Source organism: Enhygromyxa salina (assembly GCF_000737335.2).
In the GTDB taxonomy this organism is placed as follows: domain Bacteria; phylum Myxococcota_A; class Polyangia; order Nannocystales; family Nannocystaceae; genus Plesiocystis; species Plesiocystis salina_C.
Window position 1 is genome coordinate 1 of the sequence record NZ_JMCC02000094.1, and the last position, 45,817, is coordinate 45,817.

The window sequence follows — 45,817 nt, forward strand, 5'->3', positions numbered from 1 at the left end:
AACCTCTGTCTCGAGAACTCTCCGCCGCCGGGCGAGCCTGCTCGGTCTCTCGTTCATCGCTGGCGCCTGCGCGAGCGATGACTCCTCCAGCCTGCTCGACCGTGGCGTCTGCGACACCTTGATCGACTGCGCGACTCAGCTCGCGCCCGAGGTCCGCGACGAGTACGTGGCGATCTTCGGCGTCGGCGGTTCGTGCTGGGGAGCCGATCCCAAGCAGTGGGCAGGCTGCCGCGATGCCTGCCGCCAGACCTTGGACACCTTGAACATGGTCGCCGAGCTGACGGGCGAGTCGTGCGGGACCTGTCAGTCTGCCCTCGACTGCGGCCCGGGGGCGACCTGCGCGGGGGGGTACTGCATCGGTAGCCAGTCCAACGCGGGCGAGGCCGGCAGCGAAGATCAAGGCGGCGATGGCGACGGGGATCCGGTCGTCGAGATCGAGGCCGTGTCGCTCCTCTTGGTCGTCGACAACAGCGGCCAGATGGGGCCTGCACAGCGGGTGCTGGCCGACCACGCGTACGAGCTGGTCGCGCCGCTCGAGGCGGCAGGGATCCCGTGGCGGCTGGGGATCACCACGACCGACAGCGGCAACCCGTGGTGCCCACCGGGCGCGACCACGCCAGAGCTCGGCAGCCTGGTTTTCTCGATCTGCAAAGCTCGGATCGGCAACTTCTTCTTCAACAACGGACAGACCGATCTGAGCGATGAACTCTGCTACGACATCTGCCAAGTCCCGGACGTCGGCACCAACCCGACCAAGACCGCCAGCGACCCGACGCCCAGGAGTCGCCCGTGGATCGAGTCGGCCGGCGACGGCACCAACAATCTGTCGGGCGACCCCGCGCTCCCGGACCTGCTGGCCTGCGTCGTGCCCCAGGGCATCAACGGCTGCGGGTTCGAATCCCAGCTCGAGTCTGCCCGGCGGGCGCTCGTGCGCTCGCGCGACCCCGAAGACGACCAGTACGGTTTCGTCGAGGACGGCCGGCTGCTGGCGATCGTGTTCGTGAGCGAGGAGGCCGACTGCTCCAGCAACCGGACCTTCGACTCGATCTTCGAGGTCGACGGCAACAGGGTGTTCTGGTCCGATCCAGACACCGCATTTCCGAGCAGCGCGGTGTGTTGGAACGCCGGTGTCGAGTGTGTGGGTGATCCCTCGGGCTACGACACCTGCGTGCCCGCGGACTACGACGTCGACGGCGACAAGACCAGCGATCCCGATCTCGCCGTCATGCTCCCCGTGCAAGGCTTCATCGACGCCTACAGCGCGGGCGGCCCAGTCGTGACCTTCGGGATCTTGGGGGTCGGCGCGGACGGCCAGCCGAGCTACGCCAACACCAACAGCGAGGATCAGGACTACCGAGGGATCGATGTCGCCTGCACTGGCAGCAACGCGGTGGGCGAGATCCGGGGCGTCCCGCCCGTGCGGATGTGGAGCGTGGTTCAGGAGCTCGGGCCACAGAGCGACCAGGCCGTCTACTCGATCTGCTCGTCCGACTTTGGCGGTGGGCTTGGCCAGATCGGGTCGACGATCGCTGGCTACTTCTGAGCGCCGCCGCTCGCCCGTCCTCACTCTTGTCTGGCGAGATGGCCTTCGCACGCGGCCGAGGGCTCGCGCTCGCTGGAGGTTGAGAAGGCCTCGGTGTCCAGCAGCGGGGCGGCGGCGGGGCGATCGCGGAAATGTAGTCGGGCTGGACTTGCCAGCGACGAGCCGGCGCTGCTCGGATGTTGACTGGCTGGCCCTTGAAGTCGTAGGCGATCGAGGTGGCAACTCCTGCGCTGTCGTAGGCCTGGCGGCGGCGCTGAGAAGCCGCTCGGTCGCGTCGTCTACGGTCCATTGAGCGGCGCAGAGTGTCGTAGCTGGCCCCGCTCGCGGAGCTGAGGCCGTACTCTTGGGCGCGGCTCGCCGGCTTCCGAGGCACGACGGATCAGCCTATGGATCGAGGCCCTCTGCCGACCGCCGAGCTCGCGCGGCGACCTCCTCATGTCCAGAACGCGAAAGATCCTCGAGCAGCGACCCCACAACCTCCCCGCTCGCGTCGACGTTCTCGATGATGTCGAGCAACTGGTTCAGCGCCGGCACTGGCCAGCCGTCGATGCCGGCCGCGACGATCGGAGCAAAGTCGCCATCCCCAACGTCGCGGACCACCAGAGCCCGAAGGCACGCGAGTTGGACTGTCGGGCTCGGATCGTCCACCGCCAGCCGAACCAAAGCATGAGTCACGTCTGCGCCGGGGATCCGCCGCATGGCGCCAGCGGCCAACGCCCGTCGAGCGGCGGGCACCTGGGCGTTGAGACACGCGAGCAAGGCCGGCTTCGCCTCCGCAAGCCCGGCGTTGCCGAGCAACCCAAACCACCCATCGAGCCGATCAGAGCACCGATCGAGTCCACCCACGAGTTGCTCGACTCGCGCGCCTGCATCTGCCGGATCCCTCTCGGCGTAGCGCGACAGCACGATTCCAATCGAAGCCCGGGTCACCTCGTGGCCGTCATCCCCGAGCTCGAGCAAGCGATCGATGGTCTCGACCGAGGGCTCGACGACCCGAGTCAGCGCCGCGATGACCTGCTCTCGCACCGTACCGTTGCGGTCGAGCTCCCTGGTGAGGGCATTTTGGCAGGGCTGCGTGCCGCAGTCTCCCAACGCTGCGTACATGGCGACGACGGCGGTTTGCGGTGTGGATGGATCGGTGGCGAGCGCCCGCAGCTCACCGACGAGCGTCTCGTCAGCAGCCATGTGCGCAGCAGCGCGGTCCACGATCGTGGGATCCATGTCGGCGCCCGCGCTCAGGAGGCGGGCTCTGACCGACTCCCACGACTCCGTCTCGCGCCGTATCGCATCCCGCTCGTGTTTGCTCAGCGGCTGATCCCGGAGTGGGACCGGCGGGGCGGTGCTGAGCGTCTCGATCTGCGCCCGCAGCGTTGATGAAGCCGAGTCGGGGATCGGGGTCGCTGATCCGCGCACCGCAGATGAGAGGGTGATCGACCCAACGTTGTCGCCCGCATTGAGGTTGGCCCACGTGATCTGGCCCGAGCCGACCACCACTGGACCGCGTTCATCCGCGATGAAAATCGTCGCGCCGCGCAGGTCAGGCGCTCGCGCTGGCGAACGTCGCGTCCGAACGCTGAACCGAGCCAGCTGAAGATCGAAGTGGTGATACCGGGCGTCTACCGTGCCCGTGGGCGTCTGCTCCTGCGAGGCGGTGATCCCCGGCGTCGGCGTCTGGAGCTGGGCGATCAAGAAGCGAGTCAGGCTCTGCGCCTCCGCGGGCATGTCCGCCGCCAGCCACACGGCGTCGATCGTGCCGTCGCTACCGCGACGAGCGAGGTAGGACCACTCGCCAGCACCGAGACGTGCCAGCGTCTGGTTGCCCGAGCGCAGCTCCATGTGATCGACGGCGAGCGAGCCCACGAGGAGCGGCGGCTCGTCGAGCGACACCACCGTCAGCCGACCGCGGGCAACACTGTCGAGCACGAGCGGCTGCGCTGAGTTGGCGACGCCAACGCTGCGCACGACGAAGCTGTAATCCAGCGACCAGAGCGCGGGCGCGTGCTCGACAGACACCGGGCGCGTGGGTTCGGACCCGCAAGCTGCCACCAGCGCGAGCGCCAACGACAGCACGGGTGCACCCGCAAACCGTCGCCCGTGGGTCACGGTGAGGTCGAGCTGTCCCACTCGACAAAGGGATACTCGACCGCCCAACCAGCGTAGTCGATCAACTCGTGCTCGAACCTCTTCGAGAACCACCCCACACCTAGATCGAGAACCGCGTAGAGTCGACCCTCGAGGAAGCGGCAACGGATCCATCCTTCGACGCTCGCGTGTACGGCGGTTTGGCCATCTTCGTTGACGAGGTATGCCGTTCCGGTCAGCTCGGGATTCGCCGCGAGTAGGACGACGCTGCCGCCAGCTCCGGCCTTCGCCACCAACGCGTTGAAGTATGCCTCGAGCGTGGCTTCGACCCGGACCTCGGGTCGCAGGCTTCCGATCAGGATCCCGTCGCTCAGCGCCAGATCGAAGGCGACGCTGAGCGTCGGGTGCACGGTCAAGTCGAGGTCGACCGGATACCCGACGATGTATAGCTGTGTGTGGAAGGTCCGGTCGAAGTCGAACAGGTCACGCGAATCGGTATCGTCAATCGATTTTGTGCTCTTCTTGTTGTAGAGAGGAACCTCCCACACGCCGCCGAGCATCGCGGTCACGTCCGCCTCGTAGGCCCCGTCGAGCGTGCCGGTCAACGTGGCGTCGACCCGCAGCGCGTCGACACGTTGGTTGAACACGTAGGCGCCAGCCCGCACCACGACGCTGCCGTGCAGCCCGGGATCCATTCCGCCGATGCTGCCCGAGAAGCTCGCGCGCGTGTCCAAGAATGCAGACCCGATCGCAGGCTCGCCTACGCTCGGCGTCCACCCAAAGTCGGCCGCGGCCGAACCCGAATCTTGCTGCGCATAGAACCCGTTGGTGTTGGCGCCGGTACCAACGCGGCGACGGGCCGGCGGCTTGGCTGTGCGCCGGACCTTGGACCGTAGTTGCTTGGCAGTACTGGGCGCGCGGGCGGGCTTGGTTTGCGTGACCTTCTTGATCCGCCGAACCTGCTGCTCGAGCGTGGCGTGGTCAGGCTGGTGCTCGTGGTAGGTCACGGTCTGGTTGTCGCGCAGCGTGTAGCCTTGGCTGTTGAGCTTGCGCTCGACCGCGTTGAGTTCGTTGGTGAGCTCGGTGTTGGAGACTCGCTTGGGTTTGGCCTTCGCGGTCGCCCGCGCGGGTCGCTGGTCCGCGGAAATGCGGGCACGGACGTCTTGCTTGGTCAGCGGTACGTAGCTCCGTGCTTTACGCGTGACGGTTGCGCGACTCAGACGCTGCTGAACCTCCGGCGACAACTTGATCACCTTGCGAGGCGGCGGCGTTCTGTTCGCGGCCTTTGTATCGGTCTGCTGGCGCGGCGCAGGCGGGGATGCCTCGGACGGGGGCGCGAACAGAGCGAGGCCGACAAGCAGCGGAATCGTTGGCGCGAGCTGGTGGATCTTGAACACCGCGCGATGGTACAGGACAGGCGGGGGCTACGCGCAAGATTTTCTGTGGGCTTCATCCGGTTGGATTTCGCTCGAGCTCGACGGCCTCGAGCGCGGCGAGCAGCTTGCTGCGGTCGTGAGGCTCGAGCAGCACGATCCGGTCCGCGATCATCCACGCCTCGGGATCATCCTCGATGAAGTGCTCGATCACCGGAAAGTAGGTGGACACCCGGACGTTGCATCCGGCCTCCATGCGGACGAGCGCGCTCGGATTCACACCGACGGCCTCGGTCAAATCGACCCGTGCCAGGCCGGCTGCTTCCCGCAGCTGCCGAAGGCGCTGACCCACTCGTGGCTGTCGGACTTGGAGTGCCTCGCTGACCTCCGGTGCGCGCCGTTGCTTCGGTTGGACCTGGGCGGCCGTCTCGCTGAGCAAGTCATCGAGTGGGAGACCGTCAAGCATCGGATGCTCGTCCCGCAGTGCGCGGAGGTCCGCCACCGTCATTGACGGGTGCTCGGCGATCACGCGGCGAAGCCCCTCGACGAGCGCGAGACTGACGGCTTGGTGGAAGTCGGAGGAGACCTGTGAAACACGAGGAGCTTTGGCCACACGATATGGTCGCGCAGGCCGGCGCGAGGTGCCAGCATCGAACAAGGTGGCGCGAGGGATGGTCCGTTGGACCACGAAATCTGCGGGCTGAACGCTGACGAGGGCTAGCGACATGCGCATTGCCCTCGGCTCTGTCGTAGATCACGTCAACGACGAGGGTGGCGTGCCGTCATTCCTTGTCAAAACTATTCACCGCATATTTCTGCCACCCACACTTATCTATGTCAGCTCGAGTGGCGGCCTCTGCCTCGAAATCCTCGTCCAGAGTCAAAAAGCCGGCTTCTTTTCGCTCCGCCTTCTCCGGGTCCCGCCACCCACACTCGCATTCCTCGCAATGAAGATACAGTTCCTTCCTGAAAAGGTCCATAAAGAGAAGAAGACGACCCTGTCCATCACAGATAGAGCAGGCTTTGTACCAGTAGTAGTGTGTCATGGCCTTCATTGTCTAGAGTGAGGGGTACCCGTGGGGGAAGCCATCGGGAGATCAGCGGCACGGCGGCACTACTCGCTCAAACAAGGTGCTCGAACGAATATCACACCTCCTTCCGAGCAAACGGACCACCTTGCGGACTTCTCCGCAACCCCGGTCTCACTCAATGTCCATGCGCGGCCATCGTCTTCGGCATTCCCGGTCGCAGTGAGAAGACGACCGTTTCCAAAGCGAACAGAGATCATCCCCGCGGACACCACCACGGAGACAACGGTCGTGCCTTCCGTCCACCTGAGAGCGGCCAACTCGTATGCCTGAACGGGCTCCTCGGGCTCGACCGCCCCCTCAGGCGCGAGACGTGCGACCTTCGCCTTCCACTCCTGTTCGTCATCGAGCCACCACCTAGCATCGAGGTCAAGTTCAACTTCGGCGGGCAGCGGGTAGCCCAGAAGCGAGCCCGGCCGGTCCCGCGAGAATCGAAGACTGAAACTGGTCGAGAACGTGAACGCTGAAAAGCCGGCACCCGAGAGCAGCGCCTGAGCGACACGCTCGCCTTGGGCGCCATCTTGCTTCGTCCGCATGTCTGCCACAGCTTACCTCGTCTCCCCGTGTATGTGGCCGATCCGCTTCCGCTCGACCTCAAACATCCCCAGCGACGGGAGGGCTCCTACTCATCGATCCAGGTGTGCGGATAAGCAGGTGCAAGACCTTCGGGTGGGGCTACTCCGCGTGATTCAAGACTCCTCATCGAACTCCCGCTCTTGGTCTCGAAGCGCACGTGCCTCATCCCAATCACCGTACTTTTCAATCTGTCGCCAGTATAGAGATGTGAGCCTAAACTGCGCACCATCGGGCAAGCTTAGGTTGCGTGATTTGCCCTCGCTTTTGAAAAACTCGAGATTGTCGGATCCTCGAGCGCTGTCGCCGACCTTGCCATCACCGCGCTGGCGGTGAGCCGCGCAGAGCACCTGCGCCCGGCCACGTCCAAGCCGCGAGCGCACCGTGTTGTACGGAATCCCAGCTCCGCAGCGCTCTGGACATTGGTGACGACTTACTGGCGATGAGAAACGCGAACACCCGATGCGAGCACCTCGGTGCCAACGGACCACTCTGACCCAGGTCTCGGCGACCAGGTCGCCTGCGTCTGTTCGTGAGACGCGGGACACCAAGCTGGACGCCAGGATAGTGTATATTCACCGGGTCGCCCCCGACCATCTACGGTGGGCTGAGCTGCTAGAAAAATAGCTTTGGAGGCCACAGGTCGGCCGCCGCAAACACGGCCGAAGACGGGGTCTGAGAGCCCGCTTTTCTAGCCCTGCGAGCCCATGTCATCTATGGGGTCATAGAAGACCTGCGGTCCCCAGGCTTCGCCGCAGCCACCCAGCGACCCAGTGCCACGCGAGCTTGGTCTTGGGATCCGTGACCATCCCCATGTGATTGGGCCGTAGCCGCGCGAGCTCGCCGGGCGCGTCGTCGCGGCCGAGCACCAGCAGCTCGCGCTGGCGGATCCCGGCGCTCAGCCGCACCGCCGCGGCCGGGCGGGCATACAGGAGATCCCCCTCGGACATGACGTGCAGCATGGGGGCGTGGATGTGCTCGAGGTTGGCAAAGTAGTCGACGGTGCCGTCCTGCGAGTCCCAGCGATCCCGGCGCATGAAGCCGTGAAACTGTCGCCAAAAACTGCGAGCTTCATCGGCTGAGCCAATTCGCAGGCGCCGCGCGGGCACGTAGCCAACGAGCTCGCAGATCAACACCAGCGGCCAGATCACCAGACGCTTGAGCCACCACCGCCACCTGCTGGGCTCGAAGCGCTTGTTCCAGACCGAGCAGCTCATCGCCACGATCGCTCGCACGGTCGATTGTGACTGTTGCCCGAGCCAGCCGAGCGCCGCGTAGGCAAACACGCTGTGGCCAAGCAGGGCGACCGGCTGCTCGGGCTCGAGCGCCGCGGCAAGGTCGACGTAGTGGCCAACGTCGCGCACGAGCGCGTCGAGGTCCCAATCGCCGCCTTGGCGCGGCGTGGGTCCGCTCTCGCCGTGGCCGCGCAGATCCGGGACCAACACGCGAAACCCGGCGGCGACCAGCACCGCGGCGATCGTGGGTCGGTCCGGCCGGCACATGGTCCGGCTGTCGGCCATCATGGCGTGGCCCACAACGACGACGCCAACGGTGGGTCGCCGGTGTGCGGGGGTGAAGTCCCAGACCCGCAGCAGCCAACCGTCTTCGGCGCTGATCGAGTGCAGGATCGGGGTCGGGAGGGCTTCGAAGTCGCTCACAGTTCGGTCGCGATGATAGCGTGTCCACGAGCGTTCGTGGTATCCGGCGGGGGTGCGCCCCTTCGTCCGCGGTGACATTGACGGCTTCTTCGGGCTCGCGCTCGACAACCTGGTTCAGCTGCTGCTGATCGACGCGCTGTGCCGCTCGCCCTACGTGCTGGGGTTCTCGGACGAGCTGGTCCGCGGCACGATCCTGCCGGGCGCCGCGATCTCGCTGGTCGTCGGCAACTTGTTCTACGCCCGCCAAGCCATGAAGCTGGCCAAAGAGACCGGCCGCGACGACGTCTGCGCGCTGCCCTACGGCATCAACACGATCTCGCTGTTTGCCCACGTGTTCTTGATCATGCTCCCGGCCAAGCTCGCGGCCGAGGCCGCTGGCGCTGCAGACCCGGCCCGCATCGCCTGGCAGGCTGGGTTGCTGGCGTGCCTTGGCTCGGGCGTGATCGAGCTGGGCGGCTCGTTCGTTGCCGAAAAATTGCGGCGCATCACCCCACGCGCCGCGCTGCTCTCAACCCTCGCCGGGATCGCGCTGGGCTTCATCTCGCTCGGGTTCTTGTTCCGCACCTTCGCGCACCCGATCGTCGGGCTCTCGACCTTGGCGATCGTGCTGTTGGTGTACTTTGGTCGGGTCCGCTTCAAGGGTCGGCTGCCGGGCGGGCTGGTCGCGGTCGCAATTGGTACGGCGCTGGCGTGGGCGATCGGCATGGCTCCGGCTGGCGAAGCGCCGGTCAACAGCGCTGGCTTGATGCTCCCGATCCCGGTGATTGGCGACGTGTTCGCGGCCCTGTCCGAGCCCGGCATGCTCGCTGCCTACTTTGCGGTGATCGTGCCCATGGGCCTGTTCAACGTGGTCGGCAGCCTGCAAAACCTGGAGTCGGCCGAGGCCGCGGGGGATCGCTACCCGGTCGTGCCCTCGCTGGCGGTCAACGGCGCTGGCAGCATTGTCGCTGCGCTGTTTGGCTCGTGCTTTCCCACGACGATCTACATCGGTCACCCGGGCTGGAAGGCCATGGGCGCGCGCGCGGGCTACTCGGTGCTCAACGCGGTGTTCGTGACCTTCGTGTGCCTGACCGGCACGCTCGCGTGGATCACGTGGGTGGTCCCCGTCGACGCTGGAATGGCGATCGTGCTGTGGATCGGCGTGGTGATCACGGCGCAGGCGTTTCAGGTCACGCCCAAGGCCCACGCGCCCGCGGTGGTGATTGGCCTGCTGCCGGGCGTCGCGGCTTGGGGGGCGTTGATGGCCAAGAACGGGCTGCGGGCCGCCGGTATGGGTAACCCCGAGCGGCCGTTCGACGAGTCGTTGGTCGCCGCGTTCTCGGTTGGCGACACGTGGATCGACGGGGCGTTCGCGCTGGAGCAGGGCTTCATCTTCACCGCGATGATTTTGGCAACCGTCACTGTGCTGATCATCGAGCGTAAATTCACGATCGCCGGGATGTGGTTGCTGGCGGCGGCGCTGTTGTCCAGCGTGGGGTTGATGCATGGGTATCGGTGGACGATGGGCGACACCGTGCTCGACGTGTTCGCGCCGTGGAAGCACCCCGGTCGGTTGGGGTGGGCGCAGGGGTATCTGGCGATGGCGGTGGTGATGTTCTTGGCGCCAAGCGTGACCGAGCCGGACGATGTGGATCATGGGGGGACGTAGGTCGCACTTTGCCGCTGCGCCCCGGGGGCTCACCGCGATCGCTGCCGCCCGGGGGGACGGGATTCGAACCTGATCTTGGCAGTCTGAGAAGCGTCAATGGTGACGCGGGGTTGGACCGTAGACTGCTGAGATCGCTGAGGATTCTGGCTCTCGCTCGTCCCGTCTGGGTCCGAGGTGTTCCGGTGTGTGCCTCACCCGCACGGCACCGCTACGGCACCGCCCTCGCGCTACGGCACCGCGCGGCTCTGGCCACCCGCGGCCGCTGGATATTCGACGTCTCGTAGACCCACGTCGCTGGCCGATCAGCACGCCGAACGAGGGCACCGCGAACGCCCTACTATCACCGCCGACGCAACTGCCAAAACCTCTGCCGATCCTATGCCAGCAGCTACGAATTAAGCAGGAAGTGCTGTATCGGGAAACGGGGGTCGTGTCTCGTCCAAGTAGATCCGGCGGCTCTCATGTTGAGATTCTGGAGGGAGATGCCTATCGCCAGGAGCACTCCGCTTGTGACCGTGAGCCCAATCGCTCCGTTCATCACCGGTATGCAGGAACTTTCAGTGGCCAGTGGGCAAGTCTGGCGATCCAGGGTGAGTCAGATGCATCCGATCCAGGCTTGGTCATTTTGCCCGATCCACAACAGGTCGCCGTACGCAGCGAGCTCTCCCTGGCCTATCGCCCCGACCGGCGACACACCGCAGCCCCTCGCGTCTCTCGACCTGTCGAGCGGGGGGCGGTCGACGGCGACAACGCGATCGACCCACCAAGTGTGGCCGACTCTTACACGGTCCAGTTCGACAGCTGGGATCGGATGGTGGCTGACTTGCTCGGCCAAGTCATCACCGACGCGAGCTCGGGTCGCAACGCGGCCAGGGCGCTCAGCGTGCCACGCTCGACGCTTACTGCATGGGTGAAGCGGACGAGGGAGGTCAACCGGTGACACGAGACAGAGTTGGCGCGTAGCAGCAGCACGAGAGGCCCGCACAGTCAAGTTCCGACAAGGCAGGATCCCCAATCGAGTTAGGACCGTCTGGCAAGCCCTGGCGGCCCCCACAGGAGTGGACGGAGCCCAATTAGGTTCGCTTGTGTATCTCCGGCCCGACACCAAACCGTGCTACAATCTTCAACATCCGGGAGGCGAAAACACCGTGAAGTGGACGAGTCGAATCAGTCGGAACGACATCCGTGCGCGCATTCTGCGCGTCCCGCCCTCGGTTCGTGAGGCCGGTTCGGAGTCAGCCGACAGTATAGCGCTCGCCTTCGACAACGCGACGTCATATGAGGACGTACCATACGATGCTGGGCAGACCTACGTAGCGCAAGGGATGCCCGAGTTGTACCGACTCCATGGACTGTTGCGGCGGGCGCCAAATGGCGGGCAACAGGCACGCGAGGGCGTCGCAAGTTGGACCCGAGGACCTTCGGGATTTCGGGTTGTGATCAAACTGGCTCCTTCCTCCGATTGGGAGGATCTGCCCAGTTTGCCCCCCAAGCCACTTCCCAAATCACCACCTCCGCTCGAAGATGAAGGAGGCGTCGAAGTGGAACTCTCGGACGATGAGACACCGAGTCCATTTGATCCGGCAAAGGTGGATGTAGAACTCCGGCCTATGACGATTCAGCTCCTACTCAGTCGACTCGGCAACAATGAAATCGACTTGTCGCCGAGTTTTCAGCGAGCCGAAGTCTGGAAGCAGCGAGCTAAGAGCCGATTAATTGAAAGCCTGATCATCCGAATACCGCTACCAGCGTTCTACATGGACGGGACAGACGAGGACCGGTGGCTCGTCGTTGATGGACTTCAGAGGCTCTCCACCATCCGAGACTTCGCACTTGACAAGACTCTGGCTCTAACAGACCTGGAGTTCTTGAGCGAACACGAAGGAGCAACGTTCGATGACCTTCCCCGCCGCCTTCAACGGCGCATCGAGGAGGCCCAAGTCACCGTATATGTTATCCGGCCCGGAACTCCTGACAATGTCAAATTCAACATCTTCAAGCGAATCAACACGGGCGGCATGCCCCTGTCGCCACAAGAGATCCGGCACGCACTGAACCAGGGCCCAGCCTCCGACCTCTTGGAAGAATTGGCAGCGTCGACGAAGTTCCGCTCGGCAATCTCCGACGGAATCCGTTCGTCCCGAATGACTGATCGGGAGTTCGTCCTACGGTTCCTCGCATTTTGGCGGGCCGGACACATTCCGCGAATCACTGAGGAGGTCGACCAGTTTCTCCACCGAACGATGCGTGAACTCAACAGCGCATCGACGAAAGAACTTGATGATCTCCGAGGACATTTTCTCAATGCCATGACTCGTGCTGAGGCGATCTTCGGTGTGGACGCCTTCAGGAAGCGCTACTCGGAAACCGACAGTCGCCGACCTTTAAACAAAGCTCTCTTCGAGACGTGGGCAGTTCACCTGGCGCGGCTGACGGACGCCGACGCTAGCGTTCTCATCAAACGACGGAACGAGCTAAAAAGTGGCTTTAGGGTGCTCATGAATGACAGGGAGTTCGACAGCGCCGTGTCTCAGAGCACAGGTGATCCGCGAAAAATCGTGGTACGGTACAAACGCCTCGACCAACTGATCAAGGAGGTGCTCGCTAATGGCGAAGACTCTCAGGCTCCACAACTTTAAATGCTTCGATGCACTTGAGATCGCGCTCGCCCCCATGACATTGCTCGCTGGGGTAAATGGCTCGGGGAAATCCAGCGTAATCCAATCGATCTTGGGCATCGCCCAGTCGAACAGCAACGGGTTCTCCGTTAACGGGGAACACATCAGTTTGGGAACCGCGCGGGACGTTCTATTCGAGGGAGCCAACGAAGAGCAGGTCACAGTAGCAATCGGGGAATGCGAGTATGTGTTCGCGTATGGCCGGCCGGAAGCGACCCTCTTGGAATGCGCCCCGGGCAGTGCCGACCCAAGCCACTTCAGCGGTGAGAACTCCCTCACGTACCTTGAGTGTGAGCGTGTTGGGCCACGACCTTCTTTTGAGATGTCGGACCTCTGGGTGCGCCGCCGGGGGAAAGTTGGTCCACGAGGACAGTACGCCGTCCATTTCTTGGCCGTACACACCGATACCTCTGTTCGAGAACAGCGACACCATCAAAACTCGGCGGGCAGCACACTGCGGCCCCAGGTTGAAGCATGGCTTGGAGAGATCAGTCCGGGAACACGCTTGGATGTCGTGCCGTACGAGGAAATGGATCGGGTACGCCTATCCATATCGTTCGTCGCCGATCGTTGGACCAGCCGGGGATTCCGGCCCACAAACGTTGGATTCGGAATCACCTACGTGCTGCCAATCATCATTGCCGGATTGGCGGCGCCTCCCGGCTCTTGGCTCATCGTAGAAAATCCTGAGGCACACCTTCATCCGCGCGGGCAAACCCAGATGGGGATTTTTCTCAGTCGTATTGTATCGGATGGCGTTCGCGTCCTCATAGAGACTCACAGCGATCATCTGATGAATGGTGTCCGTCTTTCGGTCAAACGTCAGCTAATTCAACCGACGGATGTTGCGATGCACTACTTCGAACGCGAGAACGACCGTGTGCGGGTCGTCTCACCGTCCGTTCACCCCAGCGGACGCCTCACCCAGTGGCCGGCGGGGTTTTTCGACCAATGGGAAACCTCGCTTACTGAGCTGCTGCGGAAGGAGTAACGTGGACCTTTTCTTCAACGAGCGAAGCCTCATGCCGATGCCCGACTTGGAAAGTGCGCGGTCGCGCATGGCTGAATTCGTGAACGTACTAAGGGCTTCTGCCCGCCCAGGGATGCGCGTTGTGTTCGGATCTGAGGTGCTATCTGCATTTCTTGCCGGGGGGTACTCGCTGGGGCGGTGGCTCGATGATACCGAGGTCGATTTCGACGAGAGGCTGTATGCTCGAACAGTGTTCGGAAAGGCTCCAACACTCGAGGAGTACCTTGAGGAGATGGACATAGACGTTTTAGCCGAGGCCGTAGTCTTCGACCAATCGGTCCGAGGCTTTCAAGTCGCCGCAACTTGCGACTCAGCTACTGTCAGTCTCGGAAACGCGCCTTGGACACGAGATCCAATCCCAGTGCGCCTTCAGCGCCTCGCTGGGAACGACGCTAACTTCGAGGAAGAGGTTGTAGAGACCCCAAACCTGTACTCGCAGCAGAGTTCTGAGGCTCGGTGCGGGTGGCTCGACAATCGCGTGCTCCGTGGATTTCCAAATGGTGGAGTTCTGTTTGAGAAGGCGACAATTGATTTTAGCCCGGTTATTGAATTTACAAACACTGCCGAACGCCAACTCCGCGCCCTTCGAGGGTCTGAGATCGTATTCCCGCACGTCATCCGACACGTGATAGCGCTTGGCCAGTGCGCGCAGGGGTGGAGTGCGCGTGGCGGCGCGTTTGCAGATGGCCTTGACTTGCGGTGCTCAGACGAGTCCAATACCACGATCAACAAATACGGGCATGAGCGTGTATTCATTCTTCGGTCTGGAGAGCGGAAGATGTTTCGATGGCATTCGAAAATTGGCCCACAGGGTTGGCGTGTCCATTTTGCCGCGGACGATGTTACGAAACGCGTAATTATCGGATACATCGGCGAACACTTAAGCACCGCGAGCGAATCCTGACGCTGAATGTATGCACGCCGTACCCACGACGGGCCGGACTGGTTCGCCGTAGTTCGCCAACTCAGGAGTAAATCGAACTGTCCCCATCACGCGGCCGTTGGCAGGAGTAACCGCAGCCGCCAGAATGGTCCGATGGCGACTCCGCTCGACGTCGAGGTCCTCACCGTCGACGAGGTCGCCGCCCTGCTCGGCGTCAACCGCAAGTCCGTCTACTGCGCCGCCCACCCTACCCAGGTCCCCCACCAACGAATCGGCCGACGCCTGATCGTCGAGCGGAATTGTGTTATCCTGGCTCCGTCAACCCCGTGTCACCTCAACCGAACGAGTTGACCGATGGCCGTAAAACGCTCATCGCGAAGCAAGTGGATGATCGACATCTCCACATCACTCCCAGACGGACGGAACGGGTCCGCAAGGTCAGTCCGATCCAAACCAAGCGGGCGGCCCAGGCATTTGAACGCGAAGTGCGTGACAGGCTGCTCGCCGATCTTCAAGCAAAGGACAACAACGGCGTGCAGCCGGCCCCCGAACCCAAGCCAGCCCCCACGCTGGCCGAGTTCGCGGTCGAGTTCCCGGCCTACCAAGCAACACTCAACAAACCAACGGAGCTCGAGTCCAAGCGCTCGATTCCTCGAGCACCATCTCGTCCCTGCCTTCGGCCACCTGCGCCTCGATCAGATCGAAGCACGGGCAATCGACCGTTACAAGGTCACCAAGCTGTCTGACCCCACACGGGACGCAGCGGTCAAGTCGACCCGGCGCCGATCCGAGGCAGGCCTCAAGCCCAAGACGATCAACAACCACCTGACGGTCCTCAGCCGCGCGCGGCGGATCGCCCACAAGTGGAAGCTGATCAACCACGCCCCCGAGATCGAAAAGCTCCGGGTACCCAAGCAGCCCTTCGACTTCCTCACCTTCGAGGAGACCGAGCAATTCCTCGCCGCGGTGAGGAAGCACGAGCCACGCTGGTACCCATATTTGATCGTCTCGATCCGCCCGGGCTTGCGGGTAGGCGAGATGCTGGCGCTGCGCTGGGCGGACCACGTCCGTCTCGAGCAGCGTCAACTTCGAGTCGAACTCAACTACACACGGATCGGTGTCATCGACTCACCAAAGTCCGACAAGGCGCGCGAGGTCCCGCTCAGCTGGGACGCGATCGAAGCGTTGCGAGAGCGGCGTCAGAGGTGGGCAAAGACAAGCCCGCTGGTGTTATGGTGCGGGGATGACCCACCGCGTACGCAACACGGCGCTATGCTTGGCCTGGACCGTCGCGGCATGTCACCGCGGCGGACCGGACACCACGACCGAGCCAACGCAGCCCGGCCCGATCGCGGAGCTCGACGGTCCCTCCGGCACGCTCCCGATCGTCGCCGTCCCCCAGTCCGCCGCGGCCGAGATCGACCTGTGGACCTTCGAGCCCGGCGGGCGGCGGCTCGCGTCGACCGAGCTGGGCGCGTGCACGATCTGGGACGTCGAGACCGGCCGACTGATCCGCACCCTCGAGGACAACACCAAGCCCTGCGACGAGTGGCTGGCGCCCGTCACGTTCAGCGAGTTTTTGCGTGACGACTCTTCGGCCGACGGACAGCTCACGCTCGACACCAGCGCAGGTGTGGCGATCATCGACGAGAAGACCGGCCGCAAGCTGCGGGACCTGCCCTGCCCCGACTGCGCAACCGTTGACGACATCACCTGGTCGAGCGAAGGCCACGAACTCGCGCTGGTGTGGCAGGAGTCGGCGCGGCTGGAGATCTGGGACGCGGACACGGCCACGCAGATCCACGCCGAGTCGATCCCCGTGCATGGCGAGCTCGAGGCGCTCGAGCTTGGCTGGACCCAAGCTGGCGCGACCGTGGCGTGGACGGAGATCGGGTTCCCGGTCGAGTGCGACCCCTACTCATACTCCTACGAATACGACTGTGAGTGGGACGAGGCTCAGCAGATCTCGACCCACCGACCGATCAGCCACCACATGCTGGCCGTGGGTCCAGACGGTCCAACCACCATTCGTGCGATCGAGGCCGCTCCCGCGGACGCGTTCGTGTTGTTCGACCCCGAGTTCAACTGGGCGTTTTGGACCCACGAGTGGTCGGAGCGCCGCGCCGGCTCCACGACAACGCTGCAATTCGAGGGGCTCGGCGAGCGCCAGAGCCACATGGGCTGGGAGTCGTTCGAGGAATACGGTGACTATGGCGAGTCGCTGTACCGCGAAGGTGAGTGGCGCACCGACGGCGCGACCCACTGGGCCGTGGCGATCCACCACGAGGACTACGACGGCGGCACGACCATGGTCGAGTGGGAGACCACGCTGACCAGCCCAGCGCTGGGCCGGCGCGCCGGGGTCGCGATCGACTCGCTCGAGTACGACAGCGTGGTCGACGTATCGGTCTACGGCTTCGTGGGTGACGCCGCGCGCTTGGGCGGCGAGTTCTGCTCGGAGGCCTGCGCGACCCTGCATACGCCCACGCCGCCCGACTGCGAGCTGATCGACATTGCCTCGGGTCACGGCACCGAGCTGCTCGAGTGCGACGTGGCCGTGCTGCGCAACGCAGGCGCGACCACCCGGCTGCCGATCGAACCAATGTCGTGGTGGTGGTCCCGCGGCGGCGCGCTGGCGTTGTTCGACGGCGCGGGCTTCATGGTCGTCGACGCCGTGCTCGGCACGGGCAAGCAGCCACGCACCGACGTGCTCGCGGTGCTCGATGGCCGGCTTGGCCCAGAGCTGGAGCGTCTGGCGCTGCTCACCAACAACGGGCTCGAGGTGATCGAGCTTGGCGCGGGCGGGGTGATCCTGCGCGTCCCAGGCGTCATGCCCGACGACGTCGCGTTCTCGCCCAGCGGTGATCGGCTAGCGATGCTCCATAAAGGCCAGGTTCAGGTGGTCGCGCTGCCGGGCGGCGAGCCGATCGCGAGCTGGGCGAGCGACGGGCCCGAGCTCGCGTTTCGCCAAGATGGCCGGGCGATCTTCGTTGGCGACGGCCAGCCAGAGCTCGTGTTCGACGCGAGCACGGGCAAGCCGCTCACCGGTCCCGGCCTCGAGCGGATCACGGCGGTGCTCGACAAGGGCGGCGAGATCGATCCTAGCTGGCGGTGGGTCATGAACGACGAGCGCGGTGAGCTGATGCGAACCGTCGATGCGCGGGTGCTGACGTGGACCGCGGACGGAGCGTGGCTGGCCGACACCGGTCAGTATCAGGGCGCCGCGCCTGGGCTGGAGCTCGCGTTTCGGATTGGCACCGACGCGTGGGCGGTGCCCGAGTTCGACGCCCAGCAGCTCTCCAAGTGGCTCGAGCGGCCGGATCTCGTCTCGGCGTTCGCGGCTGGTGAGCCGATCGCCAAACCCGAGATGACCCCCGCCGAGCTCGCGGGCCTGCGTGCTCGCAAGCCAACGCCAAAGGGCTGACATGCGCGGGCGTGGTCTAATTGCGGCGGTGTTCGTGACGCTGGGGCTGGCCGCGGCGCTGGGCCAGGCCCGCAATGGTTCGACCGCGACTGTCGTCAGCACGAACGCCGCGATGCCCGGCCCCGCCCGGGGCCCGCGCACGGGTGACCAAGCTGGAGCGTCCCGGCTCGACCGCAACGACGAGTGCGTGACCTGCCACGCCGACGTGGCCAGCGAGTGGAGTCACTCGTTGCATCGGGGGGCCTACGAAGATCCGATGTTTCAAGCCGCGCTCGAGCGCGAGCGCCACCCAAGCTTTTGCCGAGCCTGCCACGCGCCCGAGGCTGACCCCTTGCACGAGCCAACCCCGCGCGAATCGGCTGCCGGGGTCGCCTGCGTATCGTGTCACTTGACCGGCCGCGACCCGGCCGTGCTCGCGGGGCCCCACGCAGACGGTGACGACAGCCAAGTTCCGCACGCGCTGCGACGCTCGGCTGAATTCGCCTCGCCAGATGCGTGCGCGGGCTGCCACGAATTTTGGTTTCCCAGCCTCGGCCGGGCCGGCCACGCGCTGAAGATGCAAAGGACGATCAGCGAGCACGCGCGCTCGGACTTCGCCAACGAGAGCTGCCAAAATTGCCACATGCTCTCCGCGCCCTCGGGGCCAGGCGCGACCCATCTCGATCATGGCTTCGCCGTGGTCGGCCAGCCAAGCATGCTGCGGGCCGCGGTCGCGATTGTGGCGACACGGCCAGAGCCGGGCCGCGTCGTGCTCGAGCTCTCGCCGCGCGTCGTCGGCCATGCGTTCCCAACCGGGGATCTGTTTCGGCGGCTGAGCGTGGAGCTGCACAGCGACGAAATCAGCCCGAGCTGGTCGGCGCAGCAGCTGCTGGCCCGACACTTTGGCTCACGGCGGGTCGGCGAGGGCCAAGTGATCCGCATCGAGCACCTCGACAATCGCGTTGGAGTTGGCGACGGCCCGACCACCGTCGAGTTCACGCTGCCCCCCGAGCTACACGAGGCAACCGTCACTTGGGAGCTGGTCCACGAACGCGCCCTCGAAGCCTCGAGCGGAGCCACCGGCATCTGGGGCCGTACCCCGTTCGCAAGCGGCCTCCTGTAGGAGCCCAATTCTCCGCCAAGAGCGCCCTCTGCGCCCTATAGGCGGCCCAGTTCACAAAGCACGACACGCAAGTGGAGACGCACCCACCATGGAACGGTTCATGCCCCACAAAAGCGAGAGGATCTAAGCAGGCACGTCTGTCGATCATTCTCGACTTGAGGTTCGCGCGTGAAAACGAGACTAACTATCAACAATATAGTGAGACATGTACTTCAGCTCCAGAAGGTCGAAGACATCGAAGTACAGCCGCTGCGGCGTCCTTCGCACGGTCAGGAGTAGACCCCTGTCGGGAATATGCGCTACTGCAGAGACAGGTGCAATCGAGTCCCTTAGTCCAGAAATCCTCGCCACAAGCCAGCGCTGCGCGTCGGACAGGAAATCTGTATCTTCTGTTTCGTACTTGGCTAGCGCGGCCTGGCAGTCAGTGGGCATTAAGCGCCTGAGACCTGGCGCCCAATCAGGGACCCCGCGTTCCTCGATCAGCCTTGCAATTTCGGCGTTGTATTCATCGCAAAATTTGGGTCCCCAATCAACGGCGCCGACTGAACTCCAATAAAACAGAGAATCCTGCGGCAATGACGGTTGAACGCGCTGAAACGTCTTCGTGGTGAGAGTCCGAGCACGCCCCTGCTCCCACTCTTCATATGCTACTTCGGACCCAGAACGGTGGTTGGTCATACGAACTCAATTTTGCATTCGCGGGGGAGATGAGGGCATTCCACACCGGGCGAAGGCCTGCGAAGTGCGAAAGCGCCTGTGGGGGTCATAGTTCACAACGGTGTGCAGAAGCGGGCCATGATGGTCTTGCGGGCCGCCCCAAACACCAACGTCAATTTCAGCTGCTCCCCCGCCCCCGACCACGACAGCACCGTCCCCACCCCAAACTTGGGATGCCGCACCTGCATGCCCTTGAACCACTCGACCGGGTCGTACTCGACGCTATCGTACTCGACGGTCTCAGCCGTAGCGGCCACCGGCTGCTTGCGCCCGATCGCGCCCGACCCCGCGTACTCCGGCTCGAGCTCGATCTCGTCGTCCCACTGCGGCTCGCGCTTTTGCGGCGCGATCCTGGCCGCCGGCCGCCGCCGCCGACTCGTCGCCAACCCATGCCTGGCCACCGCCGCGTCCGGCAGCGATCGCAAGAACTCCGAGGGCATGTTCAGCTTGCTCTCGCCCCACAAGAACCGCGACCGCACGTAGCTAATCGCCAGCCTGCGACGCGCCCGCGTCAACGCCACATACGCGAGCCGCCGCTCCTCCTCCAGCGCGCTCGGATCGCCCTCTCGCAGCGCCCGCATGTGCGGGAACACGCCGTCCTCCATCCCCGTGAGCATGACCCGATCAAACTCCAACCCCTTCGCGGAGTGGATCGTCATCAGGGTAATCGCCGTGTCTGCGCTCTCGTCATCGCCCGAGGTCGCCAGCGAGATCTGCTCGAGATACTCGGCCAGGCTGGCCTCGGGCTGCTCGGTCACGAATTGCTCGAGCGAGCCAACAAATTCCTCGAGGTTCTCGATCCGCGTCTCACCGTCGGGCTCCTGCTCGAGCGACTCGGTGTAGCCGGTGCGCTCGAGCACCAACGCGGCGATCTGATCATGCGCGAGGTTCTGGGCGTCGATCGCAAGCTGCGCCACGACATCGTGGAACTCTTTGACAGCACGCCGCGCGGCCTTGCCCAAGCCGGCGTCCTCGCCGTATTTCGAGGCCGGGCCGGTTGCCTCATAGAACGACTTCTCGTTGCGCACCGCCCAGCTCGACAGCCGCTCGATTGTCTTGGACCCGATCCGCCGCGGCGGCACGTTGATCACCCGCAGACAGTCCAGATCCGAGGCCGGGTTGGTCAGCAGCCGCAGATACCCGACCAGGTCCTTGATCTCGCGCCGATCATAAAAGCGGATCCCGCCCAACATGCGATAGCGGATCCCATACAGGCGCATCGCCTCTTCCAGGGGTCGCGACTGCGCGTGGGTCCGATAGAATACAGCGATCTCGGACGGGCTCTCGCCGTCGTCAATTGCAACTTGGATCGTGCGCGCGACAAACCGCGCTTCCTCGCGCTCGTCGTCAAACCCGTACAGATCCACGTGCTCGCCAGCGCCAAGCTCGCTCCACAGCTGCTTGTCGTGGCGCCGCGGGCCGTCGCGGATCACCGCGTTCGCGCAGTCCAGGATCAGCGAGGTGCTGCGGTAGTTCTGCTCGAGACGGATGATCTCGCAGCCGGGGTGGCGATCTGGAAACCGCAGGATCTGCTCGACGTCGGCCCCGCGCCAGCCGTAGATCGCCTGATCGTCGTCACCCACGACGCACAGCTGCGCGCGCTCGCCACACAGCAGATCCACGAGCTCGGCCTGGACCGGGTTGGTGTCCTGATACTCGTCCACCACCACATGAAAGAAGCGCCGACGCAGACCGACGACCGGGTCGACCTTGGCGCTTGCAGCCGCGGCCGGCTCGCGCTCGGTGTGGAGCTTGACGGTGCGACTTGGCGTGCTCGCGGCGTTGGCCTGCGCGGGCGGGTAGCTTGGCGGCGCGCCAGCGTTGCGCAGCAGCTGCACGGTGAGCGTGAGCAGATCCCCAAAGTCTGCGGCGTCCGAGGATCGCAGCTGATCCTCGTACATCGCCCAGGCCCGGCGGGTCCAGCTGAGCACGGGCTCGCCGTAGCCAAGATCCCCGAGCCGCTCGCGCCCCCAGCCCAGGTTCTTGGCGGCGTCGATCTTCCCGAGCGCGGCGCTGGCCGAGAACATGCGCGGGTCGATGTCGAGGGCCTTGAGCACCTTCCGCATCAGGCTCTTTTGATCGTCGGCGTCGTAGATCGCAAAGTTGCGCGAGAGCCCAACGCCCTCGCCGTGACGCCGCAGGATCCGGGCGCAGATCGAGTGGAAGGTGCCGATCCACGGACCATCGCGGCGCAGCTCGTCGAGCCCGAGCCCGAGCAATCCGGCGATGCGCTCGCGCATCTCGTGGGCGGCCTTGTTGGTGAAGGTCACCGCCAAGATCCGCCAGGCCGGCACGCCCTCGTCGATCAGCGCCGCGACGCGATGGGTGATCACGCGGGTCTTGCCAGTGCCAGCGCCAGCGAGCAGCAGCAAGGGCCCGCCGCGGTACTCGACACCGGCGCGTTGGGCCGGATTCAGCGACTGGGACGAGCTCATGGGCGCCCGGTTATACACGCCCGGGTGGGCGCCTCACACGCCCGAGGGTCGTACGCCGGGTCGCTGCCGGGGCGATTGCAGGCTAAGGTCGCGGCGCGTGAGCACGGGGCAGGAGCACGGGCGCGAGCGCGGCCCCGAACAGCGGACCGCGGACACCCGCGCGACCCCACGGACGCGCGCGCGGCTGGGCCCGCTGCCACGACCGCTCGCGCTGGCCCTGTTGGGTGTGTGGGCGGTGGCGTCGCTGTTCGCGTTGGTCCAGCTGTTCGTGGGCTCGTCGCCGTGGTCGGGCGCGACCGAGGGGATGATCCCAAGCGAGCACCGCAGCCCCTCCGGCCGGCCGCTGGCGTTGCTGCGCGTGGACCTTCAGGCGCTCGAGCAGGCGGCCAGCCCCGGCGAGCAGACGGATCCGGTCACGGACGCGCTCACGGATCCCGCGACGATCCTGGCCGAGGCCGGGTTTGCGATCGAAGAGGCGCTGGGTCAGCGGCGGGTGCCGCTCGCGCCGCCGCGGACCGAGATCACCCGCTGGCTCGACGCCCACGCGCTGTACTTGCTGCCGATCGAGACCCACGCTGCGCTGGCCGAGCGGCTGTCCGACGCCAGCATGCTCGCGGAGGTGCGCGGGCTCGAGGCCCGGCTCTCGAGCCCGCTGTTCGTGGTCTCGGGCGAGCAGCCGCGCCGGGATCCGCTGGGGATCCACGAGCTGACCACGCTCGAGGCCGGCCAGCTCGGGCACGTGACCGAGGTGCTCGGAACCGACGCGCCGAAGGTCAGCGCCAGCGGTGATCTGATCGCAGCGAGCGGGGATCGAGCCCTGATCGCGTTGGTCACCGATCCAACAAAACCCCAGGCCGAGCAGATCACCGAGCTGCGAACAAAGCTCGAGGCCGCGCTCGAGGGCCTGCCTGTGGAGCTCGCGCTGTTCGACCCCAGCCTGCGCGAGACCACGCTCGAGCACCAGCTGAGCCGCGATTGGACCAAGCTGCTCGCGGGCTGCTTCGCCGGGCTGATCTTGCTGTTGGCCATCGCGCTGCGGCGGGTGATCCCGGTGTTGGCGTTGGGCGTGTGCTTGGCCTCGGCGTGGGTGATGTTGGTGTGGGCGGCCGTCAACCTCGAGCTGAATCTGGGGATCGGCTTGGGCATGGGCTTGGATGGCATGGAGCTGGCCTCGATCGCGCTGTCGATCTTGCTGCTCGGCTTCGGCTGCGACGCAGCGCTGCGCCTGCAAGAGATCGACTCGCGCGGCTGGGTCTCGACGCTGATCATGGCCGGCGCCCTGGTCCCGCTGGCGCTCTCGCCCTATCCGCTGTGGCAGCGCTGGGCGCTGTGGTGGCCGCTGGCGTACCTGGTGTTGGCGGTGATCCTGCGGGTGATCCTGCCGGCCCTGCTCGAGCTGCTGCGCGGCGACTTCGACTGGCGCCGGCCCGGGTTTCGGTTGGCGCCGATGCCCGCGCTGGCGGTGCTGATCTGCCTGAGCGTGTCCGCGGCCGGGGCCTGGGTCACGCCGCAGCTGCGCTACCGATCCCCCGCGCGCGTGCCGGTCCTCGACCCGGAGCTGCAGGCCAACGAGCGCGAGCTGATCCAACACTTCTTCGATCCAAGCATGATCGTAGAGACGACCTCGCAAGCGCCCAGCGAAGCCAACGACCACGAGACACCTGCTGCCGCGGCCCTGGAAGCTTCGGCCGCGACCGCGACGCAGCTGGCGGCGCTGGTGCCCAACGAGGCTCGCCGGCTCGACTCTCCGGGCAGCTTCGTGCTGCCGCGCGCCGAGCTCGAGGCCCGCAAGCAAGCGCTGTCCAAGCTGAATTTGAGTCAGCGCATGGAGGCGCTCGAGGTGGTGCTCACGGATCAGCGCCTGCGCGCCGAGGCGTTCGCGGAATTCGTTCGCGGCGCGGCCGACATCCACGATCTCCCGAGCGCCCAGGCGGCGCTGGACGGGCCGCTGGGGCCGTGGATCAACGGCTACTTCGTAAGCGAAGGGGGCAACGGAGACGAGCGGGTCGCGCTGCGCTCGCGGCTCGAGCTGCGCGGGCACGACGGACTGGCTCAGGTGCCGCTCTCGGATCAACGGCTGGCCGAGCTGCCGCCGCTGCGGGGGCCGGCGATCGCCGCGATGATCGACCAACGAGAATATCTGCGCCGCGCGGGCGTGGTCCTGCTCGCCGGGCTGTGGCTGACGGCGTTCTTGGTGTGGCTCGGGACGGGGGGTCTGGGGATCGCGCTGGCCTGCGCGTTGGTCTCGCTCGCGTGCGAGGCGGGCGTGATGCTGGGGCTGTCGCTGCTCGATCAGCCAACCGGTCCGCACCTGTTGCCCGTGATCTTGATCGTCGGCGCGACCGCGGGCGTGGCCGGAGGCCGGGCGTGCCGGGCCGTGAGCCTGGGTCAGCCGATCGTCGCGCGCGGGCTGCTGCTCGCGGGTGGCTGTCAGATCATCGCAGGTGGGGTGCTGCTGATCTCCGCCCAGCCGCTGTGGCGCGAGCTTGGGTTGGCGGTCGCGATTGGCAGCGCGCTCGCGTGTGGGCTGGGGTTGTTCGCGACCCCCGGACTGGCGTCGCTGTTTGGCAAATTCCGTGGTCCCCGAAGCCCAAAAAACAAACCGAGCCAAGCCCCAACCCAGGCACCAACCCAAGACCCAGGGGAGCCCAAACCATGAGCCGTGTCTCGCGTCGCGGGCTGCTGATCTCGGGCGCGAGCGGGCTGGCGTTGCTCGGCGCCGCGCTGGCCACTCGCGCCGCCCCGGCGGAGCCCGTCAGTCGAGACCAGCGCCGGCTCGACAATCGCCTGGAGCTGTGGGGAGCGTTCGCCCGCAAGTCACAGAACCTCGTGGCCCGCTACACCTCCACACGCAGCTCGCCGCTGCTGCTCGAGGATCTGGTCGGCTCGGGCTCGTTGGCATACGTGAGCCCAACAACGCTGGTCATGCGCGACGACGGTGCGACGGGCTCGACCACGCGAATCGAGCCCAGCGGCGTTGCGATCGTCCCCAATGATCCATCGCTGCCCCAGCGACCCATGCCCAAGCCAGCCAACGCCCCCGCGCTGCGATGGCTGGCCGACCGCCTCGTCGCAAGCTTTGCCCCGGGCGACGGATCCGCGTTGATCGCCAACGCGCGCGTCGAGGTCCCGAAGGGCAGCACCCCACGCTTGAGCCTGCTGCCGCCCCGCGACTCCGTGGCCCGCACGTTGATCCGCAGCGTCACCCTAACCTTGGACCAGGTCGGTGGGGCGGTGATCCGCGTCGAGGTTGCCGAGTCCGACGGGGGCAAGTTCATCTTGCAGATCTCGGATCACCGCCAGAACGTCGAGCCTGAGCTCATCGCGCGGGTCTTGGACTAAAAGGAGGGTGATCTCGCGGGGCCGCAAGTGATACTAAAGGGCGAGCTTTTTCGCTCGGAGCCCCCTGACATGTACTCGAACTCCATTTTTTCGTTCTCTACTGTAAAACTCGCGACATCGTGCGCCGCGATCTTGCTGCTCGCTGGCTGCCCCGGCGACGACACCCCGGCCGACACGGCGACCGAGACCTCCGGCGATGGCGACGGGGATCCAAGCGGCGACGGCGACGGCGACGGCGACCCCACCGGTGATGGCGACGGCGACCCGACCGGCGATGGTGACGGCGATCCCACTGGCGACGGTGACGGCGACCCCGCTGGGTGCACCGAAGAGGGTTGCGCGTGCGATCCGGCCCAGGACGAGTGCGATCCCGGGCTGTACTGCCACGACGACACCAACGTCTGCACTCTGGCGGTCTGCGGTGACAACGAGCTGCAACCGATCGAGCAGTGTGACGACGGCAACGTCGTAGATGGTGACGGCTGCGACAGCGACTGCACCTTCACGGAGATCCTCTACGTCGACGCCTCGTACCAAAACACCTGCGCCCTGATCGAGGGCGGCCGGGTCCGCTGCTGGGGCTACAACGGCCAGGGCCAGCTCGGCTACGGCCACACGGACAACATCGGCGACGACGAGACCCCGGCCGACGTTGGCGACGTGATGCTGCCCGAGCCTGGCGTCGAGCTGACCATGGGCGACTCGCACTCGTGCATTCTCATGGCGGATCAAAATGTCCGCTGCTGGGGCACCGGCTTTAGCGGCCGGTTGGGCTACGGAAACACCGAGAACATCGGCGACGACGAGTTTCCAAGCTCGATCCTCGACGTGATGGTTGGCGGACCCGTGCTCGAGATTGACGCGGGCGGCAGCCACTCGTGCGCCCGCCTCGCGAACGGCACCCTGCGCTGCTGGGGTGGCGGCTTCTCGGGTCAGCTTGGCTACGGCAACACCAACAGCATCGGTGACGACGAGTTCCCCGCGAGCGCGGGGGACGTCCCAACCGGCGGGGCCGTCGTCGCCCAGGCCACCGGTATCAGCCACACTTGTGCGATCCTCGCGAACGGCAAGATCCGCTGTTGGGGCTCGGGTTCCTCGGGTGCGCTGGGCTACGGCAACACCATGTCCGTTGGCAGCATGAACACCCCCGCGCAGGCTGGCGATGTGTCGGCGGTCCCGCTGGGCCTGCCCCCCAACACCAAGGCGACCGCGCTGGCGCTCGGGCTCGGTATCAGCTGCGCGCTGTTCGAGACCGGCGATGTCTTGTGTTGGGGTCAGGGCTTCAACGGCGCGGTCGGCCAGGGCAGCATCGAGAACATTGGCGACAACGAGCTGCCGTCGAGCCAATCGCCGATCTCACTGCCGTCGGCGGCGGTCGCGATCAGCACGGGTGACAGTCACGTCTGCGCGCTGTTCGATGACCAAACCGGCCTGTGCTGGGGCCGAAACTCCGCCGGCCAGCTCGGCGCCGCGATCCAAGAGAGCATCGGCGACGACGAGACCCCCAACACCATCGATCCGGTCCAGCTCGGCGGCCCGATCAAGCAGATCGACGCAGGCGGCAACCACACCTGCGCGCTCCTGGCCGACACCAACGAGCTGTATTGTTGGGGGGTCAACGCCGACGGCCAGCTCGGATACGGGCACACCGAGAACATCGGCGACAACGAGTCGGTGCTCTCGGCCGGCCCCGTGTCCCTGTTCTGAGCCCAGCTGCTCTTTGCACCCTGTCGACGGGTCGCGCGGGCCCTTGGCGCGCGCGACCCGTTCGCAATTAGCGAGGCGGATGACGGCAATATTGTCGTGCCGATCGCCGATCATCGAGAGAACATCGAATCTGGGCAGTTCGAGCGAAGCTGTTCGATGTCCCGCTAATCCCTTCGTGGGTCCAGTGTTACTACTAAAGAGCCAGCCGTTCTCGCGGAGCTCTCAGATGTACTCGAACACGACTTGGTCCCCCCACAGACTCCTCAGCCCGTTCGCCGCGATCCTGCTGCTTGGCGGTTGCCGCGGCGACAATGGCACATCGCTAGATGCAACCGTTGGAACCGACAGCGGCGATGCCAACAACGACGGCAACCCTGAAAGCGGCGACGGTGACGCAGACCACGGCGACCCGGACCACGGCGACGGAGACTCCGACGGTGACAGCGACCCCAGCGACGGCGACGGCGACGGCGACTCCGGCCCCGGCCCGTGCAGCAGCGTGGGCTGCCCTTGCGACCCAGGCCAATCGGAGTGCGGGCCTGGACTCTATTGCCACGACATCGACAAGATCTGCACCGCGCCCGTGTGTGGCGACGAGGAGCTGCAGCCGCTCGAGCAGTGCGATGACGGCAACCTGCTCGACGGTGACGGCTGCGACGCCGACTGCTCGTTTACCGAGATCCTGCATGTCGACGCCTCGTACCAAAACACGTGTGTGCTCATTGAAGGCGGCCGGGTGCGCTGCTGGGGATACAATGGCCAGGGCCAGCTCGGCTACGGCAACACCAACGACATCGGTGACGACGAGACCCCCGCGGACATCGGCGACGTGTTGCTGCCCGAGCCCACCGCGTGGTTGAGCCTGGGCGACTCGCACGCGTGCGTGCTCATGACCAACACGGCGGTGCGCTGCTGGGGCGCAGGCTTCAGCGGTCGGCTGGGCTACGGCAACACCGACAACATCGGCGACGACGAGCTCCCAAATTCGATCCTCGACGTGCTCGTGGGCGGCGCAGTGCTCGAGATCCACGCGGGCGGCAGCCACTCGTGCGCGCGGCTTGCCAACGGCTCGCTGCGTTGTTGGGGCAGCGGCTTCTCGGGTCAGCTCGGCTACGGCAACATGGCCAGCATCGGCGACGACGAGCTCCCCAACACCGCTGGCGACGTGCCTATTGGTGGTTCGATCATCACGCAGGCCACCGGTGTCAGCCACACCTGCGCGGTCTTGGCGACCGGAAGAGTCCGCTGCTGGGGCACGGGGTTCTCGGGCCAGCTCGGCTACGGCAACACGCTGGCGGTCGGCAGCATGAACACGCCGGCCCAAGTTGGCGACGTGTCTGCGATCCCGCTCGGCGTTCCAGCTGACACCAAGGTCAAGGCGCTGGCGCTCGGGCTCAGCCTCAGCTGCGCGCTGTTTGAGACGGGCGACGTGCTGTGCTGGGGCTCGGGCTCGGGCGGCGCGCTTGGCCAGGGCAACTCCAACGCGATCGGCGACGACGAGCTTCCCTCGACGCTGCCGCCGATCTCGTTGTCCGCGCCCGCCGTCGCGATCACCGCCGGAGACAGCCACGTGTGCGCGCTGTTCGAGGATCAGACGGCCCGGTGCTGGGGCCTCAACTCCGTTGGTCAATTGGGCACCGCATCGCAAGCAAACATCGGCGACGACGAGCTACCCAGCAGCGTCGACCCGATCGACCTCGGCGGGCCAATCAAACAAATCGACGCGGGCGGCCACCATACCTGCGCGATCTTGGCGGCCACCAACGAGCTGTACTGTTGGGGCGTCAACGACGATGGCCAGCTTGGCTACGGGCACACCGCAAACGTCGGCGACGACGAGCCAGTGCTCTCCGCGGGTCCGGTGTCGGTGTTTTAGTGTGAGCTGAGCACGAGCCCGCGTGACCCGTCCTTTGGACCAACTCCACTTGGTGAGCCTCGCCCACGGCGCGGGGCCCCGCGCGCGCAGGCGCGATGGGCGGAACCTGTTCAGATAATCACGACTGGACGACGGGCGAGGGTGATCGTGCTTGCGGACGCGGGTACACTCGACAACTCACCTACCGCGGCGGATTCAACGGATCCGCCAGGTTTTTGCCATGGCTCGTTCGACTTCAACTTCCTTGCTCTGCCCCGCTCTGCTCACCATCGGCGCGCTCGTGTCCGGGCCCGCGTGCGCGGGCGGTGAGGTGACGGACGACACCTTCACCACCGCGGACGACACCGCTGGCGATGGCGACGGTGACGGTGACGGCGACCCAACCGGCGACGGCGACGGCGACCCAACCGGCGACGGCGACACCACCGGTGACGGCGACGGTGACGGGCCGTGTACATCGATCGGCTGCGAGTGCGACGGCTCCGAAGCCAGCTGCGACCCCGGCTTGGCCTGCGCGGGTGGCATGTGCACCTCGGCCACCTGCGGCAACGGCATCGTCGAGTCCCCAGCCGAGGACTGCGACGACAACAACGACTTCGAGGGCGACGGCTGCGACAACGACTGCTCGTACACGGAGCTCCTCACGGTCGAGGCTGGGGCCGCCCACACCTGCGCCGTGATCGAGGGCGGGCGCGTGCGCTGCTGGGGCCTCAACAGCGTCGGCCAGCTCGGCTACGGCAACCTCGACAACATCGGCGACAACGAGCCCGCCTCGAGCGCCGGGGACGTCGTCGTTGGCGAGAAGGCGCTGCGCATCCACGTTGGCGCCCACCACTCTTGCGCCTACCTCATGGACGAGACCGTGCGCTGCTGGGGCCACGGCAGCTCGGGCCAGCTGGGCTTGGGCAACAACGAGAACGTCGGCGACGACGAATTTCCGTTCTCGGTCAACCCGATCAGCATCAACACGGACGTGCTCGACGTGTTCGCGGCCGGCAGCCACACCTGCGCGCTGGTTGGGGCCGGCAACGTGCGCTGCTGGGGGCTCAACAACGTCGGCCAGCTTGGCTACGGCAACAACACCAGCCTCTCGATCCCGCTGACCGTCGACCTGAACCTGGGCGGCGCCGTCACGCTGCTCGCGACCGGGCGCAACCACAACTGCGCGCTGCTCGAAGACGGCAAGGTCCGCTGCTGGGGCATGAACAACCGCGGCCAGCTTGGCTACGGCAACACAGAGAACATCGGCGACACCGAGACCCCCGGATCCGTCGTCCCGGTCCCGATCCTGCCGCAGGGCCTGCCCGACGGCACCCCCGTCACCCAGATCGCGCTGGGCTCCGAGCACAGCTGCGTGCTCTACGAGACCGGCGACGTGCTGTGCTGGGGCGACAATTTTTACGGTCAGCTGGGTCAAGGCGACACCACCACCGTCGGCGACAACGAGACCCTCGCAACCTTGTTTCCGATCGATCTTGGCGGCGACGCGACCAACCTCGCGCTTGGCAAGCACCACACCTGCGCGCTGATGACCGACGGCGGCGTCAAGTGCTGGGGCCGCAACCTCTATGGCCAGCTCGGTCGCGGCGACATCGCGCACATCGGCGACGACGAGGTCCCGGCCGACATCGGCACGATCGAGCTTGGCGGCACCGCCAACTGGATCACCACTGGCGACTACCACACGTGCGCGGTCGTCAACGGCCACCAGATCCGCTGCTGGGGCTTCAACGACTACGGCCAGCTCGGCTACGGCGACACCGCTGTCCGCGGTGACAACGAGACCCCCGCCGAGGCTGGCAGCATCAAACTGCTCTAGCGTCACTTTTCTTTGAACCTCGACATGTCCACTGCAGCTTCGACCCCTTCGTTCCTCCGCCTCGCGCTCACGCTCTCGAGCTACGCCCTGGCCTCTGGCGCCTTGCTGTCTAGCGGGTGCAAGGGCGACGACAGCCCCGCTGACAGCATGGGCTCCGAGACCATGGCCACCGCCGGCACCATGGGCGACGGCGACGGTGACACCGGTGACGGCGACGGCGACACCGGCGACGGCGACACCGGCGACGGCGACGGCGAACCCGGCTGCGACGAGCCCGGCTGCCCCTGCACGGGCGACACCTGCGGCCCCGGCTTGGCCTGCGTCGAAGGCACGTGCCAAGAGACCATTTGCGGAGACGGCGAGGTCCAGGGCGACGAGGAGTGCGAGGACGGCAACGCGATCGACGGCGACGGGTGTGACAACGACTGCACCTTCACGCGCGTCGCCCGGGTCGAAGCCGGCATCCATCACAGCTGCGCGCTGATCGACGGCGGCGCGATCGTCTGCTGGGGTCGCGGCGAGTTTGGCCAGCTTGGCTACGGCAACGACAACAACGTCGGCGACGATGAGCTCCCAAGCGACGTCGGCCCGGTCGCGCTGCCCAGCCCGGTCATCAAGTTGGATCTGGGCGGTCAACACAGCTGCGCGATCCTGCAAGACGGCGGGCTGCGCTGCTGGGGCCTCAACGACCGCGGTCAGCTTGGCAACGGCACGATCAACAACATCGGCGACGACGAGTCGCTCGCCAACCTCCCGCCGGTCAGCGTGCCCCCGGCGATCGACATCGAAGCCGGCGAGCGCCACACCTGCGCGCGGGTTGGCAACGGCGAGGTCCGTTGCTGGGGCCTCAACGAGCAGGGCCAGCTCGGCTACGGCAACACCAACGACCCCGTCCCCGAGATGCTGCTGCCCGGCGTCGCGGTCAGCCTTGGCCCGGTCACGTCAAAGCTGGCGCTCGGCTACTGGCACAGCTGCGTCAACTTCGTCGACGGCGGCGTGCGCTGCTGGGGCCGCAACGGCCTTGGGCAGCTCGGCCAGGGCCACCTCGAGCACATCGGCGACAACGAGCTGCCGTCCAGCACGGAGCTCGTGCAGATCATCCCGCCCGCGCTGCCTGCCAACACCGAGGTCGTCTCGGTCGCGCTTGGCGGCAACCACGGCTGCGCGCTGCTCGGCGGCGGCGAGATCATGTGCTGGGGCGCGAACGGGTCCGGTCAGCTTGGCTACGGCGATCTCAACAACGTCGGCGACGACGACGTCCCGTCCTCGCGGGTCCCCGTCGACATCGGCGGTCCGGCGGTCGAGGTCACCTGCGGCGCCAACCACACCTGTGCCCGCCGCGACGACGGCGAGGTCCTGTGCTGGGGCGACAACTCGGTCGGCCAGCTTGGCCTGGGCAACACCAACAACATCGGCGACGACGAGCTACCTGTGATCGCAGGGCCCGTCCAGCTTGGCGGCGTGGCGACGCAGGTGTCGGCCGGCGGCAACCACACCTGTGCGCTGCTCGAGGGCGGCGACGTGCGGTGCTGGGGGCAGAACAACTTCAGTCAGCTCGGGCTTGGCAGCTCGGTGACCGTTGGCGACAACGAAACGCCAGCCGAGGTCAACCCGGTGTCGGTGTTCTGATCAGTCCAAGTCCACGTGGCGCGGGGTTCGCTGCGCCCCTCTGGTTTGAGGCAAGCAGCCACGGTCTGGAGTAGACTGCCGCAGGACAAGGAGTCCATCATGAACAAGCACTTGCTGACATTGATGGGGGGTCCTCGTGATGGGTTGCGGGTCCCGGCCTCGATTCTTCACGAGACTATCGGTGCGCTCTTGGAGGGGGCCAGGTTGGCGACTCGCTTCGCCGTCGAGGGCGAGAGCATCCGCAAAGGGCCGCGTCCGGCCTGGCTCGACGCTGCCTGCGCCATCGACATCACGGCGCTCTCGCCGGGGTCGGCCGTCTTCGAGTTGGAGGCCCCGACGCTACAGGACATTGATACAGCGCAGTTTGGTGCCGGCGGGCACCGCTCGCTCTTCGAACTGCACGATCACGGCTTCGGAGCGCAAACGGCTGTCGATCTGTTCGGTCAGGTGCTCGTGGCGGTGGTCGAAGGGCAGGCGGATGACGTCATCGCAGACCGGGCGCTGCTCGACACCTGCCTGAGGTTCGCCAAGATCCCGGGGAGCAACTACGACGGAGTTCAGCTCGATGGACTTCGTAATCGCGAGAAACCTCTGGTGATCTCGCCTCGCCATGTCACCCAGATCGAGCTTCTGCGGGATGAAACACCAACCCCCCAAGCCACGCGGTTGGCGGGCACGCTGGACACAATCTCTGCGTCCAGGTCTGAGGTCATCCTGACCCTAAAAAGTGGCGCGAAGGTGCCAGCCCGACTCGAAGACCACGACCCCGCGGCGCTCAAAGAGTTCTTCGGAAAGCACGTGGTGGTGTCCGGTGTCGCGCACTTCCGGCCCTCCGGTCGGTTGCTGCTACTCGACGTCGAATCGATCACGGAAGCGACAGCCGGAGACCGTCTGTTCGAGGCTGTACCCGTTGCACGAAAGCGCACGCCGGTCGCTACACCCCTCGCCCAGGACGATTCGACGGGGGTCTCCGCCTTCTTTGGAACGTGGCCAGGCGATGAGAGCGAGGACGATCTTCTCAACGCGCTCCAGGCGATGGGATGAGCAGCAACCGCCGCTTCCTGCTCGACACGAACATCGTCCTGGCGCTCGTCCGCGGGAACGCGTTGGCGATGCAAATCGATGCCACCTACAAACTTCGCGCTTCCAGAGTCCGACCGATGATCAGCGTTGTGACTCATGGCGAGGTGCGTGTACTTGCGAGCCGCAACGGCTGGGGCGAGAAGAAGCTCGGCGCGCTCCAGCACGCCCTAGACAACTTGGTCACCGTCGACGTGTACCACCCCTCAGTGCTCGACGCCTACGTTGAAATCGACATCTATTCGCAATCGCACGCGACAGGTGCCCGCAACATGGGGAAAAATGACCTGTGGATCGCCGCATGCGCCAAGGCGGTTGGAGCAACGTTGATCACAACAGATCACGACTTCTCGCACCTCGACCCAGACCTGCTGGCCGTCGAGTGCGTCACGCCGGATCCGCGCGGCTCGAACAAGAAGCCGTGATCCCCCGCCGTCCCGGAGGACTGCTGCTTCACAGCCAGACCAAGTCCACGTGGATACACCGGGGCTGGATCGCGGCCCGAGCTTCATCGCGCGCCGGTTGGTGAGACGGCAGGTGTTTTGCCCCGCATCCACGTCGTTGTTTGATAGGGTCGTGGCACGCGCTGCAGCCGAGTGAGAAACCATGTCCAACATCCCAACGCTCCCTCAAAATGATCCCCGCCCCGAGCAACGAGCCCAGCAGCTCGACAAGGCCCGGGAGACCTACAAATACGCGGATCTGCTGCCCCCGCTGGCCTTCTGTGAGGGGGTCCCCAAGCCCGACACGCCAAGCGCGGCGTGGCTGGTCACCGTTGGCAAGGTCGCGGCCGCGGTCGCATTGAATGCAGTCGCCAACCGCCGGGCCTGGAAGCGCGGCGATCACGACGAGGAGGACGCATCGTTCGATGTGGGCGGCACCAGCGAAGAAGACCAGAACGAGGCCGGTCACAACAGCTTCTTGGCGCGGCTCGAGAACTTCGATGAAGAGGCGGTCTCGTTCGCCCCGGGCGACGAGCCCAGCGTGCTCGACGAGGTCAACGAGCGCGTCGCCGCGATCTTGGGGGCCAAGCCCAACCGTCACGTGCCGCCGGCCCAAGCCGACGACGATGACAACGGCGACGACGGCGACGGCGACGAGAGCTTCGGCGTGCTCGACGGCAACGTGTCCAAGGACGGCCCCAACGGCCGCCCGCAGAGCATGGACGACTACGCCAACTTGTTTCGGCGCATCACGCTGCCGCCGATCGCCAGCACCTGGAAGAACGACTCGGCGTTCGCGGCCTACCGCGTGGCCGGGCCCAACGCCAGCATGATCCAGCGGATCACCGAGCTGCCCGACAACTTCGCGGTCACCGACGCCCACTACAAACAAGCAATGGGCGAGGGTGACTCGCTCGACGCGGCCAAGGCCGAAGGTCGGTTGTTCCTGGCCGACTGGAAGCTGATCGGTGAGACCCTGGTCAACAACACCTACAAGGGCGCCCAGAAGACCGTGTACGCGCCGCTGGCCCTGTTCGCGGTCCCGCCGGGCGGTGGCTCGCTGGCGCCCGTGGCGATCCAACCAGGCCAGACCCCAAGCCCAACGAACAAGATCTACGCGACCCAGGATGGCAACGACTGGCTCGCGGCCAAGAGCGCCGTGCAGGTCGCGGAGGGCAACTATCACGAGCTCGTCAGCCACCTCGGCCTGACCCATCTGCTGCTCGAGCCGATCGTGATGGCGACCTATCGCCAGCTCGCGCAACACCACCCCATCTACATGCTGCTGATCCCCCACTTCGAGGGCACGCTGTCGATCAACAACAGCGCGGCGACCAACCTGATCGCCCCGGGTGGGGCCGTTGACCTGATCTTCGCTGGCACGATCGAGTCCGAGCACCAGCTGGCCCTGGCCGCCCTGAAGCGCCACGACTTCATGCGCTCGGGCCTGCCCGACACGATCGAGCAGCGCGGCGTCGGCGATACCAGCGTGCTGACCGACTACCCCTATCGCGACGACGGCCTGAAGATCTGGGCCAACATCGAGCGCTGGGTCACGGCCTACGTCAACAACTACTACATCAGCGAGGCCAACGTCACCCAAGACACAGAGCTGCAGGCGTGGGCGGCCGTGCTCAGCAAGCCCTTCGCCGAGGGCGGCGTGTCTGGGTTTGGCCCGATCGACACCCGGGCCGCGCTGATCTTCGCGTGCACGAAGGTCATCTTCACGGCCAGCGCCGAGCACTCGGCCGTCAACTTCCCGCAGAAGGATCTGATGTCCTACGCGCCCGCGATCACCGGCGCGGGCTGGACCGCTGCGCCGCCCTCACAAGGCCCGCTGAAGGACTTCCAGCCGCCGCTCGAGCTCGCCGAGCTGCAGGCCGAGTTCCTGTATTTGCTGGGCGGCGTCCACCACACCAAGCTGGGCTTCTACAACTCCAACAGCTTCCCGTACCGGGCCTGGTTCAAGGATCCCAAGATCACCGCCGAGCTGCTGCCCGCGTTCCAGCGGGACCTCGCGGCCAGCGAAGAGCTGATCGTCGCGGCCAACGCCACCCGCACGTTCAAGTACACGTACATGATCCCGTCCACCATTCCGATGAGCATCAACATCTGATGGACGAGGACTTCGTCTTCAACGGCGTCGACGGCCTCACGGGCGAGCCGCTGCTCGCCCCCATGAGCGCAGACGAGGTCGCGCAGCTCGTCGCGCCCGAGCGACTGCGCGAGCAGGATGCCGGTCTCGAGGTCCCAAGGTCGTTCGGGCTTGGGTTTGGGTTGGATCCGGCCAACATCGTCGACGCCGGCTGGACGATCGTGTTTGCCAGCGACGAAGCCCAAGCCGTCCGCGACGCGCTGCAGCCCTTGATCGATCATCGCGCGGGCTCGGGGGCTGTGGTCCGCGTGCTCACGGCCGAGCCGGGCGAGGGCTTTGGCCCGTTCATGGCCCGGCACGGCGTCTACCCCGGCGAGATCGAGCCCGAGGTCATGGGCTACTACCTGCTGATCGTCGGCAGCCCGGCCAAGATCCCCTGGGAGTTTCAGTACCACGCCGACATCGAGTACGCGGTCGGCCGTCTGGCCTTCGACAACGCCGAAGCGTACGCCCGCTACGCGAGCTCCGTGATCGCGACAGAGACCGCCAGCGAGCCACCCACCAGCAAGCGCATCAGCTTCTGGGGCCCACGCCACGACCGCGCCACCGAGCTCAGCCACGACGATCTGCTCGAGCCCCTGATCAACGGCGAGCAGGACAACGGCGAGGGCCGGCCCAAGCCCGGGATCGCCGCCCAGCTGAAGTGGGAGGCGAGCACCTTCCTGCACGAAGACGCGACCAAGGCCAACTTCCTTGGCGCGCTGAACCAGCGCCCCTCATTGTTGCTCACGGCTTCGCACGGGATCGGCAACTTCAAGCCGGGCTCCGCGGAGCAGCTCAGCCGCCAAGGCGCGCTGCTGGCCGCCGACTGGGGCGGTCCCGGCTCGATCGGGCCCGCGGACTACGTCGCCGCCGAAGACATCCCCAACGACCTCGAGCTCGCCGGCATGATCGCGTTTCACTTTGCGTGTTACGGCGCCGGCACCCCGCTGCGCGACTGCTTTCGCCACCGCGACGGACAAGCACCCAAGCGCTTGGCCAAGACGGAGTTCGTCGCCGCGCTGCCCCAGCGCTTGCTCAGTCACCCAAACGGCTCCGCGCTCGCCGTGATCGGCCACGTGGATCGGGCCTGGGGCAGCTCCTTCCTCGACCGCTCGGGGCGGCACATTGGGCCGTTTCGCAACACGCTGGGCAACCTGATGTCCGGCAAGCCGGTCGGGTTCGCGGTCGCTGGCTTCAACGAGCGCTACGCCGTGCTCAGCAACAGCGTGGCAAGCCTGCTCGAGAAGCGTGGGCTTGGCGAAGAGGTCGACGCCAAGCTGCTCTCGCGCGCGTGGTTGGGCCGCAACGACGCGCAGAACTATGTGGTGCTTGGGGACCCTGCGGTGAAGCTGCAGTTCGGTCGCGGGTAGCCGGGCTGGGCTCAGGCGGCGCGCTGCGTGGCTGCCTGCGCCTTGCGGCTTCCAAGCGGCTAGACGCGGCCTTCAGCGGCCGGCGAAGACGTGTGGGTCGCAGGATTCTCTGGGGCCTCGGCCCGCTACGACGGTGAAGCGTGGCATTGCGCCGAGCAGCCGCTGACCTACGAGCATTGCCACGAGGTCTGGCGCCACTCGCAACAGGGTCGGGATCAGGGGCGGGATCAGGACTGGGGGCGGGAGCGCGTTGGGCCCATCTCGGTGCTCGATAGTTGCGAGTGATCCGGCTCGCGCGCTCCGCAAAGTTCGCGGCTTGGATCCGTGGCTCACCAGACTGACGCGACGCAGTCTTGAGTATGGGCCACAACACAAAGGGCAAAGCCGTCGGCTATTGGACTGCGACCGCAATGTTAGCGGTCGTACTCGTAGCAACGGGATTCATGGATCTCTTGGGGAAACCCGAGATGGCCGAGGCAATGGAAGGCCTGGGGTATCCGCTGTATCTGATGCCGTTGCTCGGCGTCGCCAAGCTGCTGGGTGCGATGGCGATTGTGGCGCCCGCCTATCCGCGGCTCAAAGAGTGGGCCTATGCAGGCATCGTCTTCGACTTGGTCGGGGCGATGTATTCGCAGATCCGCATGAACGAGGCCGAGCAGATCATCGCGCCCATGTTGTTGCTCTTGCTCGCGTTGGGCTCATGGTACCTGCGGCCCCCAAGCCGCAAGCTGCCCGACCTGATCCCAATCAAGTGATTGCCGCGCGCAAGTGATTGCCGCGCGCGAGAGTCGCGCGCGCATCGACGGCGTTGTGCGACCCCCTTCGCGGGGTCGCTCAGCGCGTCAGCTTTCGGTACTTGATGCGCTTGGGCACCATCGCGTCGTCGCCGAGCCGGTTCTTGCGATCCTGCTCGTAGTCGGCGTAGTTGCCCTCGAACCAAGTAACCTTCGAGTCACCCTCGAACGCCAGAATGTGCGTGGCGATGCGATCGAGGAACCAGCGATCATGCGAGATCACCACCACACACCCCGGGAACGACAACAGCGCGTCCTCGAGGTGGCGCAGGGTGTCAACGTCCAGGTCGTTGGTTGGCTCGTCGAGCAACAATAGGTTGCCGCCGCGCTTGATCAGCTTGGCCAGGTGCACGCGGTTGCGCTGGCCACCCGACAAGGTCCCCACTTTTTGCTGCTGTGACGCCCCGTTGAAGTTGAACTTGCCCACGTACGCGCGCGAGTTCATCTCTACGCCGCCAAGATCAACGGTGTCTTGGCCCTCGCTGATCTCCTGCCACACGCTCTTTTCGGGATCCAGGGTGTCGCGGCTCTGATCCACGTAGGCGATGTCAACGGTGCCACCGATCTCCAGCTTGCCCGCGTCGGGCTGCTCTTGCTGGGTGATCATCCGAAACAGCGTGGTCTTGCCAGCGCCGTTGGGGCCAATGATGCCAACGATGCCGCCGCGCGGGAGCGAGAAATTGAGGTCCCCGAACAACAGCTTGTCACCAAAGGACTTCTCGAGGCCCTTGGACTCGACCACGATGTTGCCGAGCCGCCGCGAGAACGGCACGTGGATCGAGGTCGTGTCTTTCTTGCGCTCTTCGGCGCTGTTGAGCAGCTCGTCGTAGGCGCGGATACGGGCCTTGCTCTTGCTCTGGCGGGCCTTGGGCGACATGCGGATCCACTCGAGCTCGCGGGCCAGCTCGCGCTGGCGGGCGCTCTCTTTCTTCTCCTGGGTCGCCAGCCGCTTTTGCTTTTGGTCGAGCCAGCTCGAGTAGTTGCCCTGCCACGGGATGCCCTTGCCGCCGTCGAGCTCGAGGATCCAGCCGGCGACGTTGTCGAGGAAGTAGCGATCGTGGGTGATCGCCACCACCGTGCCGGTGTAGTCGTGCAGGTGGTGCTCGAGCCACGCGACCGACTCGGCGTCGAGGTGGTTGGTGGGCTCGTCGAGCAGCAGGATGTCGGGGCGCTCGAGCAACAGCCGGGCGAGCGCGACCCGGCGCCGCTCGCCGCCGCTGAGGTTGGTCACCGGGGAGTCGCCGGGCGGGCAGCGCAGCGCGTCCATCGCGAGCTCGAGGGTGTGGTCGAGCTCCCAGCCGTTGCCCGCGTCGATCTTGTCTTGCAGCTTGCCCTGCTCCTCGAGCAGCGCGTTCATCTCGTCGTCGGTGGTGACCTCGCCAAACTTCATCGAGACCTCCTCGAAGCGCTCGAGCACGTCACGCATCTCTGCCACCGCCTCTTCGATGTTGCCCTTGACGTCCTTGTTGGGATCCAGCTCCGGCTCCTGCGGCAGGTAGCCAATCCGCACGCCCTCGGCCGCCCAGGCCTCGCCGATGATCTCGGTGTCGACGCCGGCCATGATCCGCAACAGGGTGCTCTTGCCGGCGCCGTTGTTGCCGAGCACGCCGATCTTGGCCCCGGGCAGGAACGAGAGGTGGATGTTCTCGAGGACCTTCTTGCCGCCGGGGTAGACCTTCGAGAGGCCCTTCATCGTGTAGATGTACTGGTAGGAGGCCATGGCGCGCGGATGATACTCGCTCGTCCGCGCGGAGGGGACCCCGGGCCGCGGCCGACCGCGGTGATCGTACACACCGTCTTGCGAGGCCCCGCGCAACCCCGCCCACCGTGAAGAGGCGCCCTGATAGCCTTGGCGCATGGATCGCAAGTCGCTTGCCTTTCCGCTGTCGTGCGGCGACGACGACTCGCTGGGCGCGACCGCCGGTGACGGCGGGTCCGACAGCGACACTGGCGGTCTGTGCCTGGTCGGCTCGCACGGGTGCGGGTGCACTTCCGGTGGCGCCTGCGATCCCGGCTTGACGTGCGAGATGGGCAGCTGCGTGCCGCTGTCTCCGACCGGCTGCAGTCGGCGAAGTCTAAGGTCGCTGTGGGGGTCATTGATAGCCCCCTGCTAGGGGGCCACACATGCGGATGCGTACAAACGCCCCCGAGGAGCGAAGCGACCAGACGCGAAGCGGCTGCAGTCGGCGAAGTCTAAGGTCGCTGTGGGGGTCATTACGAACGTGGCCGGGGGCGTCGCGGTGACCTACAGTTGAGCTCCGCGATGCCCGAGCCGCACCAGCCCAAGCAGCCCAGCCCCTACGTGCGTGGTTTTCGACTGGCCCTCGAGGGCATGAAGCTCGCGTTACGCAGCCCAGACGTGGGCTCGGCCTACCTGAAGCTCGCGGGCGCGGTGTTCGTGCTGACCTTGGTGATCAGCTCTGGATCGATCTGGGGGCTGTGGGCGAGCACCGCTCCGGCGGCGGACGCGAGCACGTGGATGCTGATCGGGCTGTGGGCGTTGCGGATCGTGGGCTCGCTGCTCGCGCTGATGGTGGGGCCGCTGCTGGCGATCTTCACGGTCAACATCGTGTTCCCGATGTTCAACAAGGGCGTGTTCCTGGCGGGCCTGCGCGCGATCGACCCAGACCGCGCCGCGGCGCTGGGGGCCAAGCCAGGGATGCCGTTTTGGCCCTCGGTCGGGATTGCGCTGTGGCGACTGGCCAAGTTTTTGGTGCTCAGCCTGTGTTGCTTGCTGATCGGGCTGATCCCGGTGGTGGGAACAATTGTGGGGACGGTCGCCGAGACTGGCTTGGCCGCGCGAACGGTCGCGTGGGAGCTGCTCGATCCCTACTTTGACTGCTTGGACATTCGCCACGCGGAGCAGCAGGCGTTCGTGAAGCGGCATCAACCGGCGCTGCTTGGGTTTGGGTTGCCGATCGCCTTGATGTTGGCGATCCCGATCGTCGGGCCCTTGCTGTTTGGTCTGGCGCAGGTGGCCGGGGCGATGTTCGTGGCGCGGGAGCTCCCCGTCGATCCGCGCGAGCGGTCGTAGAGCCGCTCAGATCTCCGATCCCAGCGGTCGCAGCAGGGTCGTCAGCGCGCGCTGCCACCAGGGTCGCTCGCGCAGCTCGCCTACCGTTATTGCGCGGCTGCGGCCAAGGTCGTCGGCGAAGTCGCGCAGCAGATCATGGACGAGCTCGGTCGTCGCCGTTGCAACTAGGATCTCTTCGTCCTTGCGCATGGATCGGCTGTTGATGTTGGCCGATCCAATGCACGCGAACACGTCGTCGATGACCATCACCTTGGTGTGCATCATCGTCGGTTGAAAGTAGTAGACCTCGACCCCCGCCTCGAGCAGCGGGCGCAGCTTGGGTTCGGCGATCATCTTCACGAGCCGCTGGTCCGCGTGCGCGCCGGGCAGCAAAATCTCGATGTGGACCCCGGCCTCGGCCTGGGCGCGCAGCCGCTCGATCGTGACGTCGTCCGGGGTGAAGTAGGCGGTGGCGATCTTGATCGAGCGCTCGGCGGCGTCGATCAGCCCCCACAGCGCCCGCGCGACCACGGTCCATCCGTCCGCCGTCGTCCCCGGGATCACGTGGGCGTGCAGCGGCCGATTGAGCGCTGCGGCCGAAGCTGGCGTGGGCGGTGCCAGCGGATCCCCGCCAGCTTCCAGCCAAGTCCCAATGAAGGCGCCCCACAAGCCCAGCACCCCCGGTCCCTCGAGCTCGAAGTGAGAGTCACGCCACTGCGAGGGGTCGCGCGCGTCGCCCTCCCACTCCTTGGCGATCCCGACGCCGCCTGTGTAGCCACGTCGTCCGTCGACGACCAACAGCTTGCGATGGGTGCGGTGGGTGGCCTGCCAGAGTCGCCATGGCTTTGGCGGCCGAAACCACCGGACCGCGACGCCGGAGTCCCGCATCCTGCGGATCAGCTGTTCGTTCATGGACCGGGCGCCGACAGCGTCGAGCACCACGCGGACCTCGACGCCACGCTCGGCGGCGGCCGAGAGCGCAGCGGCGAAGCGATCCGCGATCGTGCCGGTCCAGTACACGAAGGTCACGAAGCCGATCTGTCGTTGCGCCCCCTCGACCGCCGCGAGCATCGCCGGGAAAATTTGGTCACCGTTTCGAAGCCTGCGGATCGAGCTGAGCGACGCCGGAAACACCCCCGTGCAGGAGGTGAGCACGTGCTCGAGCGCGGCCACGCGATCGGCTTCGGCCTCCGCCTCGGGGGCGGACGGTTGATCAGCGCGGGTCATGTGCGTCGTCATGGGTTCGCGGACAGGCTTGGGAGCGGCGGCCGCCCCAGCTCCTTGGTGGTGTGCTCGATCAGGCGGTCGATCTGACGCCGCTGGTTGGGGCCCGAGAACGCCGCCAGGGCGTGGGCGTGAACGGCCTCGACCAGCGCCCACAGCAGCTCGCGCTCGGCTTCACCACGCGCCACGTGGCTGAGCTGCTCACAGGCGCGCAGCAGCTGACGGACCACTAGCACGTCTTGTCCGCCGTACTGCAGGATCCGCAGATAGCCGTCCTCGATCATCTCGCCAAACGACCAGCCTGGCAGCACGAGGCGCAGCTGTCCGTGCAGATCGCAGCGGTACGGCGTGGCCACTTCATGCACGAGATACTTGCGCAGCAGGTAGGTCAGCGCATCGATCGCCGTCGCTGCGGTCGCAGGATCGTTGACGCCGGGTGACAGCGCGCGCACGGCAATGTCCGTGATCTGGTCGAGCCCAAACTCCGCATCCTGTGGCGAGCTGCGCTCGGAGCCACGCATGCACGCGCGCTCGATCATGTCCTCGAGCTCGGCGTCGACTTTGCCCCACACGCTGGCGAGCGGGGTCCCAGCCAGCACGTAGTCGCCTATGATCCAGTGCATGCGGATGACGACACCGGCCCGCTCGGCCGCGGGCAGCAGCTTCTCGTGGTCGAAGTGCTGCATGTAGCCCGAGCTGCCGGCCAGCAATTCGTGCGGCGCCCCCTCGGGTAGCTTGGGCTCGCCCTCGCCCTCCCAGGCCCGCCCGACATCGCGGGGAAAGCCGCGCGCGATCACGGTCTCGGTCTGCTCGATGATCAGCGAGATGATCGAGCTGACCTTGATCGACTGCGGGACGTGATTGAGCGAGTAGAGCAGCGCTGCAGTTGCGACAAACGACAGCGCCACCGCCACGTTCGTTGCAATGAAGGGGACAAACTCCTCCCGGCTCCAGATCGAGCGCAACACGACCATGCTGTAGAGGAAGGTGCCAAGCAGGATCCCGAGCGCGTGCTGGTTGAGGGGGTCACGAATGTAGCGGCGCAGCAGGCGAGGCGAGTACGCGTTGGCAGTCTGAACCACCGCGAGCATGATCACCGAGAAGGTCAGCGAGGTGACGGTGAGCATCGCGGTTGCGATCGCCCCAAGCATGGTCCGGGCGCCCGCGGCGTCGATCCGCAGCAGCTCGTATCGGCTCCTGTCGAACTCTCCCGCGTGCAGCTGGAGCTCGCCATAGACCAGCGTTAGGGCCAACACGGTGTAGATCAACATCCACAGGCCGGGGCGAAACCATAGGCTGGACAGGATGTCGTCGAGGAGCTTGCGCATGTCGGCCGCGGGCTTGGGGTATACGACCGGTCGAGGGGGGCGCCCGGATCGGCGGCGGGCGCTGGATTAGATCGGCGCGGGCGGGCCCTCCTCGAGGGCACGAGCAAGCCCGGCGCCGCGTCCACCGGGGGCGTCTTTGATGAAAGCGCCGCTCCACACCAGCTCGCGCGAGCATATCGACAAGATGTGGGTGTCAGTGCCGTGGGCTGCCCCTGGCACTGGGGGCCGGTCAGGGATCGCAGCTGAGCGTGGTGAGGCCGGACCAGGTTTGAACATCGGGGGCGAGCACGCGAACTTCGAACGTGATGCTGCCTCGGTTGTTGCGGTGGTCGTTATCGTTCACGCCCACGAGCAGCCGGCCGCCGCTCTCGGTGACGAAGCGCGCGCAGTCCCCCACGACGATCGCCTGTGCGCTGCTGTCGAGCTGTAGCAGCGCCACGGCAGCGCCATGTGCCGCGCGTCGAAAGTCCGGGCCGGGGAGGTTGTAGTCGCGCGGACCGCCGCCGGGATAACCTGTCGGTCCGATCTTGGCGTCGTTCCACGAGCCGATCTGGTAGCGACCCGAGGCTCGAACCTCGACGATCATACCGGCAGGGAGATCGAGGCCGTCCACTCGCGCGAGGCCATCGGACGCCGAGATCTTCACGGTCGTCGTTTGCGGCTGGCCTGGGGGAGTTCTCGCGTGGAGTCGCAGCTTCTCGAGCCGGACGTCCTGTAGTTCCACACCCTTGCGCAGTGCAGCGGCGTCGAGCATCGCGTCGGCGATCACGGTGGCCTGGGTTCGGGATGCGCCGTCGCTATCGTAGATCGTGACGTGTAGATCTTGGTTGCGCAGCAGCTCGCCGGGGATGAACAGATCGAAGGGACGATCGTGACTGTGGCGGTTGGGGATCACCGGGGAGTAATAAGTTTGCTTGCCGATCTCGAACCCGACGAACAAATCGGGATCTTCGGGTTTCAAGTCCCCACCCGCGTCGCTGCTCGACGCCAACATGCACACGCCCGCCGCGATCGCGCCGGACCCGGGTAGTACGAAGCTCGAGAGGGCGCCAAGCAGCTCACAGCCGCCCGTGTCACCTTGCTGTGCTGCAGCGTCCCAGCGCTCGCCAGCGTCGGGCTTGGGGGCGACGGAGACCCGCGTCATCGAGACGATGACGTCGCCACGATGCGCGCCGCCGTCGACGTGGGCACACGCGGCGAGCAGAGCAACGAGCGGAGGGAGTACGCGGCGGGGGTTCGCGTGCATGCGGGAGGGAGTGTACTCGAATGGGCTGCTCGGTCGTGCGCGTGCGTGGTGTGTTAGGGCTAGGTGTGGGGAGCAGGTAGCTCACCGAAGGTCTCTGCGGGGAGGAGGTCGGTCGTGCCGTCGTCGTAGTCGACCTTCCAACGAAGCCAACGCCATGCGCCGGCCGACGCCTCGATGATCCGGCCGCCTGTGGAGTGGGGGCCCGGGATGTAGGTGGCGTGGTTGCCGTCGAGTGCTGCCATGACCAGCTGGGTGGTTCCCGACTCGACGTCCCACAATCGAAGCGTCCCGTCGGCGCCTCCCGAGAGCGCTCGTGCTCCGTCGGGCGACCAGGCGCACGATTGGACAACGCCGTGATGGCCCTTCCAAACCCCCACGGTGGTTCCCGACTCGACGTCCCACAACCGAAGCGTCCCGTCGTCGCCTGTCGAGAGCGCTCGTGTTCCATCGGGCGACCACGCACACGAGCTGACCCCACCGCCATGGCCCTCCCAAACCCCTACGCTCGTTCCTGACTCGACGTCCCACAACCGAAGCGTCCCGTCGTTGCCTGTCGAGAGCGCTCGTGTTCCGTC

Annotated in this window: 34 protein-coding genes; 20 read left to right on the forward strand and 14 right to left on the reverse strand. The window is 66.0% G+C overall.

Annotated elements, in window-relative coordinates; all coding sequences use genetic code 11:
- On the forward strand, positions 1 to 1,543 hold a 1,543-nt coding region (locus tag DB30_RS30375), incomplete at its 5' end, for a hypothetical protein (protein ID WP_165704023.1).
- A gap of 384 nt (positions 1,544 to 1,927) precedes the next feature.
- Here DB30_RS30375 and DB30_RS30380 read toward each other — a convergent pair.
- From DB30_RS30380 to DB30_RS30405, 6 genes are all read right to left on the reverse strand, one after another.
- Positions 1,928 to 3,667 carry a hypothetical protein gene (locus tag DB30_RS30380; protein ID WP_052555565.1) on the reverse strand — a complete coding sequence of 580 codons (1,740 nt, stop codon included), beginning with the start codon at positions 3,665 to 3,667 and terminating at the stop codon, positions 1,928 to 1,930.
- Positions 3,643 to 5,022: a hypothetical protein gene (locus DB30_RS30385; RefSeq protein WP_052555567.1), complete on the reverse strand. Its 1,380-nt coding sequence runs from the start codon at positions 5,020 to 5,022 to the stop codon at positions 3,643 to 3,645. Before DB30_RS30385 ends, DB30_RS30380 begins: the two co-directional genes overlap by 25 nt.
- 52 nt (positions 5,023 to 5,074) lie before the next feature.
- Positions 5,075 to 5,731 carry a helix-turn-helix domain-containing protein gene (locus DB30_RS42975; protein WP_146661286.1) on the reverse strand — a complete coding sequence of 219 codons (657 nt, stop codon included), beginning with the start codon at positions 5,729 to 5,731 and terminating at the stop codon, positions 5,075 to 5,077.
- Between the two features lie 49 nt (positions 5,732 to 5,780).
- Entirely contained in the window at positions 5,781 to 6,044 is a 264-nt protein-coding gene (locus tag DB30_RS30395; protein ID WP_146661288.1) for a hypothetical protein, read from the reverse strand.
- 68 nt (positions 6,045 to 6,112) lie between these two features.
- Complete coding sequence (locus DB30_RS30400; RefSeq protein WP_052555571.1) at positions 6,113 to 6,622, reverse strand: hypothetical protein; 510 nt, start codon at positions 6,620 to 6,622, stop codon at positions 6,113 to 6,115.
- Positions 6,623 to 7,381: 759 nt separating this feature from the next.
- Entirely contained in the window at positions 7,382 to 8,317 is a 936-nt protein-coding gene (locus DB30_RS30405) for an alpha/beta fold hydrolase (protein ID WP_052555573.1), read from the reverse strand.
- Between the two features lie 52 nt (positions 8,318 to 8,369).
- Here DB30_RS30405 and DB30_RS30410 point away from each other — a divergent pair, with 52 nt between their 5' ends.
- The 5 genes from DB30_RS30410 (at position 8,370) to DB30_RS30430 (ending at position 14,907) form a co-directional block, all read left to right on the forward strand.
- A complete protein-coding gene (locus tag DB30_RS30410; protein ID WP_052555575.1) occupies positions 8,370 to 9,965 on the forward strand; it encodes a SulP family inorganic anion transporter in 1,596 nt (531 codons plus the stop codon).
- A 1,541-nt stretch (positions 9,966 to 11,506) separates the two neighbouring features.
- A complete protein-coding gene (locus DB30_RS30415; protein WP_165704025.1) occupies positions 11,507 to 12,604 on the forward strand; it encodes a GmrSD restriction endonuclease domain-containing protein in 1,098 nt (365 codons plus the stop codon).
- Entirely contained in the window at positions 12,573 to 13,634 is a 1,062-nt protein-coding gene (locus DB30_RS30420; RefSeq protein ID WP_052555581.1) for an AAA family ATPase, read from the forward strand. The genes DB30_RS30415 and DB30_RS30420 overlap by 32 nt, the downstream gene beginning before the upstream one ends.
- A gap of 67 nt (positions 13,635 to 13,701) precedes the next feature.
- Positions 13,702 to 14,577, forward strand: a complete 876-nt coding sequence (locus DB30_RS30425; protein ID WP_146661294.1) for a hypothetical protein — start codon at positions 13,702 to 13,704, stop codon at positions 14,575 to 14,577.
- A 132-nt stretch (positions 14,578 to 14,709) separates the two neighbouring features.
- On the forward strand, positions 14,710 to 14,907 hold the full coding sequence (locus DB30_RS30430; protein WP_146661296.1) for a helix-turn-helix domain-containing protein: 198 nt from the start codon (positions 14,710 to 14,712) through the stop codon (positions 14,905 to 14,907).
- 261 nt (positions 14,908 to 15,168) lie between these two features.
- Here the strand turns inward: DB30_RS30430 and DB30_RS42530 are convergent, their stop codons facing one another.
- Positions 15,169 to 15,642, reverse strand: coding sequence for a hypothetical protein (locus DB30_RS42530; protein ID WP_052555588.1), 474 nt, complete (start codon positions 15,640 to 15,642; stop codon positions 15,169 to 15,171).
- Between DB30_RS42530 and DB30_RS43245 the strand changes: the two genes are divergently transcribed.
- Together DB30_RS43245 and DB30_RS30440 are read left to right on the forward strand one after the other, a co-directional pair.
- The gene (locus DB30_RS43245; protein ID WP_420870686.1) at positions 15,523 to 16,143 is read left to right on the forward strand and encodes a site-specific integrase; all 621 of its coding nucleotides are present in this window, start codon (positions 15,523 to 15,525) and stop codon (positions 16,141 to 16,143) included. The two genes, DB30_RS42530 and DB30_RS43245, sit on opposite strands and share 120 nt — an antisense overlap.
- A 1,838-nt stretch (positions 16,144 to 17,981) precedes the next feature.
- Positions 17,982 to 19,082: a multiheme c-type cytochrome gene (locus DB30_RS30440; RefSeq protein ID WP_146661300.1), complete on the forward strand. Its 1,101-nt coding sequence runs from the start codon at positions 17,982 to 17,984 to the stop codon at positions 19,080 to 19,082.
- Between the two features lie 180 nt (positions 19,083 to 19,262).
- Here DB30_RS30440 and DB30_RS30445 read toward each other — a convergent pair whose 3' ends face one another.
- Both DB30_RS30445 and DB30_RS30450 read right to left on the reverse strand, forming a co-directional pair.
- Positions 19,263 to 19,760, reverse strand: coding sequence for a hypothetical protein (locus tag DB30_RS30445; RefSeq protein ID WP_165704027.1), 498 nt, complete (start codon positions 19,758 to 19,760; stop codon positions 19,263 to 19,265).
- Between the two features lie 92 nt (positions 19,761 to 19,852).
- Positions 19,853 to 22,234, reverse strand: coding sequence for an ATP-dependent helicase (locus DB30_RS30450; RefSeq protein WP_052555595.1), 2,382 nt, complete (start codon positions 22,232 to 22,234; stop codon positions 19,853 to 19,855).
- A gap of 97 nt (positions 22,235 to 22,331) precedes the next feature.
- Here DB30_RS30450 and DB30_RS30455 point away from each other — a divergent pair, with 97 nt between their 5' ends.
- From DB30_RS30455 to DB30_RS30510, 11 genes are all read left to right on the forward strand, one after another.
- Positions 22,332 to 24,893: an MMPL family transporter gene (locus tag DB30_RS30455; protein WP_052555598.1), complete on the forward strand. Its 2,562-nt coding sequence runs from the start codon at positions 22,332 to 22,334 to the stop codon at positions 24,891 to 24,893.
- Entirely contained in the window at positions 24,890 to 25,576 is a 687-nt protein-coding gene (locus DB30_RS30460) for a LolA-like protein (protein ID WP_052555600.1), read from the forward strand. The genes DB30_RS30455 and DB30_RS30460 overlap by 4 nt, the downstream gene beginning before the upstream one ends.
- A gap of 69 nt (positions 25,577 to 25,645) precedes the next feature.
- Positions 25,646 to 27,283 (forward strand): DUF4215 domain-containing protein, encoded by a 1,638-nt coding sequence (locus DB30_RS30465; RefSeq protein WP_146661302.1) that lies wholly within the window; start codon positions 25,646 to 25,648, stop codon positions 27,281 to 27,283.
- 226 nt (positions 27,284 to 27,509) lie between these two features.
- A complete protein-coding gene (locus DB30_RS30470; protein ID WP_052555604.1) occupies positions 27,510 to 29,159 on the forward strand; it encodes an RCC1 domain-containing protein in 1,650 nt (549 codons plus the stop codon).
- A gap of 280 nt (positions 29,160 to 29,439) precedes the next feature.
- A complete protein-coding gene (locus DB30_RS30480; RefSeq protein WP_205633107.1) occupies positions 29,440 to 30,978 on the forward strand; it encodes an RCC1 domain-containing protein in 1,539 nt (512 codons plus the stop codon).
- A gap of 24 nt (positions 30,979 to 31,002) precedes the next feature.
- Positions 31,003 to 32,607, forward strand: a complete 1,605-nt coding sequence (locus DB30_RS30485; RefSeq protein ID WP_052555609.1) for an RCC1 domain-containing protein — start codon at positions 31,003 to 31,005, stop codon at positions 32,605 to 32,607.
- Between the two features lie 99 nt (positions 32,608 to 32,706).
- Positions 32,707 to 33,651: a hypothetical protein gene (locus tag DB30_RS30490; RefSeq protein ID WP_146661308.1), complete on the forward strand. Its 945-nt coding sequence runs from the start codon at positions 32,707 to 32,709 to the stop codon at positions 33,649 to 33,651.
- On the forward strand, positions 33,648 to 34,112 hold the full coding sequence (locus DB30_RS30495) for a PIN domain-containing protein (RefSeq protein WP_052555614.1): 465 nt from the start codon (positions 33,648 to 33,650) through the stop codon (positions 34,110 to 34,112). The genes DB30_RS30490 and DB30_RS30495 overlap by 4 nt, the downstream gene beginning before the upstream one ends.
- Positions 34,113 to 34,293: 181 nt before the next feature.
- Entirely contained in the window at positions 34,294 to 36,246 is a 1,953-nt protein-coding gene (locus tag DB30_RS30500; protein ID WP_052555616.1) for a lipoxygenase family protein, read from the forward strand.
- The gene (locus DB30_RS30505) at positions 36,246 to 37,637 is read left to right on the forward strand and encodes a hypothetical protein (RefSeq protein ID WP_052555618.1); all 1,392 of its coding nucleotides are present in this window, start codon (positions 36,246 to 36,248) and stop codon (positions 37,635 to 37,637) included. Before DB30_RS30500 ends, DB30_RS30505 begins: the two co-directional genes overlap by 1 nt.
- Positions 37,638 to 38,047: 410 nt before the next feature.
- On the forward strand, positions 38,048 to 38,392 hold the full coding sequence (locus DB30_RS30510) for a DoxX family protein (RefSeq protein ID WP_205633108.1): 345 nt from the start codon (positions 38,048 to 38,050) through the stop codon (positions 38,390 to 38,392).
- A 79-nt stretch (positions 38,393 to 38,471) separates the two neighbouring features.
- Here the strand turns inward: DB30_RS30510 and ettA are convergent, their stop codons facing one another.
- Positions 38,472 to 40,151 carry an energy-dependent translational throttle protein EttA gene (gene ettA, locus DB30_RS30515; RefSeq protein WP_052555643.1) on the reverse strand — a complete coding sequence of 560 codons (1,680 nt, stop codon included), beginning with the start codon at positions 40,149 to 40,151 and terminating at the stop codon, positions 38,472 to 38,474.
- Positions 40,152 to 40,694: 543 nt separating this feature from the next.
- On the opposite strand from ettA, the gene DB30_RS30520 reads away from it, so the two are divergent.
- A complete protein-coding gene (locus tag DB30_RS30520) occupies positions 40,695 to 41,465 on the forward strand; it encodes an EI24 domain-containing protein (protein ID WP_052555628.1) in 771 nt (256 codons plus the stop codon).
- A gap of 6 nt (positions 41,466 to 41,471) precedes the next feature.
- On the opposite strand, the gene DB30_RS30525 is transcribed toward DB30_RS30520, so the two are convergent.
- The 4 genes from DB30_RS30525 to DB30_RS30540 form a co-directional block, all read right to left on the reverse strand.
- On the reverse strand, positions 41,472 to 42,671 hold the full coding sequence (locus DB30_RS30525) for a phospholipase D-like domain-containing protein (RefSeq protein ID WP_165704028.1): 1,200 nt from the start codon (positions 42,669 to 42,671) through the stop codon (positions 41,472 to 41,474).
- An 8-nt stretch (positions 42,672 to 42,679) separates the two neighbouring features.
- Entirely contained in the window at positions 42,680 to 43,996 is a 1,317-nt protein-coding gene (locus DB30_RS30530) for a DUF2254 domain-containing protein (protein WP_052555635.1), read from the reverse strand.
- Between the two features lie 229 nt (positions 43,997 to 44,225).
- On the reverse strand, positions 44,226 to 45,242 hold the full coding sequence (locus DB30_RS30535) for a hypothetical protein (protein WP_052555638.1): 1,017 nt from the start codon (positions 45,240 to 45,242) through the stop codon (positions 44,226 to 44,228).
- A 59-nt stretch (positions 45,243 to 45,301) separates the two neighbouring features.
- Positions 45,302 to 45,817: WD40 repeat domain-containing protein (locus DB30_RS30540; RefSeq protein ID WP_420870685.1), on the reverse strand; the 516-nt coding region annotated here is incomplete at its 5' end.

What these genes read in the sequence shown, in the direction of transcription:
- DB30_RS30450 (WP_052555595.1), bottom strand. Translation starts at nt 22,234, where the DNA reads ATGAGCTCGTCCCAGTCGCTGAATCCGGCCCAACGCGCCGGTGTCGAG.
- DB30_RS30505 (WP_052555618.1), top strand. Translation starts at nt 36,246, where the DNA reads ATGGACGAGGACTTCGTCTTCAACGGCGTCGACGGCCTCACGGGCGAG.
- DB30_RS30465 (WP_146661302.1), top strand. Translation starts at nt 25,646, where the DNA reads ATGTACTCGAACTCCATTTTTTCGTTCTCTACTGTAAAACTCGCGACA.
- DB30_RS30440 (WP_146661300.1), top strand. Translation starts at nt 17,982, where the DNA reads ATGCGCGGGCGTGGTCTAATTGCGGCGGTGTTCGTGACGCTGGGGCTG.
- DB30_RS30430 (WP_146661296.1), top strand. Translation starts at nt 14,710, where the DNA reads ATGGCGACTCCGCTCGACGTCGAGGTCCTCACCGTCGACGAGGTCGCC.
- DB30_RS30485 (WP_052555609.1), top strand. Translation starts at nt 31,003, where the DNA reads ATGTCCACTGCAGCTTCGACCCCTTCGTTCCTCCGCCTCGCGCTCACG.
- DB30_RS42975 (WP_146661286.1), bottom strand. Translation starts at nt 5,731, where the DNA reads ATGCGCATGTCGCTAGCCCTCGTCAGCGTTCAGCCCGCAGATTTCGTG.
- DB30_RS30510 (WP_205633108.1), top strand. Translation starts at nt 38,048, where the DNA reads ATGTTAGCGGTCGTACTCGTAGCAACGGGATTCATGGATCTCTTGGGG.
- DB30_RS30530 (WP_052555635.1), bottom strand. Translation starts at nt 43,996, where the DNA reads ATGCGCAAGCTCCTCGACGACATCCTGTCCAGCCTATGGTTTCGCCCC.
- DB30_RS30460 (WP_052555600.1), top strand. Translation starts at nt 24,890, where the DNA reads ATGAGCCGTGTCTCGCGTCGCGGGCTGCTGATCTCGGGCGCGAGCGGG.
- DB30_RS30445 (WP_165704027.1), bottom strand. Translation starts at nt 19,760, where the DNA reads ATGACCAACCACCGTTCTGGGTCCGAAGTAGCATATGAAGAGTGGGAG.
- DB30_RS30495 (WP_052555614.1), top strand. Translation starts at nt 33,648, where the DNA reads ATGAGCAGCAACCGCCGCTTCCTGCTCGACACGAACATCGTCCTGGCG.
- DB30_RS30420 (WP_052555581.1), top strand. Translation starts at nt 12,573, where the DNA reads ATGGCGAAGACTCTCAGGCTCCACAACTTTAAATGCTTCGATGCACTT.
- DB30_RS30525 (WP_165704028.1), bottom strand. Translation starts at nt 42,671, where the DNA reads ATGACCCGCGCTGATCAACCGTCCGCCCCCGAGGCGGAGGCCGAAGCC.
- ettA (WP_052555643.1), bottom strand. Translation starts at nt 40,151, where the DNA reads ATGGCCTCCTACCAGTACATCTACACGATGAAGGGCCTCTCGAAGGTC.
- DB30_RS30535 (WP_052555638.1), bottom strand. Translation starts at nt 45,242, where the DNA reads ATGCACGCGAACCCCCGCCGCGTACTCCCTCCGCTCGTTGCTCTGCTC.
- DB30_RS30395 (WP_146661288.1), bottom strand. Translation starts at nt 6,044, where the DNA reads ATGACACACTACTACTGGTACAAAGCCTGCTCTATCTGTGATGGACAG.
- DB30_RS30490 (WP_146661308.1), top strand. Translation starts at nt 32,707, where the DNA reads ATGAACAAGCACTTGCTGACATTGATGGGGGGTCCTCGTGATGGGTTG.
- DB30_RS30425 (WP_146661294.1), top strand. Translation starts at nt 13,702, where the DNA reads ATGGCTGAATTCGTGAACGTACTAAGGGCTTCTGCCCGCCCAGGGATG.
- DB30_RS30520 (WP_052555628.1), top strand. Translation starts at nt 40,695, where the DNA reads ATGCCCGAGCCGCACCAGCCCAAGCAGCCCAGCCCCTACGTGCGTGGT.
- DB30_RS30500 (WP_052555616.1), top strand. Translation starts at nt 34,294, where the DNA reads ATGTCCAACATCCCAACGCTCCCTCAAAATGATCCCCGCCCCGAGCAA.
- DB30_RS30400 (WP_052555571.1), bottom strand. Translation starts at nt 6,622, where the DNA reads ATGCGGACGAAGCAAGATGGCGCCCAAGGCGAGCGTGTCGCTCAGGCG.
- DB30_RS30470 (WP_052555604.1), top strand. Translation starts at nt 27,510, where the DNA reads ATGTACTCGAACACGACTTGGTCCCCCCACAGACTCCTCAGCCCGTTC.